General features: G+C 63.1%; 41 protein-coding genes and 1 pseudogene. 33 read left to right on the top strand and 9 right to left on the bottom strand.

Annotated elements, in window-relative coordinates; all coding sequences use genetic code 11:
• The 9 genes from O3656_RS07580 to O3656_RS07540 all read left to right on the top strand — a co-directional run.
• On the top strand, positions 1 to 940 hold a 940-nt coding region (locus O3656_RS07580; protein ID WP_500063355.1), incomplete at its 5' end, for an IS256 family transposase.
• Positions 941 to 1,546: 606 nt separating this feature from the next.
• A complete protein-coding gene (locus O3656_RS07575; protein ID WP_500063354.1) occupies positions 1,547 to 3,538 on the top strand; it encodes a TIGR03773 family transporter-associated surface protein in 1,992 nt (663 codons plus the stop codon).
• Between the two features lie 107 nt (positions 3,539 to 3,645).
• A complete protein-coding gene (locus O3656_RS07570) occupies positions 3,646 to 5,259 on the top strand; it encodes an anchored repeat ABC transporter, substrate-binding protein (protein ID WP_500063353.1) in 1,614 nt (537 codons plus the stop codon).
• Between the two features lie 356 nt (positions 5,260 to 5,615).
• Positions 5,616 to 6,707: a TIGR03773 family transporter-associated surface protein gene (locus tag O3656_RS07565; protein WP_500063352.1), complete on the top strand. Its 1,092-nt coding sequence runs from the start codon at positions 5,616 to 5,618 to the stop codon at positions 6,705 to 6,707.
• Positions 6,704 to 7,423 (top strand): anchored repeat-type ABC transporter ATP-binding subunit, encoded by a 720-nt coding sequence (locus tag O3656_RS07560; protein ID WP_500063351.1) that lies wholly within the window; start codon positions 6,704 to 6,706, stop codon positions 7,421 to 7,423. The genes O3656_RS07565 and O3656_RS07560 overlap by 4 nt, the downstream gene beginning before the upstream one ends.
• Positions 7,420 to 8,334, top strand: a complete 915-nt coding sequence (locus O3656_RS07555; RefSeq protein WP_500063350.1) for an anchored repeat-type ABC transporter permease subunit — start codon at positions 7,420 to 7,422, stop codon at positions 8,332 to 8,334. The genes O3656_RS07560 and O3656_RS07555 overlap by 4 nt, the downstream gene beginning before the upstream one ends.
• A gap of 352 nt (positions 8,335 to 8,686) precedes the next feature.
• Positions 8,687 to 9,001: a hypothetical protein gene (locus O3656_RS07550; RefSeq protein ID WP_500063349.1), complete on the top strand. Its 315-nt coding sequence runs from the start codon at positions 8,687 to 8,689 to the stop codon at positions 8,999 to 9,001.
• A 16-nt stretch (positions 9,002 to 9,017) separates the two neighbouring features.
• Positions 9,018 to 10,574 carry a hypothetical protein gene (locus tag O3656_RS07545; protein WP_500063348.1) on the top strand — a complete coding sequence of 519 codons (1,557 nt, stop codon included), beginning with the start codon at positions 9,018 to 9,020 and terminating at the stop codon, positions 10,572 to 10,574.
• Positions 10,553 to 11,767, top strand: a complete 1,215-nt coding sequence (locus tag O3656_RS07540; protein ID WP_500063347.1) for a S8 family peptidase — start codon at positions 10,553 to 10,555, stop codon at positions 11,765 to 11,767. The genes O3656_RS07545 and O3656_RS07540 overlap by 22 nt, the downstream gene beginning before the upstream one ends.
• A gap of 213 nt (positions 11,768 to 11,980) precedes the next feature.
• Here O3656_RS07540 and O3656_RS07535 read toward each other — a convergent pair whose 3' ends face one another.
• From O3656_RS07535 to O3656_RS07525, 3 genes are all read right to left on the bottom strand, one after another.
• A complete protein-coding gene (locus O3656_RS07535) occupies positions 11,981 to 12,676 on the bottom strand; it encodes a DUF6318 family protein (protein ID WP_500063346.1) in 696 nt (231 codons plus the stop codon).
• 14 nt (positions 12,677 to 12,690) lie between these two features.
• A complete protein-coding gene (locus tag O3656_RS07530; protein ID WP_500063345.1) occupies positions 12,691 to 13,257 on the bottom strand; it encodes a hypothetical protein in 567 nt (188 codons plus the stop codon).
• Positions 13,258 to 13,648: 391 nt separating this feature from the next.
• Entirely contained in the window at positions 13,649 to 14,521 is an 873-nt protein-coding gene (locus O3656_RS07525) for a DUF6318 family protein (RefSeq protein ID WP_500063344.1), read from the bottom strand.
• Positions 14,522 to 14,858: 337 nt separating this feature from the next.
• On the opposite strand from O3656_RS07525, the gene O3656_RS07520 reads away from it, so the two are divergent.
• Positions 14,859 to 15,851 carry an Abi family protein gene (locus O3656_RS07520; RefSeq protein WP_048675610.1) on the top strand — a complete coding sequence of 331 codons (993 nt, stop codon included), beginning with the start codon at positions 14,859 to 14,861 and terminating at the stop codon, positions 15,849 to 15,851.
• A gap of 109 nt (positions 15,852 to 15,960) precedes the next feature.
• Here the strand turns inward: O3656_RS07520 and O3656_RS07515 are convergent.
• Positions 15,961 to 16,380 (bottom strand): annotated as a pseudogene (locus tag O3656_RS07515) (hypothetical protein); the annotation flags it as partial.
• A 382-nt stretch (positions 16,381 to 16,762) separates the two neighbouring features.
• Between O3656_RS07515 and O3656_RS07510 the strand changes: the two are divergent.
• The gene (locus O3656_RS07510; protein WP_048675616.1) at positions 16,763 to 17,455 is read left to right on the top strand and encodes a hypothetical protein; all 693 of its coding nucleotides are present in this window, start codon (positions 16,763 to 16,765) and stop codon (positions 17,453 to 17,455) included.
• Here O3656_RS07510 and O3656_RS07505 read toward each other — a convergent pair.
• Entirely contained in the window at positions 17,380 to 17,904 is a 525-nt protein-coding gene (locus tag O3656_RS07505) for an FGGY family carbohydrate kinase (protein WP_500063343.1), read from the bottom strand. The two genes, O3656_RS07510 and O3656_RS07505, sit on opposite strands and share 76 nt — an antisense overlap.
• 710 nt (positions 17,905 to 18,614) lie before the next feature.
• Between O3656_RS07505 and O3656_RS07500 the strand changes: the two genes are divergently transcribed.
• From O3656_RS07500 to brxL, 9 genes are all read left to right on the top strand, one after another.
• Positions 18,615 to 19,502 carry a hypothetical protein gene (locus O3656_RS07500; RefSeq protein ID WP_152691184.1) on the top strand — a complete coding sequence of 296 codons (888 nt, stop codon included), beginning with the start codon at positions 18,615 to 18,617 and terminating at the stop codon, positions 19,500 to 19,502.
• A 151-nt stretch (positions 19,503 to 19,653) separates the two neighbouring features.
• Positions 19,654 to 20,274: a BrxA family protein gene (locus O3656_RS07495; protein WP_500063342.1), complete on the top strand. Its 621-nt coding sequence runs from the start codon at positions 19,654 to 19,656 to the stop codon at positions 20,272 to 20,274.
• A 115-nt stretch (positions 20,275 to 20,389) separates the two neighbouring features.
• Entirely contained in the window at positions 20,390 to 21,037 is a 648-nt protein-coding gene (locus O3656_RS07490) for a BREX protein BrxB domain-containing protein (protein ID WP_500063341.1), read from the top strand.
• Between the two features lie 18 nt (positions 21,038 to 21,055).
• Complete coding sequence (brxC, locus tag O3656_RS07485) at positions 21,056 to 24,565, top strand: BREX system P-loop protein BrxC (RefSeq protein ID WP_500063340.1); 3,510 nt, start codon at positions 21,056 to 21,058, stop codon at positions 24,563 to 24,565.
• 11 nt (positions 24,566 to 24,576) lie between these two features.
• The gene (gene pglX / locus O3656_RS07480) at positions 24,577 to 28,299 is read left to right on the top strand and encodes a BREX-1 system adenine-specific DNA-methyltransferase PglX (protein WP_048675632.1); all 3,723 of its coding nucleotides are present in this window, start codon (positions 24,577 to 24,579) and stop codon (positions 28,297 to 28,299) included.
• A 61-nt stretch (positions 28,300 to 28,360) separates the two neighbouring features.
• Positions 28,361 to 29,581 (top strand): AAA family ATPase, encoded by a 1,221-nt coding sequence (locus O3656_RS07475; protein ID WP_048675635.1) that lies wholly within the window; start codon positions 28,361 to 28,363, stop codon positions 29,579 to 29,581.
• Between the two features lie 3 nt (positions 29,582 to 29,584).
• Positions 29,585 to 30,199 (top strand): hypothetical protein, encoded by a 615-nt coding sequence (locus O3656_RS07470; RefSeq protein ID WP_048675638.1) that lies wholly within the window; start codon positions 29,585 to 29,587, stop codon positions 30,197 to 30,199.
• Entirely contained in the window at positions 30,196 to 32,736 is a 2,541-nt protein-coding gene (gene pglZ / locus O3656_RS07465) for a BREX-1 system phosphatase PglZ type A (RefSeq protein ID WP_500063339.1), read from the top strand. Before O3656_RS07470 ends, pglZ begins: the two co-directional genes overlap by 4 nt.
• Positions 32,733 to 34,964 (top strand): BREX system Lon protease-like protein BrxL, encoded by a 2,232-nt coding sequence (brxL, locus tag O3656_RS07460; RefSeq protein WP_500063338.1) that lies wholly within the window; start codon positions 32,733 to 32,735, stop codon positions 34,962 to 34,964. The genes pglZ and brxL overlap by 4 nt, the downstream gene beginning before the upstream one ends.
• Positions 34,965 to 35,072: 108 nt before the next feature.
• Here the strand turns inward: brxL and O3656_RS07455 are convergent, their stop codons facing one another.
• Entirely contained in the window at positions 35,073 to 35,945 is an 873-nt protein-coding gene (locus tag O3656_RS07455) for a hypothetical protein (protein ID WP_048675644.1), read from the bottom strand.
• A 271-nt stretch (positions 35,946 to 36,216) separates the two neighbouring features.
• Positions 36,217 to 36,966 carry a DeoR/GlpR family DNA-binding transcription regulator gene (locus O3656_RS07450; protein ID WP_309304962.1) on the bottom strand — a complete coding sequence of 250 codons (750 nt, stop codon included), beginning with the start codon at positions 36,964 to 36,966 and terminating at the stop codon, positions 36,217 to 36,219.
• Positions 36,967 to 37,361: 395 nt separating this feature from the next.
• Between O3656_RS07450 and O3656_RS07445 the strand changes: the two genes are divergently transcribed.
• From O3656_RS07445 to O3656_RS07420, 6 genes are all read left to right on the top strand, one after another.
• Complete coding sequence (locus O3656_RS07445; RefSeq protein WP_500063337.1) at positions 37,362 to 38,408, top strand: substrate-binding domain-containing protein; 1,047 nt, start codon at positions 37,362 to 37,364, stop codon at positions 38,406 to 38,408.
• A 91-nt stretch (positions 38,409 to 38,499) separates the two neighbouring features.
• Positions 38,500 to 40,044, top strand: a complete 1,545-nt coding sequence (locus O3656_RS07440) for a sugar ABC transporter ATP-binding protein (protein ID WP_500063336.1) — start codon at positions 38,500 to 38,502, stop codon at positions 40,042 to 40,044.
• A complete protein-coding gene (locus tag O3656_RS07435) occupies positions 40,041 to 41,111 on the top strand; it encodes an ABC transporter permease (protein WP_500063335.1) in 1,071 nt (356 codons plus the stop codon). Before O3656_RS07440 ends, O3656_RS07435 begins: the two co-directional genes overlap by 4 nt.
• Before the next feature lie 5 nt (positions 41,112 to 41,116).
• Positions 41,117 to 42,205 carry an ABC transporter permease gene (locus O3656_RS07430; RefSeq protein WP_286128453.1) on the top strand — a complete coding sequence of 363 codons (1,089 nt, stop codon included), beginning with the start codon at positions 41,117 to 41,119 and terminating at the stop codon, positions 42,203 to 42,205.
• A gap of 2 nt (positions 42,206 to 42,207) precedes the next feature.
• Positions 42,208 to 43,209 (top strand): dihydroxyacetone kinase subunit DhaK, encoded by a 1,002-nt coding sequence (locus tag O3656_RS07425; RefSeq protein ID WP_500063334.1) that lies wholly within the window; start codon positions 42,208 to 42,210, stop codon positions 43,207 to 43,209.
• Entirely contained in the window at positions 43,206 to 43,904 is a 699-nt protein-coding gene (locus O3656_RS07420) for a DAK2 domain-containing protein (RefSeq protein WP_500063333.1), read from the top strand. The genes O3656_RS07425 and O3656_RS07420 overlap by 4 nt, the downstream gene beginning before the upstream one ends.
• Before the next feature lie 83 nt (positions 43,905 to 43,987).
• Here O3656_RS07420 and O3656_RS07415 read toward each other — a convergent pair whose 3' ends face one another.
• Positions 43,988 to 44,137 (bottom strand): hypothetical protein, encoded by a 150-nt coding sequence (locus tag O3656_RS07415; RefSeq protein WP_500063332.1) that lies wholly within the window; start codon positions 44,135 to 44,137, stop codon positions 43,988 to 43,990.
• Between the two features lie 139 nt (positions 44,138 to 44,276).
• Positions 44,277 to 45,185 carry an SDR family oxidoreductase gene (locus tag O3656_RS07410; protein WP_500063331.1) on the bottom strand — a complete coding sequence of 303 codons (909 nt, stop codon included), beginning with the start codon at positions 45,183 to 45,185 and terminating at the stop codon, positions 44,277 to 44,279.
• A 561-nt stretch (positions 45,186 to 45,746) separates the two neighbouring features.
• Between O3656_RS07410 and O3656_RS07405 the strand changes: the two genes are divergently transcribed.
• The 7 genes from O3656_RS07405 (at position 45,747) to O3656_RS07375 (ending at position 52,354) form a co-directional block, all read left to right on the top strand.
• Positions 45,747 to 46,289 carry a DUF4956 domain-containing protein gene (locus O3656_RS07405; RefSeq protein ID WP_009647729.1) on the top strand — a complete coding sequence of 181 codons (543 nt, stop codon included), beginning with the start codon at positions 45,747 to 45,749 and terminating at the stop codon, positions 46,287 to 46,289.
• 62 nt (positions 46,290 to 46,351) lie between these two features.
• Positions 46,352 to 47,173, top strand: a complete 822-nt coding sequence (locus O3656_RS07400) for a polyphosphate polymerase domain-containing protein (protein WP_500063330.1) — start codon at positions 46,352 to 46,354, stop codon at positions 47,171 to 47,173.
• A gap of 180 nt (positions 47,174 to 47,353) precedes the next feature.
• The gene (locus tag O3656_RS07395) at positions 47,354 to 49,246 is read left to right on the top strand and encodes a carbohydrate-binding domain-containing protein (protein WP_500063329.1); all 1,893 of its coding nucleotides are present in this window, start codon (positions 47,354 to 47,356) and stop codon (positions 49,244 to 49,246) included.
• Between the two features lie 194 nt (positions 49,247 to 49,440).
• Positions 49,441 to 49,896: a RidA family protein gene (locus tag O3656_RS07390; protein ID WP_371536139.1), complete on the top strand. Its 456-nt coding sequence runs from the start codon at positions 49,441 to 49,443 to the stop codon at positions 49,894 to 49,896.
• An 82-nt stretch (positions 49,897 to 49,978) separates the two neighbouring features.
• Complete coding sequence (locus O3656_RS07385; protein ID WP_500063328.1) at positions 49,979 to 50,620, top strand: DUF2249 domain-containing protein; 642 nt, start codon at positions 49,979 to 49,981, stop codon at positions 50,618 to 50,620.
• Positions 50,621 to 50,853: 233 nt separating this feature from the next.
• A complete protein-coding gene (locus O3656_RS07380; protein ID WP_500063327.1) occupies positions 50,854 to 51,333 on the top strand; it encodes an SRPBCC family protein in 480 nt (159 codons plus the stop codon).
• A 331-nt stretch (positions 51,334 to 51,664) separates the two neighbouring features.
• A complete protein-coding gene (locus O3656_RS07375) occupies positions 51,665 to 52,354 on the top strand; it encodes an aromatic acid exporter family protein (protein WP_016460629.1) in 690 nt (229 codons plus the stop codon).
• Positions 52,355 to 52,933 lie beyond the last annotated feature (579 nt).

Raw genomic sequence — 52,933 nt, 5'->3', positions numbered from 1 at the left:
CGAAAGCGCCTTGATCACAGTGGTCGCTGACTGCTACTTAGCGGGAGTGTCCACGCGCCGTATGGACAAGCTCGTCAAAACCCTGGGGATCACAGGACTGTCGAAGTCCCAGGTCTCACGTATGGCATCGGACCTGGACGAACACGTGGACGAGTTCCGTCATCGCCCCCTCGATGATGCTGGGCCTTTCACGTTCGTCGCCGCTGACGCATTGACCATGAAGGTGCGCGAAGGAGGGCGCGTCGTCTCGTGCGCGGTCCTGGTTGCCACCGGAGTCAACAATGACGGACACCGCGAAGTGCTGGGGGTGCGCGTATCCACCAGCGAGACCGGTCCGGCCTGGAAGGAGTTCTTCGCTGACCTGGTCGCCCGAGGCCTCACCGGCGTGCGCCTGGTCACCAGCGACGCCCATCTGGGCCTGGTTGAGGCCATCGCAGCGAACCTGCCCGGAGCCACCTGGCAACGGTGCCGCACCCACTACGCCGCGAATCTCATGTCGGTCACCCCCAAAGCGCTATGGCCCGCCGTCAAAGCGATGCTGCACTCGGTGTACGACCAACCCGACGCCGCCTCGGTCAACGCTCAATACGACCGGCTCTTGGACTACGTGCACGACAAGCTCCCCGCCGTGTGTGATCACCTCGATCAAGCCAGGGCAGACGTCCTCGCGTTCGCGTCCTTCCCCACCGGGGTATGGACCCAGATCTGGTCCAACAACCCCAATGAGCGCCTCAACCGCGAAATCCGCCGACGCACCGACTCCGTGGGGATCTTCCCCAACCGCCAGGCCATCATCCGCCTGGTCGGAGCCGTCCTCGCCGAACAAAACGACGAATGGGCCGAAGGCCGACGCTACCTCAGCCTCGATGTCCTCACCAAATCACGACTCACACCCCAACCCACCCAACAGGAGGAACCCCCACTCCAACTCAGCGCATAACCCACCCCGAAGGACACAAAACGATTACACCACTCCACAGGACTTGACCGTGAGGTGTTTGTGCAACCCGGGTCTGTGAGGGGCATGGTGACGGCGAAGCGGGGGACTGTGAGTACGAGTTGTGGGATCTGCGCAGTACCTGGCGAAGCACTGAGATCGATCCGGAGCTCCCCTCAATTTCGCATGCAATTCGGTCATCAGACAAATTCACAACGTCCAGAAAACCGCGGAATTTCAACGATCCGATTTCAAAGTTTGAAAGAGTGGTGGGGGAATTGCATGCGAAATTGGGGTGGGGGCGGTGTTTCCTGAGGTTTCGCGGTGTCATCGAAGCTGGTCGTCATCGAAGCTGGCCGGCCACAAGCAGCCGGGACTACTCAGAACAACCCTCTCAAAATAAACGGTCCGAAAAAGCCAGACCCCTCCAGGCCGTCATCAAAGCTACTGGCCGTCATCAAGGCTGTCGGACGTCATGGTGATGAGGAGCGGTCACGGTTAGAGGTATCGATCTGGGATTTCGGGTCGCGGAACTTTGCGCGACGTGCGCCACGCTATTAGAATGATAACGATTCTCATTCATATGTGCGTACCTAGAGGACTCCCTCCATGAACCCCACGAAGCACCGGAACCCGGGCCGCGCAGCTGCCCGGGCTTTCGCCGTCATGGCCCTTGCGGCCGCCTCCTTCCTCGTGCCCGGAGCGGCACACGCCGCCGACGAGGCCACCGTCGGCCTCGACACAGCGGACGCGGTAGCAACCGACGCAGCCACAGACTCCACCGAGGCCGACGCCGCAACGACCGACGCAGCCACGGCCTCGTCCGAGGTGGGCGCAAGCACGTGCGCCGTCATGCGCACCGCCCCCGCCGGTACCACGGCCACCCTGGACCGTGGCCACGCCGACATCTTCGACCTGACCTCCGACGCCTCCGGCGCGCTCACCCTGCGCATCAAGGAGGACGCCACCGGCTCCGGCGTCATGCGCGAGCCCGAGCAGACCCTGCTCGCCGTCAACAAGTCCACCCTCACCCAGATCCCCACCGACGTCAGCCAGGCGACCGGCGCGCCCTCAGCCGCGTACCTGCTCGGCCAGTCCGGCGACAACCAGGCGACCGTCCTGTGGCCCGGCTGGGACACCCTGGGTGTCACGGCCGGCGGTTACGACGCCGCGCGCTTCCACATCTCCTACACGGGTCCCGCCGACGGCCGCATCTACGCCTTCACCTCCAGCTTCACCGAGGGCACCAGGGCGGTCACCAATGATGGCAGCTTCGACCTGGCGCCCGAGGGCGACGACATCGACCAGCCCTACGCCGCCCACAAGCACGTCAACTGGCTGTTCACGCGCGCAGGCCGCTACACGCTGACCGTCCAGGCCAGCGCGTGGACCCCCGGGAACACCGGCGCCGCCAACGCCCAGTCCGCGGCCCGCACCTACACGATCGACGTTGCCGACGAGGCCTCGTGCCTCGCCGAATCCGGCGCGGCCCCCTCGACCGACCAGGCGCAGCCCGCCCCCGGCGTGGGCCCCGGCTCCGTGAACTCCACGAACAACCAGGGCGCCCAGGACCAGGCGGATAACAACGACACTGGAACGCCCAGCTCCCCTGACCCCTCGGCCGGCACTACGGGAACGACCGGCACCACCGGCACGACGACCGGCGCGAACCCTGCCCCGTCCTCGGGCGCGCACACCACCTCTGGCGCGACCGGCGGTGAGCGCTGCGTCGCCACCCGCATCACCCGCGAGGCCACCGAGGCCGAGGCCGCCACCCTGGCCTCGTCCCAAGCCCCCGCGAACACCGCGCGCACCACGCTGACCGTGAGCGTCGGCGACGGCGCCTCCGGCAACGCCACCGACGGCCACTTCGACCTGGGCCCCGCCATCGAAAACGGCACCCTCGTCGCCCGCGTCAAGGACGACCGCAGCCAGCCCGCCCAGTGGGTCGACCCCTCGTCCCTGACCTTCGCCCTCGGTGACGCCGCGCGCATCACGGCGCCCGCCGACCTCGGCTTCGTCGCCACCCCCGGCTCCAGCGTTTGGCTGATCCCGTCGACCCAGATCGCGGGCGTGCCGTGGCTGGGCCTGAACTCCCAGCGCGAAGAGATCGTCACCGGCACGACCGGCCCCGTCCAATTCACCCTCGACGCCGTTGAGGGCCCCGGACGCGTCGCCGTCTTCAACGCGGGCGCGCTCGGCTCCGGTGTCGGCGAGCACGTCTTCGACGGCCCGGGCACCGGCTACACGCTCGGCGCCAACACGCACGCCCACCAGAACTGGGTGTTCACCGCCCCCGGCACCTACACGCTGACCATCACCATGCGCGTCACCCCCAACGGCGCGGCGCTCGCGGGCAGCGGCTTCGGCTCCGGCGGCGAGCTCACCGCCACGGGAACGACCGGCCCGAACGGTCGACCCATGGTCTCCCAGGTCGTCGGCCGCACCGCCTCCGGCAAGGACTGCGACCTCTCCCTGGCCACCACCGGCGCCGACACCATCCCCCTGACCGTCGTCTCCCTCACGTGGGCGCTCACGGGCGCGGCCTGCGTGTGGGTGGGCGCGATCGGACGCCGCCGAGCGGAGCGTGCGGATTCGTGAGCACTCATTCACGAGGCCCCCTCTCCTTCATCCCCCGCCTCCCCTTCCGTGGGTGGCGGGGGAGTGGGTGTGGGAGCACTGACGCATCGTTTGCGATTATGAGGGGCATGGCCGTCGCCGGCTGCCTCGCCCTATCCGTCGGCGTCGCCGGGTGCGCGCCCGCGCCTGACCCAGCATCCGACGGTGAACTGCGCGTCGTCGCCACGACCGGCATCCTCGCCGACCTCGTGCGCAACGTCGCCGGAGACCGTGCCCACGTCACGCAGATGGTGCCCAACGGGGCGGACCCGCACTCGTGGGAACCCTCCCTGCGCACCATCCGCGATGTTGCCTACGCGGACGTCGCCTTCTCCAACTACCTCATGCTCGAGGAACACGCCCTCATCCGCGCCCTCGACTCCAACCTGCCCGCCGGCTCGCGCTCCGTCTCCGTCGCCGAGGAGGCCGCCAAGAACGGCGCGACCATCCTCCCCCTGGTCGAAGACCGCGCGCTTGATACCCCGTGGCTCGGCATGCGCGTGTGGGGCGACGGCGCCGACATGGGGGCCACCCGCGCCTCGCAGATCGACCTGACGACCACCGGCGTCGAGGGCCCGGGCGCAGCCGCCGCCTACCTCACCACGTCGTTCGGGCAGCCCGAGATCGCCTTCGCCTCCTCCGACGGTTTCAACGCCGCAGGCGGATACGACACCGACACCGCGCAGCTGCCCGCCGACGCCCACCAGCACATGAGCTGGGCGTTCACCGCCCCCGGCGTGTACCGCGTCCACTTCCGCGCCAACCTGCGCACCACCCCCGGCGCCACGCCCGTCAGTGTCGGGGAAGGCACCGCCGTCTTCGCCGTCGGCACCCCGCCCGAGGACATCGCCGCCAGTGAGGGCCGCCGCGTCCTGTCCGCCGGCCACGCCGACATCACCGTCAACCTCACCACCAAGCGCGTCGAACTCGCCTCTGACGCCGGCGCACTCAGCGGGGACGAGGCCTCGGCCCCCTGCGTGGGCGCATCCAGCGCCGCGGCGGCCGTCGCCTCCACCATGGAATGCACCGACCTCGACCACGTCGTCATCGAAGTGCCCACCCGCGCGCTCACCACGATCCCCGGGGAGGCCTCGTTCCGCTTCATCGGCGAGCCCGGCGCCAGCGTCTACATGCTGCCCCAAGCCGTCCTCGGCAAGCACGTCCACGGCGACATCGACCCCCACCTGTGGCACGACGTCCACAACGCCCAAGCGTACGTGCGCGTTATCCGCGACTCGCTGATCTCCGTCGACCCCGACGGCGAGGCCACCTACCGGGCCAACGCAGCCGCCTACCTGACGCGCCTCGACGAGCTCGACGCCACCGTCGCCTCGACCATCGCGACCATCCCCGACGAACGCCGCAAACTCGTCACCACCAACGACGCCTACGCCTACCTGGCGAACGCCTACGGGCTCACCGTCGCCGGCTTCGTCGCCCCCAACCCCAGCGTCGAACCCTCCATCGCCGACCGGATCAAACTCCAGGCCACCCTGTCCGACTCCTCGATCCCCGCGGTGTTCCTCGAACCCAACTTGGCGCGCACCCGCTCTACCCTGCGCACCGCCGCCACCGACGCGGGCGTGGACATCTGCCCCCTGTACGGCGACACCCTCGACGACCAAGCACCCACTTACATCGACATGATGGAACACAACGCCCGCTCACTGGCACGCTGCCTGGGCGGCAAGGAGATGCCATGAAACCCTTCTCTGCCCTGTCTGCTGCTGGCCGCCGTGCGGCCTGCTTGCCTGGCCGCTGGCTCTTTGCCTGCGAGGACGGCCGCCGACTCTACGCCCCGGTGGCGGCGGCCCGCCCGCGAGATCGCCACACGCGAGCTTCGCTCGGAGTGGTCGATCTCGAAGCCCGGCCAGGCCCTGCCGCCGCCACCGGGGCTAGCCGGAGGCCTTTCCGCAAGCCCGGCCAGGCCCTGCCGATGGCCACGGGACCGAGCGGGTGGGCGACTCAGCTCGAAGCCCGGCCAGGTGCTACCGCCCATGGGGGGAATTGCAGCATTAGAAGCATCCCTACGGCGTGTCGCCGGCGTGTCGCGGCTCTAATGGTGCAATTCCCCCGCCTCGGCCTGTCGCTGGGCGCTCTGCTTGTGTCGGCTTTCCTCATCGTCGCGGGTGCCCCCTCTTCTTTTGCTGACCCGAGTCCCGACCCCGACCTCGCGCAGAGCGTTGCTGCGCACGAGGAGTGGTCGAATGAGGCCAGCGAGATCAGCGTCGGGCACGTCGACCTCGGCCCCCGACTGATCGACGGGCAGTGGCGGGCCGGCCTGCGCCACGACGCCGAGAGCGGCGCCGTGTGGCGCGACCCCAACCAGACCGTCCTGCGGGTCAATGATGCGGCCATCATGACCGCGCCCGACTCCGCCGACTACCCCTTCCTGGCCGACGTCGCGGGCAAGCCCGTGTACGTCGTTCCCCAGACGCAGAACCCGGGCGTCGTGTGGCTCGGATGGAACACGCAGGACCCCGCCGTCACGGCCACCATCGACCGCGGCCTCACCATGCGTGTCGGCCCCGTGTCCGGCCCCGGCCGCGCGTGGCTGTTCCTGCAGTCCGGCACCTTCGGCAAGCCCCTCCTGCTCGCCGACTCGGGCGCGGCGCCTGGAGACGTGTGGATCGACTCGGGCACGCACGTGCACGCCAACTGGGCGTTCTCCGCGCCCGGCACCTACACGGCGACCGTGACCTTCCTGGGCACGACCACCGCCGGCGAGGCCGTCAGTGCTTCCACGACCCTGCGCTTCGCCGTCGGTGACGCCGCCTCCGCGTCCGAGGCCCTGGCCATGGCCGCGCCCGCGGCTGCCCCCGCCGATGGTGCTTCCGCTTCCTCCTCCGCTTCTTCCTCTGGGGCTGCGCCCGCTGCTTCCGGGGCCGCAGATCCCGCGTCCTCTTCCTCTGCTTCGGGGGCCGCGTCGGGTGGGCTGCCCGACTGGGCCTTCCTCGTGATCATCGCGGTCGTCGCGGTGTCCCTCCTCGTGATCGGCGCGCTCGTGGTGGCGCGCTCGCGCCGCAGCCGCGCCGAACAGGCCGCCGCCATCGCCGAGGCCGACTCCCTCCTCGCACCCCTGCCCACCGCCCGCGGTGAGGGCTCGGGCGAACGCGGCCCCGGCCTCGTCGATCGGGGAGGGGAGCAGTGAGCCAGCTGCGCGTCACCGGACTGGGCGCGTCCCTCGGCGGGCGCAGTGTCCTCGAGGGCGTCGACCTGGAGGCCCGGGCCGGGGAGCTCGTCGGCCTCATCGGACCCAACGGCGCCGGGAAGACCACGCTGATCCGCTCGATCCTGGGGCTCATCCCCTCCAGCGGGCGCGTTGAGACCGACGGCGCGATCGGGTACGTGCCGCAGCGGCACGAGTTCGCGTGGGACTTCCCGATCAGCGTGCGCGACGCCGTCCTTCAGGCCGTCACCGTGAGGCGAGGCCTGCTCGGGCGCGCGCGGACCCCGCACTTCCGCGCCGTCGAGGAGGCCCTGTCCCTCGTGGGCATGCGCGACCTCGCCAAGCGACCCATCGGCGAGCTGTCCGGCGGGCAGCGCCAGCGCGTCCTCGTCGCCCGGGCCCTCGCGATCCGGCCTGCCGTGCTGCTCCTCGACGAGCCCTTCACCGGCCTTGACATGCCCACGCAGGAGATGCTCATGGACCTGTTCCGCGCGCTCGCGGACGGCGGGCGGGCCCTCCTCATGACCACGCACGACCTCATCGGCGCGCGCGCCGGCTGCGACCGCCTGTACCTGCTACGGCGCACGATCGTCGCCTCCGGGCGGCCGGGTGAGCTGGCCGACGCCGACCCGTGGATCCGCGCCTTCGACGTGCGACCCGACAACCCGATCCTCGACGCCCTAGGAGTGCGCGCATGAGCACAGTGATCCACGCGGCCGGGGGTGGCCTCGCCGCGGCGGCGGACTTCCTGAGCCCCTACGACTTCTTCCGCGACCTGACGAATCCCGCGCTGGCGTTCCTGCCGCGCGCGCTGCTGATCGCGGTCGTCGCCGCGCTCGTGTGCGGCAGCGTCGGCGTGCACGTCGTCCTGCGCGGCATGGCGTTCATCGGCGACGCCGTCGCGCACTCCGTGTTCCCCGGCCTGGCGATCGCCTTCGTGTGCGGCGGGTCCCTGGTGTTTGGCGGGGCGCTCGCGGGCGTCGTGACCGCCGTGTTGGTGGCCTTGTTGGCGCAGAACCGCAGGCTTAAGGAGGACTCCGTCATCGGCGTGCTCTTCGTCGGCGCCTTTGCCCTGGGCGTTGCGATCATCGCGCGGGCGCCCGGGTACGCGGGCAGCCTGCAGGACTTCCTGTTCGGGTCGATCACGGGCATCCCGGCTTCGGATGTGCCCGTGGTGCTGTGTGGCGCGTTGTTTGTGCTGCTCATGCTGTTCCTGGCGCACCGGCCCATCGTCGCCGTGACCCTGGACCGCGAGAGCGCCCGAGCTGCGGGCGTGCACGTTCTGCTGGCTGACCTGTCTCTGTATGTCGCCGTGGCCCTGGCCGTGGTTATTTCTGTGCAGACGATCGGCAACGTCCTGGTGCTGGCCCTGCTCGTCACCCCCGCGGCCACCGCGCGGCTCCTGTGCGACCGCCTGGGGACCATGATGATCCTGTCGCCCGCGCTCGGTGCTTCGGGTGGCCTGGTGGGCCTGTACCTGTCGTGGGCGCTGGACGTGCCCACGGGCGCCACGATCGTCCTGGTGCTCACCGCGTGCTTCGTGCTCGCCTGGGTCTTCGCGCCGAGGCACGGGGTCCTCGCGCGGAGCCTGCGCGAGAGGCGGGGGTGAGTCTGGGGGTGCTGTGAGCGGGCCTGTGAGCGGGCGTCTTCGAGGAACCGTGAGCGGGCGTCTCCGAGTACCCGGCCCCGGCCTCGTGACCCTGGAACACGCTTGTTAATGTGAACGACTGGTCATATGCTTAGCGAGGTAGCACAGTATTCCGTAGCCAACATAATTGTGGGCTGGTTGATCAGGAGGTAGCGCGTGGTTGACGTCGGCTTCGATTCCGATAAGCACGCCCAGACGCGTGACGATATGAAACGGGGGGGGGGAGTCCCTGGGGGACTCATCGGAGGCGCTAGGGCGGCTCATTGACGCGCAAGACCCCTCGTATTGGTCCGACGAGGGGGGCTTCAAGGCCATGCGCACGGCGATCGTTTCGCTGATGAAGAGCGAGGATCGTCTCATTGGCAAGCAGAAGCAGCGCTTCACAAAGTTCGACGACGATGTTGAACGGGCAGCCGAGGCCTTCGAGGCCGCAGAGACCGCGAATGCTGACCAACTCGCTCAAATCCTGGATGACCTCGATCGAGGGGTAACCAGTGGGAGTGGTGGATCGACGACGTCGCCTGCGATTCCGACGCCGGTTGGAAATACCGCCCCGGCAGCGAATTCGGGTACCGACGCCGGTGCCTCGTCAAACGAACCCGTCCAAAACGCACCGTCGGCCATCTGAAAGAGGAGCACGAATCATGGTTGAGAGTCCGATGTACGAGCGCCTCATGAAGTTGGTTGCTGCAATCGAGAAAGCCTCCGCGCTGGACGCCTTGGACGACCAACACAACGCAGTCGTGTGCGGCCTGAACGAGGCCAATAACTCGACGTACCACATGCGCACAAACCAGGGCTTCACCGGGGAGACCGGAGAACAGGTCGACGCGTGGACTGATAACGCGATGAAGCAGGTGCAGGCCATCAAGGATGGGCACAACACCGCGATGGAGTACTACGTGGAGGCTCGCCGCGCCATGAAGCACGTGCGCGAGGAAGCCATGCAGCTCTCGCCCACCCTGATTGACTCGAAGCTTCAGGCGCTGGCAGACGCCGCGCATGTCGTCATTCCGGTGACGAAATACATGGGCCTAGCGGGCCTGCCCATCAACGCGGTTGCCGCGACGGGTGAAGCGTACGTCCAAGGGCTCATCACCCAAGCGAACAACCAGCGCGAAGCGTCCGCAACAGACATCCTGCAGCGTGCCAACGACACGATGCAGAGCTTGGCAGATGGGACGAATGCGCAGCGTGTGGCAATGGAGCAACGGGTCGGCAATGATGGAATATACGTTGTACAGAATCCGGGTCCTTCGAACACAACTGTTCGCCGCGATATTGAGCGTGGGTACCTGAACACCTCCGCTCACGAGTCGGGTGTCTATCCGGGCAACCGCGACACGGACTACGGGCGATCTGATCTGCGAGGCTCTGGTTCCGGGCTGTATCCGGCGGGTTACGACGAGGGCGGTCCGGTGAACGATCGCGTCATGTCGTCGCCGCGCATCCCGAATCGTTTCGTCACCGAGGGCGAGGAGGGGTCACGTCTGAACCCGATTTCCGACCCGCAGGACCTCATGGGCGTCGATCTGCTGCACACGCGGGTGAACGGGGACTGGCATCGCAACGGCGTCATTGGTGGCTACACGCCGGCGCCTCCGGTCGACCGCTACCACCCGCTGTGGAATGTCAATGGTGGCCCGGGCAACGAATCAGCGCTCGCCGCTCGCCTCAGCGGTGCTGGCGTGCTAGGCGCGGGAGCGCTGGGCATGCGCGGCGCCGCCCGCATGGCAGGAGGCCTCGGCTCGTCGGCGAGTGCACTCGGCCGCGGTGCTGCAGCTGTCCTCGGACGAGGCGGAATGGCAGGCAACGTGAGTGGCATGTCCGCGCTGCGCGCAGGATCCTACTCCGGTCCGGGCTACGGGACCTACAAGGCGCCTTCTGGCACCGGAGGACTCTCTGGTATCGTCGGAGCCGATGGCACCCGTGGAGCGGGTGCCGGTGCTGGTGCCGCTGGGTCCGGGAAAGCCGGAACTCAGGGAACTAGTGGCTTCATGGGCGGCGGTGCTGGTGCGGGCGCTGGCCAGGGCAAGGGCAATGAGAAGGCGAAGCGTCGCAAGTACACGCCTTTCCGCGTGGAGGACGAGGATGAGTTGCCGGAAGGATACGTGAATCCGATGTCGCAGACATACGGGACGGAGAAGGACATTACACCCGCTCCGATTCGAGACGATGGGTGGGATCCGCGCCAATGGTGAGGCCGCAGAAGAAACGACGAGTGCGCGCAAGGAACTGTGTCGCCGTGGCTGCCGTGGGTGCGCTCGCGGCGGGCATCGTGTCGATTCCCGCTGCCCCCGCGAACGCGGCTGACACGATCACCGCGGCCGACCAGCCGTACTTCGCGTACTACGGACTGGATCGTGCGCGCGCGAAGGGCTACACGGGCGAAGGCGTCACCATCGCGATGATTGATGGAAAGGTGGATACGTCCGTCCCCGAGCTCGCTGGTGCGGATATCACGGTAAAAATTCCGTGCACGATCAATTCAACACCGGTGGTGGAAAACCACGGCACGGGTGTTGCATCAATCCTCGTATCCTCGGCTTACGGTATTGCACCAAATGCAACGCTCCTTGCCTATCAAATGAATCTTGGGGCAAATGGTGATACACCCGGACAAGATTGCCTTGATTCTGGCAATGCCGTGCGGTCGGAAGGCGTCTGGTTATTCAATCAGGCGATGAATGATGGTGCCCAAATCATCAACCTGTCTGCTTCCAGCGAGGATGGTAGTGACTCGATGAAATGGACCGTTGCTCGCGCGATGTCGAGTGGAGTGATTATCGTCGCGGCTGCTGGAAATGACAGCAATAATAATGATGCTCTGTCGATGTCAAAATGGTCGGGCGTTGTCGGTGTGACGGCGATCAGTACCGACGGGGCTCGGCAGGACTACTCCTCGTGGGGTCAGGGCGTGGTGACGACATCGATTGGCGGGCCCGTCATGTTTCGTAATTTGCAAACGGGTGCGAGTGATTCTGTCTTTGGAACGTCCGTTGCCTCACCGATTGTCGCGGGCTTTCTGGCGTTGGCGAAGCAGCGGTGGCCTGAGGCGACCAGCAATCAGTTGCTGCAGCTGCTGGTGAAGACGGGCTTGAATCCTGATCACGGGTGGAACAAGTACACCGGGTTTGGTGGCATTGATCCGGGCGCGATGTTGAATACGGATCCGTCGCAGTTCCCCGATGAGAATCCGTTGGCGCAGAAGCAGGGTGGGTCGAGTCCGACGCCAGAGGAGGTCCAGCAGTACGCGGATGGCGTCGTTGATCCCACGGAGATTGTGAACGATAGTTCGTACACATATCGTGGTCTGGACGAGTCGAAGCTGGAGGATGACCTGAACGTCTACCCGACACACCTGGGCACGAGCCCGCGCTACCACCGCAAGTGAGGCGCGCGTGGCCTGGCGCGCGTGGCCTGGCGCGCATCCTGGCGATTGTTTCACGTGAAACAATGATGTTGGTGCCCCAGTCCACGGTGGTGGGCTGGGGCCTCAGCATATGGAGTTCTGGAGTCGTGGTGACACATCTGTATTGTCAGCATCAACAACGAGAATTGACTCTGCGGCCTGTCGCTCGCAGCGGATATTGATTCTCGGTGGTCATTAGTGATCCCAGATGTGGGTGACGACCCATGTATCACCCCGCTCTTCAAGAAATAGGACACGAAAGAGTGTTTGTTCGTTGTTGATTTCTTCGCCGGTTACGGTGCTTATGGTGTCGTATTCTTCTGACGCCTTTTCCTCTGTTAGGTAGCGGAATACCGCCGGTGTTTGCAAAAATGTGAATTCGACACAAATTCCTTCAGTGCCTGCCGTTTGGAGTGAGCACTCGTATATCTTATTTGTTTGAAGATACTGATTGGTGAGCGGCTTGACGAGATATGAATCTGTATGCATGCGTTCCAGGTCGTGTGCAAATGCATCGCAGTAGCCCTCAACCTGACATACCTTCATGAAGTCTTCTGTGTCTCCGGTATTGAACGCATATGCCCACAGGTCGATGTACCACTGTGATGTCGCTTGGGCACCAATTTGGCCGCCCGCGTAGAGGTTTGGCGGGGGAGTGGGTTTCGGGACGTCAACGGGTGTCGGCTGCGCGGATTGAGGGGCGTCGCCTGATTGGGTGCCCGATTGTCCGGCGCTGTCAGACTGGGGTGACTGTGCCCCGGACTCAAGCTCTGTCTGTGCGTGGGCGCGAGCGTTAAACGCGCGGAATCCCACGAACGATACTGCGACGAGGACGATGGCGGTTATGATGGCGCCGATCCACCGGCCGATGTTGGAGGGTTTCGTACTCATGGTGCATCACTCGCTTAGTGGCCTTGTTTTTCTTCCCAGGTGTCGGTGTTGGAGACGGTGAGGTGGTCGAGGTAGAAGGGGCCGGTTGTTTCCGTCGTGGTGACCAGGCCGTTGATGGTTTGGGTCTCGCCGGTGAAGGGGTTGGTGGCCGTGCCGGCCCAGGTGGTGGTCAGGGTGATGGTGCGTGTGGCGTCGGGGTAGGGTCCGTCGAAGCGTGAGCGCCACCCGTTGGGTGGGGTGTAGTAGTGGCGGATGAGCCTGGGGTCCTTGTTGGGGTCCATGCCCTTCTCGAAGGCCATCCCTTGGTAGGCGGTGATGGTGTGTGGGGTGCCATCTCCCCAGTCCCATTCGTAGTTGGTGGCTTTCAGGGTGATGGTGATGTCGTGGCCCAATAGGTTGATGACGTGAGTCTGGGTCGGGTTGGTGACTGATACCAGGGTGGGAACGTACTTATTCGTGTACGAGACGCCATTGGGACGCTTGCGCAAACCCGCACCATCAGCGTGAATGAGAGTGGCTGCGGCCAGCAGGATCTCGCGAGTCGTGGGCACAGCCTCGGAGTCACGGGTAAACCCCGCCATGGCAAGTTCGGGTGGGAGAGTACAGTCTTCGTCAGATACTCGTGCGTCGTTCGGTGCTGTTCCGATCGAAACTGACGCACACTTTGCCCAATCCCAGTAACGCTTGGCCTCATCAGGAATCGATAATTCGGCGGTATGCAGCGCCCGTTGATCACTGACGGCTGATGGGCTATTGGATGACTGCTGATGTCCAGGAGTTTGTGCTGGCTGATGATTGTTTGCGTATGCTTCTGCAGCGTCTTGCTGTCCTGTACTGCACATTCCAAATTGCGAACTTTCACTACCGGAGCACGAACTCGGAGTGGGGTACGAAATATCGTTAGCAAACGTGGCAGGAACAACAGCATATAGGCTTGTTGCTGTGAGGATCGTTATGCCAATACTCGGCACCCTATTTTTCTTCATAGTCCGAAATGCTCCCCTCGGTGGCAATCCAGCGTCCTTCTTTCCATGTCATAAATAGAACTACTCGCACATCAAACGGGGAGTCACTGACAATAATTCGTTGTCCCATGCATGCTGTTCCGTTGGTAGTTGCAACCTTGAAGATGACGCCAATGCTATCGGGTTGCGCACCCCATTTTGAATCTGTAATTGGTTCAACAGATAGGATGCCTGTAATGGATGACGTATTACCATAGACCCAACCATTTCTATAAACCGTATTGACGCTATCGATAGTTGAATCATGAAACTTAACTCCGGCCTCAGTAATATCTGCAAAGGGCTGAGTATCACCGGTGTTCCAGGCGTAGCTGAGTGTCTCGACGACGTACTCTGCTGCAAGCTCTGCGCCTCGTTCTGTGTTTTCCTTCGCTTCGTCAGGTAACTCGGGTTTGGTGTAGGTGTCTGCCGCAAACTGAGCTGGCCGCACGAGGATACCGTCGGGGCCGATCTGGTAGCCGCCCGACATGGCCGCCTCGCTCGACAGGCTCGGTGCGGGCGTAGGCTGGGCGGCGGGGGCCGTGGCTGCGACGCTGGGTTTTTCGCCCCAGGCGTGCCACCATCCTTCGGCGACGCCGTTGATGTAGACGGCGAAGACGGCTCCTGCGGCGAGGCACACGTAGACCACGCGCATCGTCCAATAGAACGGCTCGACGTGCAGCCACGCTTGAAGCCGGGGGTGGGTCCCCGCGGGCGGGTTGTCGTCACCAACCCCCGGCCCGCTACCGGCCTCAAAGACCGCGTCCCGCGGTGCGGCGTCGTGCCGCAGCTGGTCCTCGTCCTCGGTGTCGAGGTGGTCGAACAATGGTGGAACCGTCATGGCGTTGTACTCCTCCACGGTGAGGTGCCCTCCGACGCGCCCCCACCCTTGGGAGCGCGCCCTTTCTCATCAGGGTACGCGCAGAACCGACACGAAACACTAAGAATGCTGCGCAACCATCACGCACATCCTCCCACCCACATTCCCGTAACCGCACGGATGTGCATGCCCGGCCCCGGCCTCGTCGCGATCTGAGGGTATGGGCGTGTGAGTTCGCGCGTCACAGGCAAGGGGGCTTGAGTCCAAATAGGAATAAGTTGTAGACTTTAGGCAACCGTTCAGCCCGCCGCTCCCTCGGAGTGGACGGGCTGGATTTCTATCTGGAAGGTCAGATGGTATGGACGAGCAGGTCAAGGATCCGACCACTATCGACGAACAGATCCACATTCTGTCTGAGCGAGGAATGCGGGTGGATGCCGATCTCGCACGTCAGTGGCTTCGCAGTGTCTCCTATTACCGCATGTCGGGCTACTGGTACCCGTATCGCGAGCAACTTGAGTCGGCCCCCAGGATGCCGGTTCGCGCCGACACGTTTGTACAGGGCTCAACTTTTACTGAAGTGGCTGGCCTGTATGAGTTTGATCGTAAACTACGCACACTCGTCCACGATGGGATCGAACGCATTGAGATTGCGTTGCGTACGCGCGTTGGTGAGTGGATTGTTGCTCGTGGTCCGCTCGCCTACGAAGCGAAGGATCTGTTCCGGCCAGACTTCGACCATAAGTCATGGTTGACCACCGCTCGTAGGCGGCTCAAACGCGCCGAGGGCAATAATGCTGCAATCAGGCACTATTCAGAAAAGTACGAAGGGTACCCGTTTTGGGTACTCGCCGAAACACTCGACTTCGCCGATATTTCAAAGCTGTACGCTGGACTCCCCATCAATGCGCAGCATGAGATCTCGTATAGCTTCGGTTTCGTCATCGATCCACTGAGATTGAAGGGCAAGCACAGGAAGAACTATTACTCCAGAGATCCCTTAGCGCGTTGGTGTGAGCAGCTGACAGTCGTGCGTAACGTTTGTGCTCACCACGGACGCCTGTTCAACAGAAACCTACTGCCAGCATCGACCGTCGCATTTCGCACAATTGACGGCTTGGAGCCGCTTCCCGAGGGACAAAGCGACAAACTCTTTGGGGCACTTCTCGTCATGGCATTCATGCTGAATAGCATTTCACCTGGCACAAGCTGGACAGCCAAAGTGAGCGGTTTGGTGCAGGACGAGTATGCGCAGCTTCATCTGCGTTCTGTCACCGAGATGGGTTTTCCTCATGACTGGGCAAGTAGCTTTAGCCATCTGGGAATCAAGCGGCATAAGCAGTGTCCGTAATAACAGATCTAGCCAGTTCCGGGGGCGTCATGAACCTGAGGGCCAGTGGGCGCGCCCAATTGGCAAGGATCATCGGGGTGGCGTAGGTCCTCATCTGTGTAGCGGTGGTTTAGTGGCCTTGTTTTTCTTCCCAGGTGTCGGTGTTTGAGACGAGGAGGTGGTTGAGGGGGAAGGGGCCTGTTGTTTCCGTGGTGGTGACCAGGCCGTTGATGGTTTGGGTTTCCCCGGTGAAGGGGTTGGTGGCCGTACCCGACCAGGTGGTGGTCAGTGTGATGGTGCGGGTGGCCTCGGGGTAGGGGCTGTCGAAGCGTGAGCGCCACCCGTTGGGCGGCGTGTAGTAGTGGCGGATCAGCCGGGGGTCCTTGTTGGGGTCCATGCCCTTCTCGAAGGCCATCCCTTGGTAGGCGGTGATGGTGTTCGGTGTGCCATCGCCCCAGTCCCATTCGTAGTTGGTGGCTTTTAGGGTGATGGTGATGTCGTGTCCGAGCAGGTTGATGACGTGAGTCTGGGTCGGGTTCGTGACCGACACGAAATACTAAGAATGCTGCGCAACCATCACGCACATCCTCCCACCCGCATTCCCAGAACCGCACGTATGTGCATGCCCGGCACCGGCCTCGTCGGAGAGGTGGGCACGAGAGCGCTCCCGGAACGTCAGGGACCGACGATGCTGAGTTTCAGCCTTCCAAATGGCCGCGCTGTACCGGCTCCGTGCGGTATGGTTATCGAAAAATGAAGCGGTGTTGCTCGGCGATGCATGGGGAACAACGAGGCATGGGGAACCCGGTCGCGTGGCTACCCAATCGGGTGGTTGATCTCCGGCGTCGGAATCAACGCGCATAGAGGCACCGCTGAAATGGATGTGGCTTTCGAGGTAGAGGGTCCTTCCGTGGAGACACAAGGAGAAAAGCATGGAAGCCATCGATGAGTTGATCGACGCTGCGCAGACCTTCTACGACGATGCGCGCAGGGATAAGAATGGGCGCTCGCGCTCGTGGGAGCATTGCTATCGCGTGTTTCGAGATGCGCGGACCGACCCCTCCCCGGACTGCGACTATTTGAGCCTGCACCTCGCCTTCTACCTGGCGAGCTGGGGAATGTATCGGGGCTCGTCCTTCCTGCTGCAGAAGGACTACAAGGTGCTTGTGCCCATCGTCGAAAAGATCCTCAAGCCCGAATACGACTGCCTGTTTGGGGTCGCTTGCGTGGGTCTGCGGGAGCCTGAGGTTCAGGAGAGGTACACGAACGTGTACGACGACATCGCCGAGCATTTCTGGCCGATACGTAACGAGGTCGCAGGGCGTGAGGTTCCGACTCCTGTGTCGCCGGTCCTCATTACGAAGATCCTCATGGGAACGCTCGGGTGCGTGCCCGCGTACGACAGGTTCTTTCAGGATGGGGCGAAGTATCTAGGACTAGAACACAACAGTTATAAAGAGAAATCCCTCCTCGAACTCGCGGATATCTACGAGGCCCACAACGACCGCCTCGAGGAAGCGCGGCGAGGAATGCGGGTCGGCGACCTCATCTATCCGCAGATGAAGCTGCTCGACATGGGCTTTTGGCAGCTTGGGTTCGAAAGGGACGCTGCGGGCGCCAAGTGACCCGTGACTGAACTTCTGGTGGGGTCGGCGACGCCAAGGGAGTCCGCGGCGGCCTGCGAGCTCACGGGGCGTCCGGTGAGCATCCAGGCGATGTACCTGTGAACATCCATCACCTTGTAGGCGTCAGCGAAGACCTCGGGTTCGTGTTCCTTGACCCAGGCCATCTTGTAGATGGCGGGGGTGACGCCGGCCGGCTTTCCGGAGAGCTCGTGGATGTGCTCGCTGCCGTAGCGGCGAATCTGTTCCGTGGCTCGGCCATCGAGCCACAGGATGCCGTTGCGCAGCGGTCGGCCCTCTTTGTCGAAGGGGGCGAAGGACTCGCGCTGGTGGGTGATGCCGATTGCTGCGATGCGGCCGCGGTCCGTCGGCGAGGGCTTGGAGAGCACCTCCCCGATGGTTGCGCGGCTGGTTTCCCACCAGTGGATCGGGTTGTGCTCGTACTGGTCCATTGCGGGGGTGGCAGCTGGATGTTCTGCTTCGCCGTGTGCCAGATGTTTCCCTCTGCGTCGACGACGATCGCCTTTGTGGACGTCGTCGACGAGTCGATTGCGACGACGAGGGGACCGTCTGCCAGATACTTGTTCTCGGTCATGATGCTTTTGCCTCACCTTTGAATGACAATTGCTGATCTCGCGCACGCGGATAGGCCATTCTTTCTACGGCGCGATGAATGCAGAGACTACTCCGGGTGATAGTGAGGAACAATCAACCTGTCACATGCGCATGAGGGGGGTGCGAGGCCTCAATGTCGCGGTGAGTGCGGCGTGTGGGCTTCATTAAAAATTCGCTAAAAATGGCGGTTTATCAGCGTGTTTGTGGTGCGGCGCTTCGTCTGCTGTCGCCTGCATGGCCGGTGAGCATGCATACGTTGTGTCAAGATGAGGCGGATTCAAGATGCACATAGGTGCGATTGGGGCTCCAACCGCAAATTGTTGGAGATGGCGATGGTGGGGCAAAGGTGCACACATGTTGGCCGATGCGTGTGGTGGGCGATCGTCAGGCGGACGGGTCCGTGCGGGGTATGTGTTGCTCAGGGGGTTATGACCTGCGGGTACAAGTAGAATACTTGACGCTTTAATATAAACCCTACAATAACTGGTACAATCCACTTGACAGTGATGTTCATTTGTTCTCGAGCTCAATGGTGAGAGGAGAGGTTATGTCCTGGTTTCCAGAACTGGTTGTGGGTACTTTGAGTGGTGTGATTTCTGGTCTTGTACTCCAGAAGATTGCCCCTGCTGACTCCGGTATTGCGTTGTCTTCTGATGAATCACTTTCGATGGTTAATCAGCAGATAGTGAATGTAGGTGACGGTGCGGTCACGATTGTCGGGGATAGGAACTACACGCATATCGGTGACGACAATTCGGTATATGTGACCGTGTCGCCGCAAAGAGTCTCTAATGAGCAAACTGATAATGGTGATGCTGTATCAGTACTCATGGGTACGTTTATTGCGTTGGTCGTAGTTTCCGTCTTGTTGGTGAAGAATTACGAACTCATTCTGGGTATTTTGATCGGTCTATCGTCTGCGCTATTGGTGCTTTCGTTAATCATGTTTGTACTAGCTGTCCGTGCGCAATTTGTGTCGTCGTCCCTGAAGTCTGCGCTCCTCATGAGTGTTTTGGGCGTTGTGAATGCGGGGGTCAGCTACTGGTCGTGTTATTGGTTATCGACAGTGAAGTCGGGGCTGTCGATGCCGGATTTGGCGCGGATGCTGGCCCAGTCGTCGGGCGGTGTGAAGCGCCTGCCTGTTGGGGAAATGTTCGAAATTCTCTGGGATGAGGGTGCATTCCCGTACGTAGTGACTGTGTTTATTGCGATGCTCGTGAGCGTTGTTCTCTGCTTCTTTGCTTTCGGCATGCTGCTTCGTGAGTACTGTGAACGATCCCTGGCTCTGCGAGAGCGAGATGGTATTGCAAAGTGGATGTCTGATCATTTGCCGGTACCGGGGAAGTTGGTTACATGTATTGCGGTCGTTCTAGCCTGCGTTCCCTTTGCCGTCATCATGTTTTATTGCCACACTCAGCAGCCGTTGCTCACATGAGGGACTGCTAGGTGATGGCGTCGTTGGTTCAGTAGGATCGCGAGTTGTCCCCGCGCGGCTGTCCGCGTGGGGACAACCGTGTGCGATGATAGTGGGGTTCTTGGCGGGGATACCGCCGCGTTTTATGAGGTAGACCGTGAGAGGTGGCGTCGTGTCGGATCGCAGACTGGCCTCGACTATCACGGTGGGCGGTGCGACGAACGCGGGAACGTTTGAGGCGGCCGAGCTGATGGCCGCCGGCATGAGCGCGCGTGAGGCGAGCGACGTCCTGTTTGAGCAGAACCTGGTGGTCGCGGGCTCGGAGTCGACACGGCGACGCTTGGCGAGCGCGACGACGAAGCACCTGTCGTTCCTGGAGGATGACGCTCTCCGATTTGTCGCCAGCCGCGAGTATGGATGGGAGCTTGTCATGTGGCTGGCTCTCGTGACGGAGTCCTACGTGTTTGCGGCCTGCGCGCGTGAGGTTGCCTGGCCACGCCTGGTCGTCGATGAGGCTCCGTTAACAGCGTCGGACATTGACGAGTTCGTGGAGCGCCAGCGCAGGGTAGATCCTGCGATGTCGACGCTGACGGTGAAGAGTGGTCAGAAGGTGCGATCCGTATTTCTGCGTTGCATGCGCGACGTGGGTTTCATCGACGAGGCCGGGGTTGCTTTGCCGATCGTGGTTCCCGTGGGGGTTGCCCGCTTGGTGAACGCGGCTCCTCAGCCGTGGGGCTGGCCGATGCGGGAGTCGTTCCCGGTCGCGCAGTTCCAGTTTGATGTCCTTGGCTGACAGTTATTCGGGAAATTGTGACGTAGGAGCCATGATTAGGCTCGAATTGTGGGCGGCCTGCGGTACGGTATGAGAAGCCCGGTTTGGGGTGCTGCGCGAGAGGAAGGTACGGTCGGTGTCGAAGCGTGGAGCGTATCTGGATTCGCTCAGGGAGACCTTTGATTGCGCCTTCCGGGTGCTCACGTCGGAGCGCTTCAAGAAGATGGAGGGCTTGGGCAACGAGGTCCCTTTCTTCGTCCTGCGCTATAAGCCGGAGTGGGAGCCGACTGTCGATGAGGAGCTGCCGCGGCTGCGTCGCCGCCTGCGCGAGGAGCGCTACCGTCTGGCCGATGTCGACGTGTTTGCGCTCGCGGTGGACATGTGGAAGGCATCGCCGTTCTTCGATCAGATGTTGGCGATGGAAAAGACGTTGCCTCCGGTGACTTTCCGGGATGCGTTGAGCAAGGTAATCGACGTCGAGGGTTTGCTCGCGCCCGCCATTAAGGAGGCCGTGGACGAGGCCGGGGGAGAGGACAGTATTGATGCCGTCCTGCTCTCGGGGGTACACCACCTGTTTCCGCTCGTGCGCACGCATTTGCTGTTGAATTGCCTGCAACCCCTGTTGGGGCGTGTGCCGCTGGTTGTGATCTTCCCGGGGTCGTACCACCAGTCGCCGTCCACTCATTCGGCGCTCGTCCTCTTCGATCAAATCTCCCAGGACAACTACTACCGGGCTTTTGATTTGGTGGACTTCTCACTTACTCTAGAACCGTCGGCGAACTGAAAGACAAAGGTGTGACGCATGGACATGAAGGGTCTGTATGCGAAGGATATTTTCCGGTCGATCGACGGTGTTATCAAGGCTGATGACGTCTCGAAGGTCGCCTCCGAGGTCGACGAGTACGTCATGACCAGCGAGATCCGCAGTGGCCTCTCGCGGATTGTCGATGCGTGGAACCAGGTTGATGCTCCGTCGAACGGCGTGTGGATCGCGGGTTTCTTTGGTTCGGGTAAGTCGCACCTGTTAAAGATGCTGTCCTACCTGCTCGGTGAGCAGGCGGGCAGTAAGCCGGTGACCCGCGAAGATGTCGAACGTGCCTTCGAACAGAAGGTCGCAGGCGACGAGACACTTAACGCGGACCTCAAGAGGAGCCTGCATACGCCCACGCGCGCTGTGCTCTTCAATATCGATGCGAAGGATGACAAGTCGACGCGCGAGCGCGGATCGGCAATGATCGAGGTCTTCTACAAGGTCTACTTTGAGGCGCGTGGCCTGTACTCGAAGGATCTGGGAGTTGGCGCGCTCGAACGTGACCTGGAGGATCGGGGAGAGCTGGCGCGTTTCCGCGAGGCCTACCAGGAGGAAGCTGGGCACACCTGGGAGGTTGGTCGCGTCAACACCGTATTCTCGGAGGCGCTTGTCTCGAAGGCGCTGGCCCGCCTTGGGCACCAGGTGGATCAGCCCTTCCGCAGCTATCGGGAGCAGCTCAACCTGTCGGCCGAGGCCTTCGCGCAGGACGTGGCTTCGTGGCTGGATCGTCAGGGTCCTCACCAGCGGATCGCCTTCTTCGTCGACGAGGTCGGCCAGTTCATCGGCGACGACTCGCAGCTGATGCTGAACCTGCAGACCATCACGGAGCAGCTGGCGACGCATTGCCCTGGTCGCGCCTGGGTCTTTGTGACCTCGCAGGAGGAACTGAGCGGTATTACGGCGCAGATGAACGAGCGCCGCAGCACTGACTTCTCCAAGATTCAGGGGCGCTTCGCGATCAAGGTGAGCCTGTCGACGGAGGAGGTCACGGACGTGATCGCTCGCCGACTGCTGACGAAGAGCGAGCAGGGGACGGAAGAGCTGGACACGTTGTGGCAGCGTCTGGGTGCGGGCTTCCCGTCGATGTTCCGTTTCCCGGAGGGGACGAAGAAGTACGACAACTACCTGACGAGGGATAGCTTCGTCGCCAAGTACCCGTTCGTGGACTACCAGTTCGAGATGTTCACGCAGGCGATGAGAGGCCTGTCGGATAACGACCTGTTCACGGGCCGTCACTCGTCGGTGGGTGCGCGTTCGCTGCTGGGTGTGTGCCAGCAGATCGCGCAGGAGCTGACGGATGACGAACTGGGTACGGTTGCGTCTTTCGATCGCTTCTACGACGGCATCGCGGCGATGCTGAAGTCCGACGTGAAGGACAACATCGGGCGCGCCGCACAAGATTCGCGCACGAGTGACCCCTTCACGATGAGCGTGCTGAAGGTTCTCCTGCTCGTTCGCTACGTGGATTCCTTCCAGGCGTATCCGCGCAATATTGCGGTCCTGCTGCGCCGATCCCTGGATCAAGATGCGACTGATCTGGAGACGCGCGTCAAGCGTGCGCTTCACATCCTGGCGGATCAGGTGTACGTGCAGCGTCAGGCGGACGGTACCTACGCGTACATGACGAACGAAGAAAAGGAAGTTCGCCGCGAGATTAGCCAGATCGTCGTGGAGCCGCGGGAGGTGACGGATCTGCTGCGCACGGATATCCGTAGGCATGTCGGCACCTCCGCGACGAGCTTCGTGTATCCCGGAACAAACCGGCGCATGGGCGTGTCCCTGTTCGTTGACGGGCGCCGCGAACAGGCTGAGCCGCTGGTAATCTCGGTGTCCACGCCGCAGTCCTCCCTGGACGAGGCGAGTATTCGTAACGAGAGTGCCTATCGCCATGACACCCTTTCGTTGGGGCTGGATATCAGCTCCGAGATCCTCGAGGATGTGCGAGTCTTCTGCCAGACGGAGGAGTACGTGAAGCGCCAGGCAGGTGCCGCATCGGGCCTGCGTAAGCGCATCATCATGACGCATAAGGAAGACAACGAGCAGCGTCGTCGAGTGATTGGCGAGGCCGTGAAGGATGCGCTTATGCGGGCGTCATTGTTTGTTGCCGGTGAGGAAGTGAAGACGGGGACGGCGAAGACGCCGGAGGACATGATTGAGCTAGGTTTGACTCGCCTGGCCCAGCAGGTCTATCCCCGTATCGAGGAGGCGAAGCCACTAGCGAACCTCAAGGACGGGCAGATCGCATCCTTCCTGCGCGATCAGGAAGACGCGACGCTGGACGTCGATCCGGGCGTGGATATCGCGCAGCGTCTGGCGAGCGAGTGCGCCCAGTGGGTGGAGCAGGCTCGTGTGCTCAACGGCCAAAACGTATTCGTGAAGAACGCGATCGAGTATTACGGCCAGGCCCCCTTCGGCTGGGACAAGAACGCGGTCCTGGCCATCGTGGCGACAGCCCTTCGACTGGAGCTGCTCGAGGCCCTCGAGAACGACAGGCCTCTCGCTCGCACGGAGCTGGAGGGTGCCCTGCGCGACGTGAACCGTCAGGGGCGCGTGCTGCTGCAGAAAAAGAAGCACCTGGATCGTGCAGCGCTCGCGGATTTCCAGCGTTTTGTCGGCCAGTTTGTCCCCGGTGAGTCCCCGCAGGATGGTCCCTCGCGCGTTCGTGCGGTTGAGGTCAAGGCAGCCGAATGGGTAAGGCTTCTCAAGGAGTATAAGTCCGAGAGGTATAGCTTCGACGACGAGGTCGCCGAAGCCCTCGACCTGCTGACGCCGCTCACTACAACGCAGCACACCGAAGAGGAGATGCTCGCCCCACAGATCCGCGGCGGATTCGACGATCTGATCGAGATCGTCGACGACTTCCTCATGCCCTACCGAGAATTCGTGGAGGAGCATGAACAGGAGCTTCGCGACGCGTTGGCGGAGGCTGATAGCCTGTCGGTCTTTGAGCTCACGGGGGACGGCAAGCAGGCGATCGAAGACCTCTGGAAGCTCGCGGAGGACCGCAGGCTGTACATGCGCACGCAGGAGATCGCGCAGCAGGTTCGGCGTATCGAAGCGGCGCGTCGCGCGCTGGTGCAGGCGCAGCGCGACAAGGTACTGCGACGCATCGATGAGGCCGTGGCGGGTATTCGCGGATCCGCTGAGTTCAAGGCCGCCTCGGAGGTTGCTCAGCGGCGGGTTGATGCGGTGATGGAGCGGCTCTGTGCTGCGGTGAATTCGGTGTCGAAGCTGGGCCATGCGGAGGAAATCGGCCGCCAGCTCGATCAGCGTGTGGACGAGCTCTACGCCGCATTGATCGCGTCGGCGACTCCTGCGGAGCGACCGGACGCAGACGAGGCGACAGAGCCTGCCACGAGGCCGACGATTGTGCGCCTGGCGGATGTGCTGCCGAAGACGACCGGCCTCCTGTCGACGCCGGATCAGGTCAACGAGTACGTCGAGCGCGTTCGTGAGCAGATGCTTGCGGCCGTGAATGACGGCAAGCAGCTGCGCCCCTGAAGGAGTAGGCAATGAACACCTCAGCGTTGGAGTCTCTGGCGTCCGCCTCGCGCGAGCGCCTCATCGAGATGTCTGTGGCGGCGATCGAGCGCAAGATGGCCGATCCGCTTCTGAGCGACGCCGACCGTGCGCGCCTGACCCAGGCTGTCGACAAGCATGCTGAGGCCGGTGGTAACCGGGTGCTGGGTGCCGCGAAGGTGGTCGCCTACTCGTGGTTCAACCGCCTGACGGCCCTGCGCTACATGGATGCGATGGGGATCTCGGGCGACTACGGAGTCGTCACCCCAGCCGAGGGATCGGGGACGGGTGTACCCGAGTGCGTGCAGCGCGCTCGTGGGGGCGACTTCGATCGCCACATCGGAGAGGACGCGCGAGCGCGGGCAGCGCAGCTGCTCTTCGATAATCAGGACCTTGATGCATACGTCCTGTTGCTCCGCGAATACTTCACCTCCTGGCACCGGGTCATGCCGGGCGTATTTCCCGAGGCGGACGACTGGACGAACCTGGTTCCACCGACGGACCTGCTGTCGGCTGGTGAGTCTGTGCGTGCCGATATCGTGGCGGCGATCGGCCCCAACGATTCTGGAGACATGGACGTTGAGGTCATTGGCTGGCTCTATCAGTTTTACATCGCCGCTCGTAAGCAGGAAATCAACGACGCAGGTGTCAAGATTGACAAGGACACGTTGGCTCCCGTCACACAGCTCTTTACCCCGCACTGGGTGGTGCGCTACCTGGTGGAGAATACGCTGGGGGCGCAGTGGCTGCGTGCTCACCCGGACTCGGCGCTCCGGGAGCGTTTTGAGTATCTGGTGACCCCTGCCGAGGGCCAGGAGGACCAGGGTTTGGCGATCGCCAACCCCGAGGACTTCCGCGTCATCGACCCGGCCTGCGGTTCTGGACACATGCTCACCTATGCCTTCGACGTCCTGTGGGACATGTACATCGAGGCCGGATACCCGACCAGACAGATCGCTCGCCTGATCCTGGAGAAGAACCTGCACGGTGCGGACGTGGATGGGCGCGCGGTGCAGCTTGCCTCCTTCGCCCTGACGATGAAGGCCGTCGAGCATAATCTTGGTTTCTTGGGGCGCATCGAGCGCCAGAGTCAGCGGGATGGCGAGACCTCGTGGCGCGGGCCCAGGATTGTTCACGTCGAGTCCGTGAAACTCGATGAGCTGAGCCCCGCAGAAATCGCGGATGCCTCCGGAGATGGAGTATCCCTCGGCATGTCCCAGCTGATTGAACAGTTCCACCATGCCGACACCTACGGATCGCTCATCCGCGTGCCGGAGGGCACCTCCGCCCTGTTCCGCGAGATTGCGCGCCGGATCGACGCCGGGGAGAGGCAGCAGTTGCTGGGCGGTGCGGACAGTGAGGAGTGGCTGCGCGCCGCCGACATGTGCGAGATCCTCGAGGATGGCCGCTACACGACCCTGATCGCAAACCCGCCGTATTTGGGCAGACAGAATTTTGGAAAAGCTCTGAAACAATTTATGGGCAAGTTCTACTCTGTTGCCAAAGATGATTTGTACTCGGGATTTATGCTTCGGGCTCGTTATCTCACCACGCATCGTGCATCGTGGGGAATGATTGTGCTGCCCGGATGGATGTCCCTGTCATCATTCGAGAAATTTAGGATAGATCTTCTTGACCATCAGAGCCTCGAAACGATGGTTCACTTTGGGCGTGGTCTGTTCGGATCGGACTTCGGTTCAGTTGGATTCACATTCTGTAATTATGCTGCTCCGGACGATCATGTAGCGGTGTTTCGTCGTCTCTTTGAGCGGCATGTTGAGGTTCGCTCCATTGAGGCTATCCGGCAGCTATTCTTGAATATGGACTATGGGCGCTATGAGACGAAACAGAATATCTTCGATCTTATTCCTGGAAGACCAATTGTCTACTGGGCTAGTCGCCAGATGCTTAACGCTTTTGAAGAGGGCATCCCGTTGGGAGAGGTGGCGCCCGCGAAACAGGGACTCGCAACAGCTGACAATGAGCGGTTCCTGCGTCAGTGGTTCGAGGTAAGCGCTGATCGTTCCTACATGCAGGCACGTGATCGTGCGGATGCTCAAGCCAGCGGTGCCCGCTGGTTCCCGCACAACAAGGGCGGCGAGTATCGCAAGTGGTGGGGCAACCAGGATTATGTCGTCAATTGGGAAGATGACGGTCGCGAGGTTCAGTCACTCGTTGATCCAAAGACTGGAAAGCAGCGTTCGCGCCCCCAGAACATCGATTGCTACTTCCGTCCCTGTGTTTCATGGTCAACTGTGGCGAGCGGCGACGTTTCGTTTAGGTTCTTCGACTCGCCATCGTTGTTCGGGCACAAGGGATCCGCTGTATTTTCCGGGGGATTTTGTGACCTTCTTAAGTATCTTGCATTCTTGAACAGTGCAGTGGTGGGGACTCTAGCCGAGTATATTGCCCCGACCGTTATGCTCGAAGTTGGTCAAGTGAAGACCCTCCCCTGGATCGAGCCCGAATCCTTCGATTCAGTGGGTGTCGAGCGGTTGATCGAGATTTCCCGTGCCGACTGGGATGCCGGCGAAACCTCGTGGGACTTCGCCCGTCCTCCCTACCTGCGCGGTGGGCACTCGCTGCTCCAGGACGCCTTCGATGACTGGTACCGCCGCAGCTGCGAGACCGCGGAGGAAGCGCAGCGCCTGGAGACGGAGAACAACCGCTATTGGGCCGACGTCTACGGCCTCGCGGGCGAGGTGGAGATCGATGTCCCACTCTCGCGAGTCTCCCTCACCTACAATCCGCGGTTCGCCTTCGCTCCCACGAAGGGTGCACCCGAGCGCAGCGAGGAGGAATACCGCTGGCTGCACTACCAGCGCAGCGCGCGCGAGCTCATCTCCTGGGCCATCGGCGTCACAATGGGCCGCTACAGTGTTGACATGCCGGGGCTCGTACTGGCCGATCAAGCCTCGTCGCTTGACGACTTCCGCGCCCGCGTCGCCGAGCCTCGCCTCCAACCCGACGACGACGGCATCATCCCCGTTACCGGCGGCTCCTTCGACGACGATGCCTCGCGCCGTGTCAAGGCTGTGCTGCGCGTGGTCTTCGGTGCCGCCGACCTCGGCGACAACGTCGAGTTCCTCACCCGCTGCCTGGCTGTCAAGCCCGTCAGCGCCACCGCGGAGTTCGTTCCTCCGGTGATCCCGGCCGACCCCGAGCAGGCCCTCGAGGACTACATGGCGAAGTCCTTCGCCGCCGACCACCAGAAGGACTTCAGCGGACGCCCCGTGTACTGGTCCCTCGAGTCTCCAAAGGGCACGTTCCGGGCGCTGATCTACCTGCACCGCTACACGCCCGACACAGTCGGCCAGGTGCTCACCAAGTACGCGGCTCCCTTCGTCGATCGACTCAAGGCCGAATCGGAGGCTGTCGGGCGTGAGCGTGACGCCGTGATGGGCGACGATAGGAAGGCTGATCGCGAGCGCGCCCGTATCGACAAAAGGCGTGCGGAGATCGACGCGACGATCGCGGAGGTTCAGGGATTCATCGACTCGGTCCTGCAGCCTCTCGCTCAGCGCCGCATCCACTTGGACTTGGACGACGGCGTGCGCATCAACCGCCTCAAACTCGCTTACGGCTGGCGCTCGGATCTGGCTGACCTGCCCCAGCCCGCGATCGGCGCCGCCACGCCGGACGTCAAGAGGGGAATCGCGTCCGACCTAAAGTGGGTTCGCGGAGAAATCAAGAAGAACAACGTGTGGTGGTCGTGACAGTGTTCCCACGTCGTGGGACACTGGACAGATACCAGGGATGACAACGAAAGGACGCGACGTGAAGCTGACGCACATCGCCATCACGAACTGGCGCAACTTTGCCCACATCGAGTTCGACCTGTCATCGCGTCTCTTCGTCGTCGGCCCCAACTCATCGGGCAAGACCAACCTGTTGGCTGCCCTGCGCTTTTTGAGCGATGTCGCGCGGCTCGGTCTGGCAGCTGCCTCGGAGAATTGGGGCGGTCCGGAACGTTACTTCCGTTCCGGTACGGAGCGCGCCTCCTTCGATCTCACTTTGGAACAAGACAAACATCAAATTGAGTACAAGCTGTCGCTTCGAAAAGAGTCATCTGCTAATGACCAGAATAAGAGAGATGACGCTGCGAACGAAGTGATAGAATTTCCCGCTGGTAATCGTGCCGTTGTCGACAGTGAAGATCTTATGATCAATGGTCAGCCGGTATCGATCAGTGCTGAAAGGGTAACGGAATCAGACGGCTCATACTTTGGTGAGCGCGTGCGATCATCTTTTGATCCGGATTCAGTCGTGCAATCTGCTTCTAGGTTCAAGGCCAAAAACGTGCAGATTTCTCTTCTGCACCAGATCACCCGCATCGCTATTGAGTCAATCCGATACATTCACCCGAACCCCAAGAAGATGCTCGAGCGGGCTGATCGCTACGACCCGGACCATGGGACTGGTTTCTTCCAGCACGCGGGGCGTTTCTCGGACCAACAGCTGGATTCCGTGGTCGACCGCATTCGCCCGATCATGGCCGCGGTAGTCCCGGAGATCCCGAACCTGTCCTACCAACGCATGGGGCTCGGCACGGAGCTCGTGTTCTACAGCGACACTCCCGTGCATGGCGCGAGCGGCGTCTACTCGCACGAGCAATTCTCCGAGGGAACGCTGCGCCTGCTCGGCCTACTCTTCGACCTGGCGACGCTACCGCGCGACACGAGCGTCGTCCTCATCGAAGAACCCGAAACCTTCCTGCAGGCCTCCGTCGTCCGCTCCCTGCCCTCGCTCCTGGCAGAGGTTGCTATGAACCGCGACGTACAGATGGTCATCAGCACCCACTCGCCGGAACTCATCGACTCCGAGCTGGTGCTCCCCAGCCAGGTCCTGATGCTGCGCTCGGAGGACGGGGAGACGACGGGTCAGCTACTGTCGGAGTCGAACGACCCGCGCATCAAAGCCGTGGTCAGCGCCGGCCTGCCCAAGTCGCAGGGTATCGACGCCGTCAATGGTCGCACGATTCCGCTGGGAACCTGGTAAGCGATGGAGGGCTACGTCTACGCCCAGGTTATCGTCGAGGGACCGACAGACATACCGGTTGTTACCGCACTGATGTGCGCGGCGGGATGGGCCAACAGTGAATTCTCCGTCACGAGCGCCAACGGCAAGGGCGTGATTGACAGGGATCTCAAGAACTACTGGGAAGCGGCTCGCGTTCTCCCTTACGTCGTTTTTCGTGACCTCGATCGGGATGGGGGAGGATGTCCCGTCACCCTTCGAGCGCAACTCGTTGAACACACTCCGGGTGAGTCGCCCGATCTGCTTATCCGGATCGTTGACCAGTCCATCGAGTCGTGGATTCTGGCGGACCGGCAGGGAGTCGCAGAATTCTGCGACAGATCGATGGCGAGTGTGAAGCCGCCCGCGTCCCATCACAAGCCATACCTGCTCAGCATCATGAAGGAAGCGAAGCTCAAGGATGCTGTCGATGGAAAGGGACACGAGCTGGATTTTGGTCCCGCCTACGCGCTACACCTACAGCGCCTCATGACGCACCATTGGAGCATCGAGCGCGCCGCCGCCGAAAGCGATAGCCTCAGGCGGGCCTTGAAGCGCCTGACGGACCTGCATGACCGACTCGGAGGAGGCACACAATGAGCGGAATCGATGCCTCTCGGCTGGCAGAGGAACTCAACGCCCTGCTCGAGCATGGGCGTATCGTCACGTGGCTGGACCGCAACGGCGAATACGCCGACGACCTCGACGCCGTCCGAGAACTGCTCGACGGCGCCACCCTCATCACCATCAACGCCAACCTCTTCGAAACCAAACTCCGCATCTTTGCCGAAGACACCAAGTCCCGCTACGTTCTCTACCGTGGAGGCGAGCTCCCGCTTCTCGAAGAAGACCTCCTCGCCGACGTGCGATGCGGATACCCCACCTTCAAGGCAGACGCCTCGACGCTCCTCGTGCGTGAGCTCGGCGTTGACCCGGCGCTGGCCGCGGTCATCGACGAATACGCTCCCTTCTTTAACTCCACCGCCCGCGTCGCCGACCTCAAGAAGCACCTCGGCACCATCAGCGACGCCGACAAGCGATCCGATCGCAAGACCTTCCTCGCCGCAATGAGCGCCGTTCTGCTCAAGACACAGCAGCGTTCCTTCTCCGTCCTCTTCGCCAAGCTCGCCTCAATGACGCAGGACAACCCACTCGACGCCCTCAAGTGGGGTCTCGACGCATACTTCTGGGAAGGAGCTCACGCCATCTGGGGATACGACGGCGAACATACCTTCGACGCGCTCATGACCTGGCTCTTCGTCATGAATGCGAACGGCTGGGATCACCGGCATAACTCTGCCCAGCGCGACTTCAGCATGTGGACCCGCGATGTCGCGACGCGAGACGACGCCCGCCGATGGGCCAAGCGAGTCGACGAGGCCACCGGAGCCAGCTCAGCGCTGTACGATGCGGCTACCGACGCCCTCCTCATCGACACGACCACGCCCGGCGTTGACCGAGAACTCATCTCCCGCCTCGTCCGCGGAATCATCGACGGATCCGTCGGCGTCGCTCAGGTCGAAGAACAGCGCGGGAGGCGCCGCGAAGGGCTCTGGTTCGAAGACACGGAGGCGCTGTGGGATGCAGCGCGGGCGGGGGCGCGTCTGCTCACCCACCTGCGTGCGCTCCCGGGCATCGCCTTCTCGGACGCAGCCGAGGGCTTCGCCCGCTACACGGACCCGGATGGCGGCCTGTGGGCCATCGATCAGGAGTATCGCCACTACGTGTGCGCCTCCCGAGCCGTTCACGTCGATGACGTCCTCACCGACCTCGACCGGCACGTCGAAAACGCGTACCGCGACGACTACCTGCGCCCCCTCTCGCGCACGTGGGACGACGCCCTGCGCGGCATGCGCACATGGGATATCGCCGTCCCCTCGTCCAGTGGGCGCATCGACTCTTTCCACCGTCTCCTCGTCGCCGGCTCCCACAGGCGAACCGTCGTCATCATCTCCGACGCTCTCCGATATGAGGCCGGCGTCGAGCTCGCCGACTATCTGCGCTCCCTTGGACGCGGCGCGGTCGCCGTGAACCCCTGGTACACGATGCTGCCGTCGATCACCGCCCTCGGCATGGCCGCGCTGCTCCCGCATCGAGAGCTGAGCCTCGGCGTGCGGGGCAAAGACCAAGTGATCGTCGAGGCCGACGGCCAATCGACATCGGGGATCGATGCGCGCCGGACAATCCTTGAAGGTGCCGATGGGCGTGCGTTCACATACGAGGAGCTCGCGAGCGACTCCGTCAAGTCGATGCGCTCGAAGTTCAAGGGCGCCTCCGCCGTCTACATCTACCACGACGTCATCGATGCGACCGGCGACCATGCGGCCTCGGAAAGCGCCACCCCCGATGCGGTCAACCGGGCTATCGACGAGCTCTCCGGCCTCGTAGGCAAGCTTATCTCCGCGGACATCACCCGCATCCTCGTGACCGCCGACCACGGTTTCCTCTTCCAGGACAGCGAACCCGCCAACGATGACACTGCGAAACAGGGCGGCGTCCCGCGCGGGCGTTCCGTCTCCGTGAAGAAGCGCCGCTACGTCCTCGGCAAGGACCTGGAGTCGACGGACAACTTCGTCGCCTTCGATGCGACGAGCGTCGGCTTGACAGACGGGCCGAGCATCGCCCTGCCCTACGGCACCCGCCGCATCCGCATCCAGGGCCGAGGAAACCGCTTCGTCCACGGCGGTGCCTCCCTCCAGGAAGTCACCACCCCCGTCATCGAGGTGTCGGTGGGCAGCGGTGGCGCCGAGGAGGTCCGCGACGTCGGCATCGCCCTGCACTACGACGATACGTCCCTCAAGGTCAACCGATTCAGCCCTCGCGTCATCCAACAGGAGCCCATCAGCCCGACGCGAAGGCCGCTGACCGTCACGATTGGCCTTGAGAGCATGTCGGGTGAGAAGCTGTCGAGTACTCGCGTCATCACCTTGGACGCGGGCGAGCGCTCCGAGGTGTCGCTCAAGCAGAGCAGCGAACTCATCCTTTTCGACGGGGTGCTGGAGAGGCATTCCGGCGAGGTTGTCCGGATCGTCGCCTACAAGACCGTTCACGGACAGGTCGTCGGCGAGCCCGTCGCCACCCACGAGCTGACCCTCAATGACAACGGGTTCGGAGCATTCGGAGGATTCGACCTATGAGCATCTCGCCCGAAGAAGCGGTAGAGCGTGGGGATTCCCCGGCCTCGTCCCTGATCGGGGGTAGCGAGGGAGGAAAACTCGCGGAGTACGAGGAGATCGCCGCGCGCGCATACGACGGCTTCGTCGTCCGCAAGGACCTGGTCGGCCAGGTCAAGGGCAACGCGATCGTCCCCTCCTACGTGCTCGAATTCCTGCTCGCCCAGTACTGCGCGACCACCAGCGAAGCGGCCATCATCGAGGGCGTCGAAAGTGTTCGGCGAATCCTCGCCCAGCGCTACGTCAACCGCGGCGAATCCGAACTGATTAAGTCGCGCATCCGCGAGGCGGGGCAGTACCGCATCATCGACAAGGTCTCCGTCAGTCTCGACGAAACCCACGACCGATACAGCGCATCCTTCGAGAACCTTGGGATCACAAACGTGCTGGTGTCCGACGCGACCGTCCGCGACAATGATCGCCTCCTCACCGGCGGCGTCTGGTGCATGGCTGACGTGTCCTACGTGCCGATGGGAGACCCCGGCGCAAAGGCGACCAGCCCGTGGATCGTCTCGCGCCTCCAAGCCATCCAGCTGCCGCGATTCGACTTCGATCGCTACTGCCAGGGCCGATCGTCCTTCAGTGCGGATCAGTGGATCGACCTGCTGGTCGCCTCTGTCGGCCTCGATCCTGCGAAGCTCAGCCGCCGCGCGAAGCTCTTTCAGCTCACCCGACTGATTCCCTACGTCGAACGCAACTACAACCTCGTCGAACTCGGCCCCAAGGGCACAGGAAAATCGCATATCTATTCCGAGTTCTCACCCCACGGCATCCTCGTGTCGGGCGGCGAGGTGACGCTGGCAAAGCTCTTCGTCAACAACGCGACCCGACGCATCGGACTGGTCGGCTACTGGGACGTCGTTGCCTTCGATGAATTTGCCGGGCACAAGCGCGTGGAGCGCAGCCTGGTCGACACGCTCAAGAACTACCTGGCGAACAAGTCGTTCTCGCGCGGCGATAGCACGATCACGGCTGAGGCCTCGATGGTCTTCGTCGGCAACACGACGCGGACCGTACCCGCGATGCTGGCCACCGCCGACCTTTTCGAGGCCCTGCCCGAGGCCTACCACGACACGGCGTACATGGATCGTATCCACTACTATCTGCCGGGATGGGAAGTCGACATCGTGCGGCCCGAGCTCTTCTCGCGCGGGTACGGGCTCATTGTCGATTACCTGGCGGAGGCGCTGCGGCACCTGCGTACCCTGGATTACTCCGGTGACCTGGATACGTTGGCGACGCTGGATCCCGCCATGTCGAAGCGCGATCAGGACGCCGTGCGAAAGACGTTCTCGGGCCTGGTAAAACTCATCTTTCCTGCACGCGACGGTGCGCCTGAGGAGCTTGAGGAACTGCTTCGCTTCGCGATCGAGGGGCGCAAGCGTGTCAAGGATCAGATCGTCCGCCTCGATGACACGATGGCCGCGTCCGGATCGCACTTCACTTACATGCTGGGGCGCATGGACCAGGATCGCTACGACGCTGCGCATGCGTGCGCGGTGCCCACCCAGGAGGAGCTGGATTACCCGCAGTACTTCACGTCGCACAGCGATGCTAATGAGCGGGGGAGCGATCAACGGGCTGGCGGCGAGCTTTCCGACGGTCTTGCGACGTCGGACGGCATTGTCGATACACGCGGAGACAGCAGGCCGGCCTCGCCCGTCTTTGACCGTCGAGCCCTGTTGCAAGCGCGTGCCATCCCCAGGCGCTACAAGATCGAGCCGAGCATGGGTCATTCCATGCCGGACATCCTGCTCCCGTACCTGTTCGATGCGGCTGAGATTCGGATCCGTGACCCGTACTTGCGTCATCCGTACCAAATCCGGAACGTGCACGAGATTCTGCTGCAGCTTATTCAGCATGCCGATGCCGCTAGGCTGCCGCGCGTTGTTATCGAGACCTGCGCGAGCGACGAGGATGACTACCGCGCGAAGCAGGAAGCGACGTTCGAACAGCTGCAGCAGTCGTGGGGACAGTTCGGGATCGTCATCGATTGGAGCATCGTTGATTACTTCCACGACCGTAGCATCGTGACCGATACCGGATGGGTGATCGATCTTGGTCGCGGGCTGGACGTTTACGAGAACTTCTCCCGGTCGTCGCCTTTCGATCCGCGTATTACATTGCCGCACCTGCGGCGGACGAAGGAGATCACGATCAACGTCAGCAGGGAAGATCCCGCGGACGCATAGATGGTCGTCAGGCCGAGCTGCCTCCCACATGCGAGTGGCGAGATAGTGATTGGCGTGTTCCCAACCTGTCCAACGCAAGCGCGCCGGCGACCGAAGGGGAAGTCGGCGCTACGCTTCGCTGCGGGGGAGAGGTGCGTGTTCTTTGTGGGCTGGGCCGAGCTGGAGGGAGTTGCGGTCCAGGATGGAAGCCAGCTGGGCCAGGCTCTCGTCCTCGAGCAGGCGTGGGTTGTGCGCGAGCTGTTTGATGAGGGCATCCAACATCTCCCGGGGATGTGCGGCGATCTGTTGCATCACCTCGTTGACGTCAGCTGCGCCAACAATGTCTGACTGGGAGACGAGGTGTGCCTGCTCCATCGCGAAACGCTGGGCTGCAGCGGCCGCGACAAGGCGTGCCTGAGCCTCCGCGTTCGACATTTTCTGCCGCTTCGCTTCAATCTGGAGGGGTTCGGAAGTCGCGTGACTGTCGCTCTGTTCGATTGCCTCGAAAGGTTCATCCGAGACGACAATGCCGTCAACGGTCTCGTCGACAGCAGACTCATGGTCCTGTTTCTTCCCCCAAGGCACGCGGACACCGTCAAGTTTGCCTTTCACACTCCCCAGCTTGCTTGTGATAAATGGGAGCGCCGTTTCTTCCGCCCATTTCTTGACCCGGGGAGCAGCGTATGCGAACCCAGCAGCCGCAGCGTCTTCGATGAGCTGAACGACCGCCTGTGCGAGGACCTCGGCCAGCAGATCGATGATAGGTGAGTTGTCTTCGTCCTCCGATTCCCGCCGTGTCTCGCTCGACATAAACATCGGCGGATCATCATAGGGCGAGTAGGTGTAGCCATCATCGTCGGAGTCGGGATCGGGGATGAAGCGCGCGTGGCCTCGTAGCTTACCGTCGTCGTCGAACAGATTCTCCGACCATCCACCTTCGGATCGGTTGCCTGGTGAGAGGGAATCGTCATCCCAGTAGTACGTGCCTCGTTGCTGTCCCATGGTAGCCCTGTAGCGTGAGAATGGTTTTAATCAAACCATACAGAAATTGCGTGTTCGTACGCAAACCTATCGAGCACACTCTGCAGTTCGTAGCCCCTGACAAATGAATGTCGGTTGGCTGTTCGTAAGGAAATGGTGCGCCTGTTGGAAGCAGATGCTTGATGGTCGTTGTGGTAGATGTGGCCACCGAGGGAGTGGTGGTCGCGGTTGGAAATGACCCAGCTTTTGCGGTTTCTGCTGTGAAACAGCAGCGTCACCCTTCTGACACAACCTACCCCTGACTCACCTCTGCCCGGATGAGGGGGATCGGGTATGCCGCCGCCGAGATGGGGGAGAGGAACGAGTCCGTGATGCCCGCCGTGAACGCGTCGATGCCGAGGACCTTGTACAGGGCGTTGCGGCCGAACTTCGTCGAATCCGCGACGAAGTAGGCGGTCGACGCGATCGAACGGACCTTCTGCTGCAGCTCGATCGAGTACCCGGTTGACGCGTAAATGCCGTCCTCCATCACCGAATTCGCACCGAAAACAGCCGTGTTCACGCGGATGTGGTCGAGCTGATCGATGGCGGTGGGCCCCCACATGTGGGTCCGGTTCGGCAGTAGCTCGCCGCCCACGAACACCAGGTTCAGGGATGGCTTCTTCAAAATCTCGAGGCCCACCAGCAGATCGTGCGTCACCACGGTCACGCGGCGCGCGTCGAGGGCGCGAGCCACCTCGAGGCACGTCGACCCCGAATCGATGAACACGGACTGGCCGTCGAGGATGCGCTCCGCCATGGCCGGACCGATCGCACGCTTCTCCGCGCGGTTCGGGGAATCCTGCAGGAACTCCTCGGTGTCCTCGTCCTGGGGGATCGGGATCGCGCCACCGTGGGTGCGGCGCACGAGGCCGGCCTCGGCCAGGTGCTCCAGGTCCCTGCGGATGGTTGACACGTTCACGTCGAGAGCCTCTGCCAAGGAGGACACGGTCTCGAAGCCGGTTGCCTCAATCATGGAGACAATGGTGTCTTGCCGGGTCACGATGGTTCCTTCTGGTGGCTATGGTCTACGCGGGGTGCGACGAGGGGTACAGATGATGCCTGCAACAGTGCATCGTGATCGCCGCCCGCTTGACACTGTACCGAACTTTCGACGCGAATGTGCGCGATACCGCGCAACACGTGCACTTGCCTATATAGCCAGCCCACAGGGGCGTCTTTCGCTCAGTATTTGCGTATAACCGTGCGTAGAGGTGCGCGCGGAAGAGCAGTTATCAGCAAATCAGGACGCCTGACGTGCGCGAAAACGAGTTGCCACTGCGCGATACCGCGTGTAATGTAAGTGATTGCGACGCGGGTCACGCCATAATGCGTGCGCCATCGCAGGAGATGGCGAACCCGAAACGTCGGACAACTAGATCACGAGGAAGTGACGACATGAAGATCGGAAGACTGACGGCGGCATCGGTGTCCATTGCATCGATGCTCGCTCTGACTGCCTGCTCGACCGTCGGCGGGACGACAGGCGATAGCTCCTCATCAAACACCGGCTCGGCCGCGGGCGATTCCAGCAAGACGATGGTCACCGTCGTCAAGGTCAAGGGCATCGCATGGTTTGATCGCATGGACGTGGGCGTCAAGGAATGGGGCGCCGAGAATGGATACGACACGCGAACGGAGGGTGGAACCGACGTCGCGCCGGAAAAGCAGATCCAGATCATCCAGGATCTGATCGCTCAGAAGCCCGTCGCCATCACCGTCGTCCCCAACTCGCCCGAAGCCCTTTCCTCCGTCCTCGAACAGGCGCGCGCACAGGGCATCAAGGTCGTCTCCCACGAGGCGACCGGTATCAAGAACGTTGATGCGGATATCGAGGCATTCGACAACGCCTCCTACGGTATCGACATCATGAAGAACCTCGGGGAGTGCACGGGTGGCACCGGCAAGTACGTGCAGTTCGTCGGTGGCCTGACCGCCAAGACCCACATGGAATGGGTCGAGGCAGCCTACGACTACCAGCAGAAGAACTTCCCCAACATGGAGCGCGTCGAGACGCCCATCGAGTCGACTGACAACGAGACGGCCGCCTACGAAAAGGCCAAGGAAGTCCTCGGCAAGTACCCCGACATCAAGGCCTTCCAGGGCTCCGCCGGTAACGACGTGCCCGGCATCGCCCGCGCGATCGAAGAGGCCGGCCTGTCCGATCAGGTCTGCGTCATGGGCACTTCCATCCCCTCGGCATCCGCGAAGTACCTGGCCACCGGATCCATCGACAAGATCTTCTTCTGGGATCCTGCCCTCGCCGGCAAGGCCCAGCTGCAGATCGCGAAGATCCTTGCTGACGGCGGCACCATCACCGAAGGCACGGACCTTGGCATCGAGGGCTACAACAACCTCCACAAGCTCGACGGCTACGACAACGTCTGGGTCGGCAACGCCCAGATCGCCGCAGACGCCGAGCAGGCGAAGAAATACGACTTCTGATCACGCAGCCCCGGCCTCGTGACACATCGGCACGAGGCCGGGGCAGGCGTCCCACGACAGCGCAGTCGACAAGACACTCGAAGGAGAGCACATGCGCAGCAATGTGGATGAAGCACCGCGCCCCCACGGAGAAGGCGTCAGCGTGCAGCAGAACCCCTTTCTAGAGGTTCGGGATATCGTCAAAAACTTCGGCGGTGTTCGCGCCCTGGATGGCGTCAACATGGCCGTCTGGCCGGGAGAAGTGCTGTGCCTGGCCGGCGAGAATGGCTGCGGAAAGTCCACTCTCATCAAAGTCATCTCCGGAGTGCACGCGCCCGACGCGGGACACATCCTCATCGACGGCCACACCGTCTCCTCGCTGACGCCGCTGAGCGCCATGGACGCCGGCATCCAGGTCATCTACCAGGACTTCAGCCTGTTCTCGAACCTGACGGTTGCCGAGAACATCATGATGACCTCGTCGGTGACAGAAAAGAAGAAGTTCTTCAGCGCGACGAACGCAAAGAAGCAGGCCGCGCAGATCGTCGAGCGCCTCGGCGTCCCGCTCCCGCTCGACGCCGACGTCGAACAGCTCTCCGTCGCGGACAAGCAGCTCACCGCCATCTGCCGCGCCCTGGCCGGAAACGCGAAGCTCCTCATCATGGACGAGCCGACGACCGCCCTCACCCAGCGTGAGGTCGCACGCCTATTCATGGTCGTCGAGAAGCTGAGCGCGCAGGGCGTTGCCCTCATCTTCGTATCGCACAAGCTCGACGAGGTCATGGCGATTTCGCAGCGCGTCACCATCATGCGCTCGGGACGCAACGTCATCGATTCGCCGGTCGAAGACCTCGACCGTGAGAAGATCACCCACTACATGACCGGCAAGGAACTCGACCAGAGCCGACGCGTCCCGCCCCTTGCCCAGGACGCCGAGGAACGCCTGCGCGTCGAATCCCTCACCTCCCAGGGAGGATTCGAGGACGTCAGCTTCTCCGTAAAGAAGGGCGAAATCCTCGGCATCACCGGACTCCTCGGATCCGGACGTACCGAAATCGCCCAGGCCCTCTTCGGCCTCCTGCCCATCGACTCCGGACGCGTCTACATCGACGGCGAACACGTCGAGGTGGGCTCCATCGGACAGGCCATCAAGGCCCACATCGGATATGTCCCCGAAGACCGACTCACCGAGGGCCTCTTCCTCGACAAGTCGATCGCCGACAATGTCATCGCCGCGTCCATCGACCACCACACCTCGAAACTCAACACGCTGCGCAAAGACAAGATCCGCCAAACCATCGCCCACTACTTCGAGTCCCTGCGCATCAAAGCCCCCGACGTCCTCGCCCCCGTGCGATCCCTGTCCGGCGGCAACGCCCAGCGCGTCGTCCTCGCGAAGTGGCTCGCGCGCAACCCCAAGGTCCTCATTCTCAACGGGCCCACGGTCGGCGTCGACGTCGGTTCCAAAGCCGAGATCCTCGACATTCTGCGCGAACAAGCGGAAGCCGGCATGGCCATCGTCATCATCTCCGACGACGCGCCGGAACTCGTCTCCTGCTGCCATCGAGTGCTCATCACCAAGGGCGGCCACATCGCCGCCGAACTGGCCGGCGAGGACGTCGATGCTCGAACGATTAGAAAGATGGTTGTGTCATGAACATGAATACCGTCGCGCGGCGCATCCTGCGCTGGATCTGGGGACCCAACCGTGAAGGAATAGTCCTGTCCGTCCTGGTCCTCCTGACCATCATCATGTCCGCGATCAGCCCCGCGTTCTTCACGGTCTCGACGCTCTTCTCCCTCCTGCGTTCCTCCATCGTCCCGATGATCTACGCGCTGGGCGTCCTCCTCGTCATCATCTCCGGCGGCATCGACGTCTCCTTCGCGGCCATCGCCTCGTTCGCCTCCTACGCCACGATCGTGTTCCAGCTGAGCCGAGGAATCAACATCGGCCTCGTCGGATCCTTCGCGATGGCGCTGGCCATCGGAGCGCTCCTCGGCCTGCTCAACGGCTACCTGATCTCCAGGTTCAAGCTCCCGACCCTCATCGTGACGCTCGGCACCCAGGGAATCTTCCAAGGCTTCCTCCTGGCGTACATCGGCTCGAAGTACATCGCCCAGCTGCCCGAGGGCATGGCGTCGGCCTCGACCGCAAACATCGTTTCCGTCGAAACATCGACGGGCGTCGCGCTGCTGCACTCCATGATCATCCCGGCCATCATCCTCGCGATCGTCATCGCGCTGGTGCTCAGCCGGACCATGTTCGGGCGCGCAATCTACGCGATCGGCGGCGACACCGAATCCGCCCACCGAGCCGGCATCAACGTCAAACGCACCCAAATCTGGGTGTACGTCATCGCCGGAACCCTCGCCGCAACCGCCGGCATGGTCTACATGATCCTCGGCAGGTCCGCCAACCCCCAGGAACTCGTCGGCCACGAACTCGACATCATCGCCGCCGTCGTCCTCGGAGGCGCGTCGATCTTCGGCGGACGTGGGTCGGTGCGCGGAACGATCCTCGGTGTGCTGCTCGTCCAGCTCATTAACAACTCGCTGATCCTCATCGGCGTCCCCAGCGCCTGGCAGCGTGCCGCCGTCGGCCTGCTCCTCGTCGCCGGTGTCGGCATCCAAGCGCTCGCCGCAAAGCGCAGCGCGCGAACGATGCGCGCCAAGAGCGCCCAGGTCGACCACAGCAACGCCGTCCCCCAAGCCGTCGAAGGATGAGTCCTATGAACAACACACTCCGCGACACAAACTCCCGGATTGACCGATTCAGCGCCTCGATCCTCTCCCGGCTGCGCCGCGACCGGTCGATCGCCCGCATGGTCGTCATCCTCCTCGTGGCCATCGGAATCTTCTCGATCCTCTCCCCGAGCGTGTTCCTCACGGGCCTGAACCTGCAGAACATGCTGCTCGCCGTCGCAGAAATCGGCATCCTCTCCATCGCCATGATGATCTCGATGGTCACCGGCGGCATCGACCTGTCGCTCGTTGCCATCGCGAACCTCTGCGCGATCACCGTGTCGACTCTGTACACCTCGAGCGCGCTGGGTGGAACCGAACAGTGGGGACCGGTCATCATCCTCATCGGGCTGGGGGTTGGCCTCGTGTGTGGCCTCGTCAACGGCGTGCTCATCGCCTACGTCGGCGTCACCCCGATCCTCGCCACGCTCGGCACCATGCAGATCTTCAACGGCCTCGCCGTCGTGTGGACGGGCGGCAAAACCCTCTACGGATCCCCGGCAGCGCTGACGGCGTTCGGAAAGACCGCAGTTGCGGGAGTTCCCCTCCTCTTCATCGTCTTCGGACTCGTCGCCCTCCTCGTCGGATTCATCCTCAACCGCTCCCCGCTGGGACTGTCCCTCTCCCTCGAAGGATCCAACGGGACAGCCGCCCGATTCTCCGGAATTCGTTCCTCCCGAATCCTGCTGAGCTCCTACCTGCTCACCGGATTCCTCGGCTCCCTCACGGGCATCGTGTTCATCGCACGAAACCCCACGGCCTCGGCGGACTACGGCGCCTCCTACGTGCTGCTCGTCATCGTCATCGCCGTCCTCGGCGGAACCAACCCGAACGGCGGTTTCGCCACCGTCGGCGGCGTATTCCTGGCGGCCCTCACCCTCCAGGTCGTCCAAAGTGGCTTCACCTCCATGCGCCTGTCTGCCTTCCAGTACGCGATCGCCCAGGGCGTCATCCTCATCGGCGTCCTCGTCCTCGACTGCGTCGACTGGAAAGACGTTCGAACACGCCTGACGTCAACGTTCAGGCGCCCACAACCAGCAGCCGCCCTCAATAGCGGCGCAACAGAAAGGAAATGATCATGAAGAAGATCATTAACAACCCCGACCAGTTCGTCGATGAGATGGTTGAGGGCATTCTCCTGGCGCACCCCGATCAGGTCCGCACCCCCGGAGACGACAGGCGTGTCCTCGTCCGCGCTGACAGCCCCGCACCCGGCCGCGTCGGCATCGTCACCGGCGGCGGCTCCGGTCACCTCCCCCTCTTCAAGGGCTACGTCGGCAAGGGGCTGTGCTCCGGCGTCGCCATCGGTAACGTGTTCTCCTCCCCGTCGGTCCAGCAGTGCGCTGACGCCGCCAAGGCCGTCGACGGGGGAGCGGGCGTGCTCTTCCTCTACGGCAACTACGGCGGTGACGTCTTCAACTTCGACCTGGCCGTCGACCTCCTCGAACTCGACGGCATTGAGACGCGCACCGTCCTCGGCTGCGACGACGTGGCCTCCCAGCCCAAGGAACGCGCCAAGGACCGCCGCGGCGTGGCTGGCATCTTCTTCGCCTACAAGGCCGCGGGCGCTGCCGCCGAGCGCGGCGACAGCCTTGACGAGGTCGCCGCCGTCGCCCAGAAGGTCGTCGATAACACGGCCACCATGGGCGTCGGCCTGTCCCCGACGATCCTCCCGACCACGGGTGCCGCCTCCTTCGACCTGCCCGAAGGCGAAATGGAAATCGGCATCGGCATCCACGGCGAACCCGGCATCCACCGCGGCCCCCTCGGAACCGCCGACGAGATCGCGGACCAGATCCTCGACTCCGTTATCCCCGACCTCGGCCTGGGCGAAGGTGACCGCGTCGCCGTCCTCGTCAACGGCCTCGGCGCCACGCCCCTCGAAGAGCTCTACCTGCTCTACCGCCGCACCCACCAGAGGCTCGCGGACATCGGAGTCGTCATCGAACGCCGCTACATCGGCGAATACGCGACGTCCCTCGAAATGGCCGGCGCCTCGATCTCACTGCTCAAGGTCGACGACGAGCTCCTCGAGCTCCTCGACGCCCCCGCCCAGTCCCCGTTCTTCAGGGAGGCATGACAATGCGTTCACCCGAACTCATCCAGCGCATTCAGGACTCGATGACGCTGCTCATCGAATCATCGGACGAACTGCGTGACCTCGACCAGGTCCTCGGCGACGGCGACCTCGGCATCACGATCTCCGCGGGGGCCCGCGCGGTCATCGAAGCGCTCAAGGCCATGCCGACCGAGCCCGAACCCGCCCCCTCCGACGTGGCGCGCGCCTGCGCGAAGGCATTCGCCAACGCCAACCCGTCAACGATGGCGGCGCTGGTCGCCGGCGGCCTCCTCGCCGGATCGAAGGTGTGGGTCGGCTGCGAGGACATCACGGCCGTCGAGGCCGAGGCCTTCATCCGCGCGGCGGCAACCTCCATCTCCCACCGCGGCAAGAGCCAGGTGGGCGACAAGACCATCCTCGACGCGATGATTCCCGCCGTCGATTCTCTCGCCCGGAGCATCGAGGCCAACCCCGCGGTCGCTCACGACAGCGCGCTCGCGGCGGCGGCCCTCGATAGTGCCATCGTGGACGCCGGCGAGGCCGTGGTCGCCACGCGCGACCTTCAGTCGCAGCGTGGCCGCGCCTCGTGGCTGCAGGACCGGTCGATCGGCCTCCAGGACCCCGGCGCCACCGCGTTCCTGCGGGCTCTCGAGGCCTGGCGCGACGCCTCCACCGGCGAGCGCGGCCCCCGCGCTGCGGTCGTCGAGAATCTCTGAGGCTGCGGGCTTAGTCAGTGGGGGGTGGGGTTCCCGGTTGGGAACCCCACCCCCATGCCTATGGATCTGGACCAGGCCTCGTCCTACCAGTTACTCAGGCCCAGGTAGTACAGCGGGTGGGTGAGCACCGCGATGATGCGGTCGCGGTATTCAAGGGGCAGCATCGGGAAGATAGCGATGCCGACCAGGATCGCGACGATTAGCGTCACGAGGATGCGTTTCTTGGATTTCATGGCATCTCCTTACTGTCTGACTGCTCCGACGCTATCAGGGCCACCGCGTAGGCGGCAAGCATGAGCGCATGAGGCAACCCCGGCCTCGTCCCTGAGAAGAGAAGCGAAACCGGGGCAACAAAGCCAAAACCCGCGACAGTCAGCGGCGCGACGCGAGCGCCGCGCGGGCGACCTCCTCGAAGGTGAGCGGGTCGCGGCCCGTCACGTCGCGCACGGTTGTGGAGACGACGTTCATCTCGCCGCGCGCGATCGACGTGTAGGTCGACACCCACGAGTCGTACTCCCACTGGGCGGCCGGCCACTTCTTGCGCGACTCGTACGCCTCCTCGATGGTTTCGCGCACGTAGGTGACGGGCCGACCCTGCACGCGGGTGAGGATTGCGGCGATCTCGTCGAGGGTGAGGGCCTCGGGGCCCGTCACGTCGAGGGTCTGATTCTCGTAACGCGCCGGATCCGCCAGGACCCCCGCGGCCACGCGCCCCGCATCCTCGCGCGCGACCACGCCGACGCGCCCGTCGCCCGCGGACCCGAGGATGCGGCCCTCCTCGTCCGGCAACTCCACGAAAAAGTCCGCGTAGAAGTTATCGCGCAAGAACGTGTACGTCATGCCCGACGCCTTGATGCGCTCCTCCGTGTGGAAGTGCGTGCGCGCCAGTGTAAACGTCGCATCGGGCGCCGCGTTCATGAACGACAAGTACACGATGTGGCGCACCCCGGAAGCCGCGGCTGCGTCGACGAAAGCGATGTGCTTGGCCAGGCGGTCCTCGCTCTCGGGCGCGGACACCATGAAGAGGACGTCAACGCCTTCCAGCGCGACGCGCGTCGTGAGTGTGTCCTCGTACGAGCACTTCACCGCGACGGCGCCCGGCAGCTTGGGCGCGCGCGACGGCGTGTTCGCGAGCAGGCGCAGGGGCAGGCCGCGCTCCGACAGGAGTCGGGCGGTGGTGCCTCCGACGTTCCCGGACGCGCCGGTGATTGCCAGGGATGGGAGGGACGAGGTCTGGGCCGGCTCATTTGTCCGGGCTTCGGGAGTGGGGGCGTCAGTCATGTGGCCAGTGTGCCACCGGCGTTGTTGTCACGGGGCGCGCCACGCAAGGTTTGGGCTGTGGGCGTAGTGGTCTGGAGGGGTGATGCATAGGTTGGACCGTGACAAAATTCCCCCTGCTGATGAAAAAATGCCGATTTTTGGGTGTTTTGAGCGTGCTGGGAGAATTTTTTCCCGCTTATGGGAACAGGCTGCGGTGTGGTGGGCCTGGCTGCGGTGCCCGTGGGTGGTAGCACGGCGTTGCCTCCAGAAAACTCGCATGCAATTCGACTGGGAGAAGTTTCAACAAAGTCTAAAAACGTTGCAATTCCAACGATCTGAATTCAAAGTTTGAAATAGTCGTGAGGGAATTGCATGCGAAATTGGGTGGGGCCGGGGCTCGCGGGCGGGCCACCGCCCACGGGCGCATCAAGCAGCCCGGCCCAACGAAAACGGCCCGCGCAAACACAAGCATTCACAGCTTCACAGCAACACTCCACAAAGTCATATGAGAAATATGAGAGCTTCATAGGTTCTTCATAGGGTCGCGTGGGGAAATAGGTGCATCGACAAAAGGAGACACCAATGACCGCCCTGATTCTGATCGCCATTGACTTGGTTGCCATGGCCGCCCTCGTGTTCGGCCTGTACTTCCCACGGCACCGCCGCGCTGACCTGGTCGCAGCGTTCCTGGGAGTGAATGTCGGCGTCCTCGCCGTCACGATCATCCTCGCGAACTCGACCGTGAGCGCGGGCCTGGGCCTCGGCCTCTTTGGTGTTCTCTCGATCATCCGACTGCGTTCGGATCAGATCTCGCAGACGGAAATCGCCTACTACTTCGCATCGCTGGCGCTCGGCCTGCTGACGGGCATGTCTTCGGCGGTGACCCCGCTGCTGGGCGGCCTCATTGCGCTGATCCTGGTGGCCCTGGCCTTCGGCGACTCGAAGCTGATTTTCGGCCGCTACACGTCGCAGACCGTCCAGCTGGACCGCGCGATCGCCGACCCGGCCGAGCTGAAGGCGGCCCTCGAGCAGCGCCTGGGCGCGTCCGTCGCCTCGGTGAATGTCGTCAAGCTCGACCTCGTGAACGACCTGACGCTCGTGGACGTTCGCTCGAAGGTCGCCTGACCCGCCAGCAGACTCCGACACGACCGCCACCCCGCAGACCGCCACTACCAAGGAAACGACTCATGAACGCCACCCTGAACTCGATTCTCGCCGACCTCGACGCGATCGGCCTTGATGAACTGAATAAGCGCGCGGCGATGCTGACCCGAGTGGACCGCAAGTACGCGCTGGACGCGGCCACGGCCTCGGCGATTTTGAGCTGCCTCCCCGAGGAAACGAAGGTCCTGAGGGTCGACGGCCAGGTGTCCCAGGGCTATGCGTCCACCTACTACGACACCCCCGACATGGATTCCTACCTGCTGACCGCGCTCAAGCGCCGCCGCCGCTTCAAGGTCCGCACCCGCTCTTACCTCTCGTCCGGCGCTTCCTTCCTGGAGGTCAAGACCCGCGGCCCGCGCGGCGTGACCGTTAAGAAGCGTATGCCGATCTCTTGGGACGAGGCCGGGGCTCCTCTCGCGGGTGAGCGCCGCACGTGGGTGGCCGGGAAGGTCGAGAAGACGGGGTACGGCCACCTGGTGCCAGCCCTCGAGCCGGTCCTGGCCGGATCGTACGAGCGCAACACCCTGCTCCTGCCCGGTGGCGTGGGACGCGCGACGGTGGACACGAAGCTGACGTGGCGCTCGCTGCGCACGGATGGCACCGAGGTCGCTCGACCTGACCTGGTCATCATCGAAACGAAGTCGGGTGCGACCCCCTCGGTCGTTGACCACCTGCTGTGGGAGAGCGGCGTGCGACCCGCGACAATCTCCAAGTACGGGACCGCGATGGCCGCCATGCACGACCTGCCAGCGAACAAGTGGAGTCGCACGCTGCGCCGCTACTTCCCCGAATATGTCGAGGCCCCCGAGCTGACCCGCGAGGCGCCCCTCGCGATGGCGGCCTGACGGGCGCCGGGCAGGTGGCCGTCAAGTAGATGGACACCACGCGCAGGCGGACACCAGGCGGACGACGCCACACCGGCCCTCCGGTTTTGCCACACCGGCGCCCGCGGTTTCGACAGCACGCGAAACGAAAGCGCTGAGCATAAGAAATACAAGCCTTAAGCACACGAAAGAGACATACACATGAAAGCCCTTCAGAAACTTTGGACCCCCGCTCGGACGATTGGCGCGATCGCCCTCGTCGGAGCGCTGGCGCTGGGTGCCTGCGGTGCCTCGGGCGTGGCCTCCTCCGGCTCCACCGCGACGAGCGCGACCGCTGCCGTCGCGGCCTCCGGAACCAACGGCGACACGACTGCGCCGCCCACCGCGGCCGACGCCCTGGCCTCGAACGCGAAGGCCTCCCACGTGAAGGACAGTGACTGGAAGGCTTCGGACGCCGTCGACGTGACGCTCAGCGGCGCGACCGCGACCTCCTCGTCCGACGCGGTGTCCGTGAGTGACGGCGTGCTGACCATCTCCAAGGCCGGCGTCTACAAGCTCAGCGGCTCCTTCACCGGCAAGGTTGTCGTGGCCGCGGGAGCTGAGGACCAGGTCGTCCTGATCCTCGATAACGCGACCATCACCTCGCCTGCGGGTGCCGCGATCGAGGCGACCAGCGGTGACGACCTCGTCCTGTCCCTCGAGGGCACCTCGACGATCATCGACGGCACCTACACGGGGACCGAGGACGCGAACGCCGCGATCTACGCCGACATGGACCTGACGATCACCGGCTCGGGCACGCTCAACGTGACCTCCGGCGCGTCGGACGCGATCACTTCCAAGGATGACCTGTACGTCCTGAGCGGCACGATCAACGCGACCGCCTCGGACGACGGCCTGCGCGGCAAGGACTCCCTGACTGTTGCCGGCGGCACCGTCACCGTGAACTCCGGCGGCGACGCGCTCAAGTCCGACCAGGACAACGACGACACCAAGGGCTACGTCAACATCGCGGACGGCACCGTCACCCTGACCTCGGGCGGCGACGGCATCGACGCGTACACGGACGCGATCGTCACCGGCGGCACCCTGTCGATCACCTCGGGCGGCGGCGCCTCGGCCGGCAAGCCCTCCACGGGCTCGGCCAAGGGCATCAAGGCGCAGACCTACATCATCGTCGACGGCGGCTCGACCACCATCGACGCCGGGGATGACGCCATCCACTCCAATGGCGCCCTGCGCCTGAGCTCCGGCACGATCACCGCCGCTTCCGGCGACGATGGCGTGCACACCGAGGTCGCGGCCGTCCTGGGCGGCGCAACCGTGACCGTCACGCAGTCGAACGAGGCCCTCGAGGGTGGCCTCATCACGATCTCCGACGGCACGGTTGACCTGACCTCGAGCGACGACGGCATCAACGCCTCGGGCTCGATCACGGTCGAGGCCGGCCTGGCCGCCACCGCCGAGTCCAGCTCTAACACGACGTCCTCCGATTCGACGGCCACCGCGACCACCCAGCAGATGGGCCCCGGTGGCATGGCTGACGGCGGCAGCTCGATGGAGGACACGGGCGAACAGCTCACCATTAGCGGTGGCACCGTGACCGTCAACGCGAACGGCGACGGCCTCGACTCCAACGGTTCGCTGACCATCAGCGGCGGCACGACGACCGTCTACGGCCCGGCGTCCGGCGCGAACGGAGCCCTGGACAGCAACGGTGCCATGAGCATCACGGGTGGCACGGTCATCGCCTTCGCGACCAACGAGATGGTGGAGACGCCGACCACGACCGACGGTCAGGGCTGGATTTCGGCCGCCGCGACCGGCTCCGCCGGATCCACGGTGACGATCACCGACGCCTCGGGTTCGGTTCTGGGCACCTACACCTCGCTCAAGGCCTTCGGTAACGTCATCTACTCGACCTCCGGCATGACCAACGGCTCCACCTACACGGTGAGCGTCGACGGCACCGCCACAGAGGCGACCGCCGGCCAGGGCGGCATGGGGATGGGCGGTCAGCCCCCGGCCGGCGGTCAGCCCCCGATGGGCGGTCCGGGTCAGGGCGGTCAGCCCCCGGCCGCACCCCAGGGCTGAGGCTCCCCACTAGTGCGCCCCGCGTGATTGTCGACACGCGGGGCGCACGCATGCCTCCATCACGTCTCTATCGCCGAGGCCCCACCCGGTATCTCACGCCAGCACCCTCGCTCACCACCCCCGGGAACAGCGCAACTAAACTGGAACCGGAGGACGAGGCCCCGGCCTCGTCGATGACAACGAAAGGACCCCTCATGCTCCCCTCCGAGAAGCTCGCCGAGCTCGGCCTCGAACTGCCCGCCGTCGCCACCCCCGTCGCCGCCTACGTGCCGGCCGTCATCGACCGCGGCGTCGTGCGCACCTCCGGCCAGATCCCCGTCGTGAACGGCGAGCCCGTGTGCATCGGCGCGGTCGGCGAGGACGGCGCGGACCCCGAGGACGCCAAGGACGCGGCGCGCGTGTGTGCCCTCAACGCCCTGGCCGCGGCTGCCTCCATCGCGGGCGGCATCGACAACCTCGCGGGAGTCGTGAAGGTCGTCGGCTTCGTGTCCTCGCGCCCCGACTTCTACGGGCAGGCCGGCGTCATCAACGGCGCCTCCGAGCTGTTCGGTGAGATCTTCGGCAGCCAGCACGCGCGCAGCGCCGTCGGTGTCGCCGCGCTGCCCCTCAACGTGAGCGTCGAGGTCGAGGCCGAGTTCCTCATTAAGTGAACGCGCGGGCGTGGCTGAGGCATGACTACACTGGGTAAGGTTCGCTGAAATGGCCCGTCGGGCCGAAGGATAAGGAAAAGACATGACTGACCGTCAGATGTTCAAGCTGGTCGACGCCAACACCGTCCCGTCCACGGACGGCGGCTGCGGTTGCGGCTGCGGTGGCGAAGGTAAGAAGGAGCGCGCCGAGCAGGCTCCCGCTGTGCAGGCCCCCGAGCAGGGTGGCTGCGGCTGCGGCGGCCACGGCCACGGCCATGCCGCTAAGGCTGCCGAGGCTCCCGCTGAGCACGCGGGCTGCGGTTGCGGCGGCCACGAGGTTCCCGAGGCCCCCGCCGAGCACGCCGGTTGCGGCTGCGGCGGACACGACGCTCCCGCCGAGCGTCCCCACGAGATGGCCGCCGAGCCCATCGCCTCCACCGCGGGCGGCTGCGGCTGCGGTGACGGTGCCCCCTCTGCGGGCAACGTCCACACTGGCGGCGCCGGCGTCATCCACCGCCCCGGCGCGGACGAGCTGGTCATCCACTCGATCCCCCGCGTTGTGCGCCACGCGGTCCTCTTCGCCGCGGTCGATAACCTGCCCGTCGGCGAGAACATCCAGATCTGCGCGCCCCACCAGCCCGAGCCGCTGTTCGCGCACCTGCAGGACTCCGAGCAGCACTACCGCGTGGAGACCCTCGAGGCTGGCCCCGTGGACTGGCGCTACCGAATCACGCGTCTCGCCTGAGGCTCTTTGACACGATGAGGCCGTGGCGGACTCTCGCTTTCCCGCGGGGCGGCCACGGCCTCGTCGTATGCGCGCGAGCGACGCGGCGCTCCAATGCCTCGTGCGTGTGTGCGCCGACGTGCTCGCGTGTCTGATCCCTTGTCTGTTCCGGTGCCTGCCGACGTGCGGAAATGGGCGCCCGTTTCGGTGTCCATTTGCGTGCCTGGGAGCGCCCGACCCGGTACCGTTGGTGTATGAGCTTCTTTGACATGACTTCTGACGCCGACGTTGAGGACGACCTGGATCGCGTCGAGACCGACGTGGTCGTGGACTGCGACATTGAGGCCGCGTGGGCGCTCGTGTCCGAGCCGGGCTGGTGGGTCAACGACGGCCCGCTGGGTGACCACGAGGTGAGCCTCGGGGACGACGGTATCTATCGCGTGAGCGACCCGGACGCCGGTGACTGGCTGATCGAGAAGGCCGACGAGGATCCGATGGATGTCGTCGCCTTCCGCTGGTATCCGCTGGCCGACGACGAACTGCCGGACGAGTACGCGACCCGCGTCGAGGTCTCCCTGTCCGAGGAGCGCGGCGGCGTCGGCATCCACGTGGAGGAGTCCGGTCTGGCGTCGGTCTCCGACGACGAGGCCGAGGCCCGCCAGGCGTACGAGGATGCGATCGGCATGTGGGAACAGGTCCTGGCCGCGGCGAAGACCTACCTCGAGGGCCGCTGAACGCTGAAACAAGCTGAATGACAAACCCCCGCAGCCTCACGGCTGCGGGGGTTTGTTGTAGGTGCGGTGCGCGCGTTGTAAGTAGCTCATCGTCGCATTGGGCATGTCTGCTCGAGCTGCTTGCGGCGGGTTAGTGCAGCGTTACATGTAAGGTCTGTAAAGCTCTGTAGCCTAGGTGTGCGCAAGTGGTAATGACTCTAATCTAGCCAATATGTGATCTCACCCTTGCGCTATGGAAGTGTGAGTGTCTATAAGCGTGTCGTATCATCAGCGCGTGTGTCAAAGGTGATAGATCTGTTTGCATGATGAATCTAGGTTCCAGCAGAAGGGCATGCACAAGATGACCGATCTCCCTCAAGAAGAGTGTCTTAAGCCTGATCAGCTGCGATCGATGACTGAATGTGAACGGGCTATTCACGCTATTTCGGAGAAGACTGGAAAGAGTCCGCTGGATATCTGGCGCGCAAATGAAACCTGGCTCGGTGAAAAAGCTTCAACAGTCGATTTCAAGCCGGATCGTAAACCTTTGGGGATTATTATTCTGGTAATATGGATCATTGTTCCATATTTCTTCTATGCGAGTTTTCGTGCGACAGGTTGGTATGGTTTTTCAGCGGGAATACTTGTGCTCGGGGTGTTGATGACTATTGAGATAGTTTGTCTTATGTTCATGCAGAAGCTACTTGTTCCTTTTGGTAAAATTCTTCGCAGTCTATCGGGAGTCGTATTTTCTATAATTTTGACGATGTTTGGTTTCCTCTCAACTCTGGATTCTGTGGCTAACCGTTTTACACTAGCTTTAATTGGTGTTCTTGTTGCAATGGCATGTATTTCTTTTTTGAATTCTCCACTGGAATTGCTCTGGAATCATTCTGTGAAAGAGCGGGATGATTATGGAGAGCAGCTTTCTACGCTTCGGTTGGTTCGTCCATTACTTGCAGGTAGGTCTAGGTCGGCCGTGGAGAGTCGATCTTCTGTGGTTTCCTGTGCGCGACTACGGGCAGTTGTGGACTGGGATTAGTCGGTGCTGGCATCTGCAGTATTGCTTGCCTGATGGTGTGGGGTCGTGTGAGCAGGGGTGCGCTTCCGAGTCTGCGCTTGTGCCCGATGGGGCGTTAGATTCGAAAGGAGTTGAGCCCTCTATCGGGTAGTTCGGAGAAGTGGCGTGGCATGGGGTATTGTCTGCCACGCGTGCTGGCGCTGTGATCGTTTTGTTGTGCTGGGTCTGCTGTCGTTGCGCTGAAGTTGGCGTGCGTGGTGGTTTGGTCCGCGGTTGTGCTTGTAAATGTCGGTGCTACACCCGATACGTAGGCAGTGCACCCGTTCTGATCGGGTGTAGCGTCCCGTAAGAGGTGCAGTGTCCCGTAACGGGTGCAGTGTCGGATGTAGGAGTTGATGCGTGAACCGTGGTGGAGCTTGTTCCTCAGTGGTGTGACACCCGATCGGCAAGATTCAACCCTTTCTGATCGGGTGGAATCTACCCGATGAGGTGGAATCTTCCCGTTCTGGTTGAATCTTTGCTTGCTGGGAGTGGGTATGGGCTTCGGCGGAGGTTGCTTGGGTGCTGCAAGGTGTGGTCACCAGGGAATTACGTGCGGAA

It is taken from the genome of Pauljensenia sp. 27098_8_83, assembly GCF_041432695.1.
Lineage (GTDB): Bacteria > Actinomycetota > Actinomycetes > Actinomycetales > Actinomycetaceae > Pauljensenia.
The sequence above is the reverse complement of the archived record's forward strand: the minus strand, read 5'-3'. Positions and strand labels throughout refer to the sequence as shown.

Bases quoted from the DNA above. Each gene is read 5' to 3' on its own strand.
- O3656_RS07575 (WP_500063354.1), top strand. From the start codon at position 1,547: ATGAACCCCACGAAGCACCGGAACCCGGGCCGCGCAGCTGCCCGGGCT.
- O3656_RS07570 (WP_500063353.1), top strand. From the start codon at position 3,646: ATGGCCGTCGCCGGCTGCCTCGCCCTATCCGTCGGCGTCGCCGGGTGC.
- O3656_RS07565 (WP_500063352.1), top strand. From the start codon at position 5,616: ATGGTGCAATTCCCCCGCCTCGGCCTGTCGCTGGGCGCTCTGCTTGTG.
- O3656_RS07555 (WP_500063350.1), top strand. From the start codon at position 7,420: ATGAGCACAGTGATCCACGCGGCCGGGGGTGGCCTCGCCGCGGCGGCG.
- O3656_RS07550 (WP_500063349.1), top strand. From the start codon at position 8,687: ATGCGCACGGCGATCGTTTCGCTGATGAAGAGCGAGGATCGTCTCATT.
- O3656_RS07545 (WP_500063348.1), top strand. From the start codon at position 9,018: ATGGTTGAGAGTCCGATGTACGAGCGCCTCATGAAGTTGGTTGCTGCA.
- O3656_RS07535 (WP_500063346.1), bottom strand. From the start codon at position 12,676: ATGAGTACGAAACCCTCCAACATCGGCCGGTGGATCGGCGCCATCATA.
- O3656_RS07530 (WP_500063345.1), bottom strand. From the start codon at position 13,257: ATGGCGGGGTTTACCCGTGACTCCGAGGCTGTGCCCACGACTCGCGAG.
- O3656_RS07525 (WP_500063344.1), bottom strand. From the start codon at position 14,521: ATGACGGTTCCACCATTGTTCGACCACCTCGACACCGAGGACGAGGAC.
- O3656_RS07520 (WP_048675610.1), top strand. From the start codon at position 14,859: ATGGACGAGCAGGTCAAGGATCCGACCACTATCGACGAACAGATCCAC.
- O3656_RS07510 (WP_048675616.1), top strand. From the start codon at position 16,763: ATGGAAGCCATCGATGAGTTGATCGACGCTGCGCAGACCTTCTACGAC.
- O3656_RS07505 (WP_500063343.1), bottom strand. From the start codon at position 17,904: ATGGACCAGTACGAGCACAACCCGATCCACTGGTGGGAAACCAGCCGC.
- O3656_RS07500 (WP_152691184.1), top strand. From the start codon at position 18,615: ATGTCCTGGTTTCCAGAACTGGTTGTGGGTACTTTGAGTGGTGTGATT.
- brxC (WP_500063340.1), top strand. From the start codon at position 21,056: ATGGACATGAAGGGTCTGTATGCGAAGGATATTTTCCGGTCGATCGAC.
- pglX (WP_048675632.1), top strand. From the start codon at position 24,577: ATGAACACCTCAGCGTTGGAGTCTCTGGCGTCCGCCTCGCGCGAGCGC.
- O3656_RS07470 (WP_048675638.1), top strand. From the start codon at position 29,585: ATGGAGGGCTACGTCTACGCCCAGGTTATCGTCGAGGGACCGACAGAC.
- pglZ (WP_500063339.1), top strand. From the start codon at position 30,196: ATGAGCGGAATCGATGCCTCTCGGCTGGCAGAGGAACTCAACGCCCTG.
- brxL (WP_500063338.1), top strand. From the start codon at position 32,733: ATGAGCATCTCGCCCGAAGAAGCGGTAGAGCGTGGGGATTCCCCGGCC.
- O3656_RS07455 (WP_048675644.1), bottom strand. From the start codon at position 35,945: ATGGGACAGCAACGAGGCACGTACTACTGGGATGACGATTCCCTCTCA.
- O3656_RS07445 (WP_500063337.1), top strand. From the start codon at position 37,362: ATGAAGATCGGAAGACTGACGGCGGCATCGGTGTCCATTGCATCGATG.
- O3656_RS07440 (WP_500063336.1), top strand. From the start codon at position 38,500: ATGCGCAGCAATGTGGATGAAGCACCGCGCCCCCACGGAGAAGGCGTC.
- O3656_RS07435 (WP_500063335.1), top strand. From the start codon at position 40,041: ATGAACATGAATACCGTCGCGCGGCGCATCCTGCGCTGGATCTGGGGA.
- O3656_RS07430 (WP_286128453.1), top strand. From the start codon at position 41,117: ATGAACAACACACTCCGCGACACAAACTCCCGGATTGACCGATTCAGC.
- O3656_RS07425 (WP_500063334.1), top strand. From the start codon at position 42,208: ATGAAGAAGATCATTAACAACCCCGACCAGTTCGTCGATGAGATGGTT.
- O3656_RS07420 (WP_500063333.1), top strand. From the start codon at position 43,206: ATGACAATGCGTTCACCCGAACTCATCCAGCGCATTCAGGACTCGATG.
- O3656_RS07415 (WP_500063332.1), bottom strand. From the start codon at position 44,137: ATGAAATCCAAGAAACGCATCCTCGTGACGCTAATCGTCGCGATCCTG.
- O3656_RS07410 (WP_500063331.1), bottom strand. From the start codon at position 45,185: ATGACTGACGCCCCCACTCCCGAAGCCCGGACAAATGAGCCGGCCCAG.
- O3656_RS07405 (WP_009647729.1), top strand. From the start codon at position 45,747: ATGACCGCCCTGATTCTGATCGCCATTGACTTGGTTGCCATGGCCGCC.
- O3656_RS07400 (WP_500063330.1), top strand. From the start codon at position 46,352: ATGAACGCCACCCTGAACTCGATTCTCGCCGACCTCGACGCGATCGGC.
- O3656_RS07395 (WP_500063329.1), top strand. From the start codon at position 47,354: ATGAAAGCCCTTCAGAAACTTTGGACCCCCGCTCGGACGATTGGCGCG.
- O3656_RS07390 (WP_371536139.1), top strand. From the start codon at position 49,441: ATGCTCCCCTCCGAGAAGCTCGCCGAGCTCGGCCTCGAACTGCCCGCC.
- O3656_RS07385 (WP_500063328.1), top strand. From the start codon at position 49,979: ATGACTGACCGTCAGATGTTCAAGCTGGTCGACGCCAACACCGTCCCG.
- O3656_RS07380 (WP_500063327.1), top strand. From the start codon at position 50,854: ATGAGCTTCTTTGACATGACTTCTGACGCCGACGTTGAGGACGACCTG.
- O3656_RS07375 (WP_016460629.1), top strand. From the start codon at position 51,665: ATGCACAAGATGACCGATCTCCCTCAAGAAGAGTGTCTTAAGCCTGAT.